This window comes from Nitrosospira sp. Nsp14 (genome assembly GCF_900113575.1).
In the GTDB taxonomy this organism is placed as follows: Bacteria; Pseudomonadota; Gammaproteobacteria; order Burkholderiales; family Nitrosomonadaceae; genus Nitrosospira.
Window position 1 is genome coordinate 1 of sequence record NZ_FOPV01000004.1, and the last position, 57,671, is coordinate 57,671.

A 57,671-nucleotide genomic window follows, 5' to 3' on the forward strand; every position below is an offset into this window, starting at 1 on the left:
TCTGTTCATCCGTAAATCGCTTCTGCACGTCGTTCTCCTCTCGAAAAACGAACTTTACTAGATTCGACTTGGCTCTGTTTAAGGGGAGCACATCAATCCCACATGATTCGCCCATCAGCAGGTTCGCCGCGCGGATGCCCGACCGTAGCGCGCCTTCCATGTAGCCGAAAAAGGAAACGTATGTGTGTTCCCCAGCGAAGTACAGCCGCCTATGGAACGCAACGTTGAGTTTCGGGCCGACCTTGAAGATCTCGCCGTTTGGCTTTGGCGCCCAGTAACCGGTCTTAATGAAGGGCTCGTTCGGCCAGTCGCTGTAGTACGTCTTGTTCAGATTTCTAGAATAGCTGGGATAGAGATCTTTCAGCTCTTTCTGCATTTCCAGCTCGGTGGGCGGACGGGATGCGCCTTTCCCTGAGCCGGGCAGCGTGGGCCCGGCAAAGATGTTCAGCACGATGCGCTGGCGGCCGGTCTGCACTTGGTTGTCGGTGCCCTCCCAAATCTGACCCAGCTTCAGTGTCCCCCCGCTCGGGGCGGAGGGGATCTTTTCCGTAATCCAGAACCGTCTCTTAAAGCTGCTGAAGAACTTCACCGCCGGGCCTCGTCCCATTACGCCAATCTCCGCCTTGAGATCGACTGCGCTGCCGTTGTCCTTGATCGTCACGTCGTCCCAGACGCTAGGCGGGACCGCCAGCACTACGTATTGAAAACGCGCCGTTTTGCCTGCGCTGCTCAATTTCCCACTCGGCCAAGCCACCGATCGTGTCGTCAGCTGCACATCCTGCGGATGAATTTCGATCTGCGTTACCGCTGTTTTCAGCATCAAAGCGCCTCGGTTTTTCCGGATCTCACTGGCCATCTCATCCGCCAAACGCTGGCAGCCATCGGCGCAGCGAAAAATCTCCAGCTCGTCCCAATACCCCATCCGCCCGGGATCATCGATTTCGAACCGCTCGCTCTGCCCACCCTTCACCTTTAACAGCAGACCCAGGTAGTTCATTTCGTCCAGCTGAGAGACTTCATCGTTGACAAGTCTTAACTCCAACATCTTCCACAGGCGCTGCTGTTTTGGATTATTCGGGTTGACCTTGTGCAGGTTAATGAGCGCGTCTCTTACCGTCGTGTTGTCGTAATTCTTCAGGATAGCCAGCACGATTTTGTTGGTTTCGTTCCAGGGGCAGGTTTCTTGGACGATCCACTTTGCCGCGTCGTCGGCAATTGACTTTAGCACTTGATCAACATCTTTGTTGAGTTGATGGATTTCTGCCCAGGTCAGGTCCTTCGTATTATCCAGCCGTAGTTTCAAATTCAGGCGTTCCCGCTCGTACTCAAGGTCCCCCATCCGGTTGATCATCGCGATGCCATACTTCTGGGCCAGTTTTAGCCACGCGGTGTGAAACGAGCCGATCAATTCGGCGCCCTCCTCGATAATGCGCCCGTTGGCAAACCGTACATTGCTGCGAACGCGGCCGCCCACCTGAGGATGTGCCTCATATAACGTCACTTTGACGCCATGCTGGCTGAGCCGCAGGGCCGCCATGAGCCCCCCCAGCCCAGCCCCAATTACCGCCACGCGCGTGTTCTTCAGCCGGTTCCTACAATCCTGTGAGATGCCCTTCAGGGGCGTTATCGGATCGTTATCCATGGTACCGTCCGGATTTGGGATGCGAGGCTCTTGTGACCATCCTTTTTCTCTCTGATTTTCCCAGTTCACAACAAGAGACCGGGAGGTATTTTAGTTTGGGGGAACGCGCCCAGGGCCAGATCGGCTATTGAGTTGCGCGGACTGCTTATAAATATAATAGGTGGTTAGCTATAGCTTTGTATGCACTTATCTGGCGCAAGCAGTGATAATGGAACCTTTTGAGTCTCCCCCTGCGTGACTCAAGGCATTTAGTCAAAGAAGCGGCCTCATCATGGCGAACACTTGGAGTCGCTGGCTTTTAGGCTTCAACTGACCGACAAGAGGCAGGCTGTATTCGACGTCATCGATATGCACCGCTACAGCCTTCCCGAACCCTCCAAGCAAGACGACGCTGATCGGCTGTGGCGTCTGTCTCTAGATCGAATGGATCTACGTCGATACAACGTCAATCGAGGTGAGGAAAGCGGATTGATTGAATTTGAGATGCGCGCTCCTGATAATGACGTCCAGAAGCTCATCGATGATGCAGTGCCAGAACAAGAAGGTTTTTTTCAGCAAATTAAGCTGATGAATTGGACTCGAAATCAGTTCCAGAAGAGTCCCGCGCATATCCATGAGGTCGGGGAGTGGCGGCTATGTTCGCTTTAGCGAAAGTCGATCCGCGCCGATTTCCCCGGACACCGTAACGGACATGAATTTGTGGATGCAGGCCCGAACGTCGCCGCAGCGATTGGAGTTCGAGATCAATGGGATCCTATGGACGACGAAGATCGCGCTTGGTGCCGAAACACCATCTTCGACCTGATATCACGGCCTCTTGTCGATGACAACGCGAGCGAGTTGTACCCAATAAAGCCTACAAGTGGAATCACCCTGGACAACTGCTGTGGCTGCGACTCGCAAGGCAGAGAGCGATGCATGGTTTGCAAGCGCCCCGAATATGGACGATTTGCTTTTTGATTCGTGGCCCGACCGACGCCTTGCACGGATGCTCCTCCGATTGGATGGGGCACATCCCGACATGCAGCTTGCCCAAGTTTTTTTACTAACGTTACTGCGGCGATTGTTTCGTGGTAGAGGCTTGAGCGACGCGGTGCAGACGACAGGAAAACCGAGCGCGACTTTGAGTTAGAAAACCTTGCTGAGCAAAAATTAGCCGTATTGGTGTTGGATAGCGCGCCGGCAAAGGCATTGGAGCTTGTAGCCTTGCTCGTAGAGTCGGTAGAACATTACCCGCGAGGCGTCATGGCAAGTGAATTTGGACTCCAAGTACTCCGAAGACCACGGCACAGTGCGTAGCTCATTCCTGAACATCCGGTGGAATAGCGCCAGGCGGAAATGGGCGCGGCTTGAAGGTCATTTCGCGGATGTCGATTGTCATTTTGTAAATTCGCCCCGTTCCATATACACCTTCGGTTGCTACATCCAGTACCTCTATTAGATAGGAGACGCGTCATTGCCCGGAGCATTTGCATTAATGGCTGAAAAGTTTGCGGATCAACTTGGGGAAGCAATCGCGGCGGACGGAGACGTCAAGTTTCATCTCGAAGCCTTGGTTTCCAGAGTCTTATTCGAAAATGTGTTTAAAGTCAGGAGAGCGCAAAGGTTGAGAGGGTCGATGATGGTGATCTTGGACGCGCTAGTACAGTCGGGTTCTTCCATCGGATTTCAACCGCGCGACGATTACGTGACCCCGACCGCGAATGCTCGAGATCGAGGTACGCTCAGATGAGCTAAGTAACCCTGCCATCGTTCTTGCAACACCGCATAGGGTCGACTTGCATTTTTTGCAACAGAAAGAATTTTGCGAGGAGACGACACTGCGGGGTAAGGATGTCGGGTAACCAATCGCGAAACTTACATGCGAACAGATACAGCCCGTAACCCCTTCCCATTTTGAGGATAGTAGTCAGTTTTACCGCGGAGTCGCTCATATCAAACGTTGAGCGCCCCCTTTGAGAAGAATAAACCACCCATTCTGGGTCCATCGGCGCGCTTAATATTTCTAGATAATGCTTCTAATTTTGGCTCTAACTCTCAAGAAAACCCTCACGCTGCTCGTGCTGATGGGGCCTGTTTCCATGATCCCGGTCTTTCTCGCGGATACGGAAGGTTTTGATCTGCGCAGCAAGGGCCGCTTCGCCAGGACTATTGGGTTGAGCGTCACGGTGGCGTTGCTGGTGGCAACATTTCTGGGGATGCCTATTTTAGGATTGCTCGGCATATCGCTGGGAGCGATGCAAGTTGGCGGAGGAGTTATTGTCTTATTGCTGGCAATAGCAATGGTTCTTGGGAAGGAATCAACCTTCAAAGGATCGCCCAGTATCGCTAATGAAGATGGGGTTCGAGAAGCGGCAATCGTCCCTTTAGCTGTACCGCTGCTGGCCGGTCCGGCCGCATTCAGCTATGTCATGGGAAACAGCGCGTGGCAGACCTATGCCGATTTGATTCATGTCGTGGTGCCTATCCTTATCGTAGGTATCGTATGCTGGATAACTTTTTACATCGCCAGTCAGGCGGAAAAGAAGATTCGGCAATCCACTATGGATGTAGTACAGCGCGTCGGAGGATTTATCCTTGCGGCGATAGCCGTAGAAATGATGGCCACTGGGTTACGTGGACTGTTTCCGATGCTTGCTCCAGCCTAGTGTAAAAATTCTTATCAGAGAAAGATTGGATGACCAAGAAGTGGCGAGAACGGAAATTTACTATTGCTAAAAAATGGATTGGTACAACGTCGACAGCGGTATTTTGAGGAGTAACTTCGGGGGTAACTCCTGTCGAAAAATTGTGCTTATTAACTCTTCAGATGACACATGCTCGGTTGTGAACCCTCAAGCAGAACAGTGATTGCTGCTGGTTAAGCATTGGGGTTGTCACGGCAATCACCTTTAGTATTTTCTTTTCTAAAAGGAATCGCAAATTTTTTTTCTCAGTGCCCCGCTATTGGCCCATCAACATGAACTCAGAAAACATTTGTAGTGCAATTATACGATAAGTGCTTGAATTTTGGTGCCCGGAGCCGGAATCGAACCGGCATGGGCGATTAAGCCCGAGGGATTTTAAGTCCCTTGTGTCTACCAATTTCACCATCCGGGCGATAGCGGAAGCCGTCAATTGTAACCCGAAGCGATGAACTGGATGGAAAGGTTGCCAAAAATTTTCGTTCCAGTTAATTGGCAAGAATGTATCAGGCGGAATGAGCGTCACCTCCTCCTGGGCCGGTGACAAAACAAAAGGGGGCTGAAAGCCCCTTTCTGCCGCACCAAATTAAAAAGAACTCAAACCCTGCGGCGGCGAGCCACGAGACTGACGAGCCCAAGCCCGGCAAGCAGCATGGCATAGGTTTCGGGTTCCGGCACCAACGTGAGGAAGCCGCGAATCTCTCCCGCCGGGAACATTTCTGAGTGGATGTTCGCGTAGGCGCTGCCACTATTCAACCCTGCCACCAGCGCAGCAAAAGCGCCACTAGCATTACCCCCATGGTCGGTTATGAATGCCGAGTTGTAGCTGGACGGGTCCGTCAAGTCAAAGGTGTGGTCATAAGTACCCGACGTTACTCCCGAGGGAAAACCCGTAAATGTGGGCGTGGTGGTGGCCACACCCGCAGTACCGGTAAGAGGCTCAGTTGTGCAACAGTGGATGTGCGAAGCAGTATTCGCCGCAAGCAGGCCGCTGAATGTTTCCTGAACCCGCATCGTGTAATCGCCAGTGTCGATCGTGACAGTCGCCGTACCGGTTCCTGGAGACTCGTTGGGCGGGGCTTCGGCCGACCCACTGAGCACGGCTGTGTAGATTGACTCAACGGCGGTGGCTGGCATGGCGACCGCTGCAAACAGAGCTCCTGCGACTAAAGAACTGTATTTCATCATTATCCTCCTTTATATTAGGGCTGACAGACCTTGCGTACTTCACAAAAAGAGCGACGGCGGATATATAAATTATTTAACACCCTCTTTACGATAGTACATATCGGAGGTATTTCAATAGACCGTTTGGACTTGCAGGGTGACGGCTGCTCCGCTATCGCCACGCGGTCCGGGCCGATATCGTGGCATTAGCGGCTCCAGAAAGACACACGCGATTTTCCCACGGGCTTCAAAAGCATTCTCCGGCGTCGGCATACATGTCGTCTCATGCTCGGTCTCTCTGTCCCTACGCAGGGTTAACGAGTTTTTTTGTGGTTTGCGCTCGCATTTATATCGAAGAATCCCTTTTTCACTGCTGCCGGCAAGGGTAATATTAACAATGATGAGCCATTTTGCCTAAAACCAATTCAAATGGAGATGAGCGTTTACCGACGATTTTATGTTTAAAGACCTTACCATCCGAACCCGGCTCGTTTTCATCCTATCTGTCCTGGTTGCCTTTCTGCTGGGTATTCAGATGCTCGGCCTCTTCGGGATGAGCAACGCCATCGGCGGACTGGCGACCGTTTACCATGACCGCGCGATTCCGCTCAAGCAGGTGAGTTACATTGAATCACTCCTGCTGCATAACCGTCTGGCTGTAACGTCTGCATTGCTGTTGCCGACGCCTGAAATCATTGCAGATAAAACTGCGCTGATTGAGAAAAACATCGAAAGAATCAACCGGACCTGGGAGCGGTACATAGAGACCCACCTGACGGCGGAGGAGAGAAAACTGGCGCTGAAGTTTGCGGCGGACCGTGAAATTTTCGTTAACGAGGGGATCGTTCCCGCAGTCGCCGCTTTACGCGCGCATAAAATTGGCGAAGCTCACCGGCTTCTGGTCGAAAAAATTCGACCTCTCTATGTACCGGTTGGCGCCAGCATCGACGCGCTGGTCATGCTTCAACTGGATGAAGTTGGAAACGAATACAACCGGGAACAAAACCGCTACGAGAACATTCGCAACATTCTCATCGCTTCCATCGTCATCGCGCTCCTGTTAGCCATCTTGATCGCCCGGGTGTTCACTCGCTCCATTTCAAAGCCGTTGGAGAATGTGGTAGTGATCGCCCGCGAAGTTGCAGCCGGAAACTTGTTGCAGAAAATCGAGGTTCGCTCGAAAGACGAAGTTGGGCAACTCATGCAGGCGCTCAAGGAGATGCGAGACAGCCTGGTGAATACCATCGCCCAGGTACGGGCAAGCGAAGCACATACGCGAGCGCTGTTGAATAACATGATCGACGGCATCGCATCGGTGAACGAAGACGGTGTAATTAAAACCTTCAATCCCGCAGCGGAGCGGATTTTTCGCTATACGCCAAGCGATATCGTCGGGCAAAATATCGGTCTTCTCTTCCCACAGCAGGAGCTAGGTCAGAATCGGGACGCTGAACATCTGAGAAGTTTCCTTGCCGGTCGGTCGAAAGCATTCGGTGCCCCCTCGGAGGTTATAGGGCACCGCAAGAATGGCGCCATGTTTCCCCTGGATCTTGCGGTGGTGGAAATGTACACCGAGGAGGAAAGGATGTTTGTGGTCATCATGCGCGACATCAGCGAGCGCAAGCTCGCCGAAGAACAAAAGGCGCGTTTGATGGCCGAACTGGAAAGTGCTAACGAAGAACTGAAAAGCTTCGCCTACGTGGTTTCACATGACCTGAAGGCGCCTCTCCGCGCCATTGGCGCCTTGGCAGACTGGCTTGCGACGGATTATACGGATAAGCTGGACGACCAAGGTAAGGAACATATCCGCCTCCTCGTCAGCAGGGTACATCGGATGGGAAACCTGATCGACGGTATTCTTCAGTATTCCCGCGTGGGTCGGGTGAAAGAAGCGCCGGTGGCGATGGATGTGGGGGACGTAATTCGTGAGGTGATCGAACTCATTGCTCCGCCGGAGAATGTTACCATAGAGATTGAAGATCCTATGCCATCCCTCGTAGCGGAGCCAACTCGTATTCAGCAGATATTCCAGAACCTGCTTTCGAACGCTATAAAATATATGGACAAACCCCGGAGCGAAATTCGTATTGCGTGCCACGACGACGACGGCCAATGGAAATTCAGCGTTAGCGATAACGGGCCGGGCATCGAGTCACGCCATTTCGATAAGATTTTCCAGTTATTTCAAACCCTGGCGCCCCGCGATCGTATTGAAAGCACCGGGGTTGGGCTGGCCCTGGTAAAAAAAATTGTGGAAATTTATGGCGGTCGCATCTGGGTCGAATCCCGGCCTGGGGAAGGCAGCACATTTTTCTTTACCCTGCCTAAAACAGCACGAGTTTCAATCTAATACTAATATAGGAAAAGCGAAGTGAAAATAACCAACAGACCTATTCTTCTGGTAGAAGACGATCAAGTGGATACCATGACCGTAATTCGCGCGCTCAAGGAAATCCATGTGACGAACCCGCTTATGAACGTCGAAAACGGCGAGGAGGCACTGGCCTACCTGCGAGATCGGGAAAGTGAAAAACCATGCATCATTCTGCTTGATCTGAACATGCCGATCATGAACGGAATCGAATTCCTCCAGGTGATAAAACAGGATGAACAGTTCAGACGCATTCCGGTAGTGGTGCTGACCACTTCCGAAGAGCAGCAGGACAAGTTGAACAGTTTTAACATGGGGGTCGCGGGTTACATGGCGAAGCCCGTTGATTATCGCCAGTTCGTCGAAGTGATGCGCTCCATCGACGCTTACTGGACCATAAGCGAAATGCCGTACTGACGCTTTGCGGAGGACGATCTGATTCTTGCTTCAGCACTTTTTAATGACTAAGCCGCTGATTCGCGTGCTCCTGGTCGAAGATGATGCAGTGGATCGCATGGCCTGCAGACGCGTGCTTGCCCGCGACCCGGACTACGACTTCGTGCTTTCGGAGGCCGAATCCGGTCGGGAGGGATTGCAGCTCGCCCACGAACAACGGCCCGACTGTGTTCTGCTCGACTATCGCCTGCCGGACCTGAACGGTCTCGAATTCCTGGCCGCGCTCGCGGATGATACCGGCGATATTTCGATTCCGGTGATGATGCTGACAGGGACCGACAACGCGACAATTGCGGTCGAAGCAATGAAGCGCGGCGCGCGCGATTACCTGATCAAGGATATGGAGCAGCAATATCTTGAATTGCTGCCGGCCGTCATCCAACGCGTGCTGGGCGAGCGCAAGGTCCTGCTCGAAAAAAAAAACGCGGAAGAAAAACTCGCTCAGGCCGAGGCTAAGTACCGCTCGTTGGTCGAAACCATTCCCGCGATCGTTTATATCGCCGCGCTCGATGGCACCAACCGGTTCCTTTATGTAAGCTCCCGGATTGAAACCCTTGGGTTTCCGTCGGAAAAATGGCTTCACAACCCCGACATCCTTCTGGCACAAACTCATCCCGATGATCGGCAGCGCACGCTGGAAGAGCGGGCAAAGAGCCAAGCCACCGCCGCGCCGTTGCACTGCGAATACCGCCTGCTTACGGCCGACGGAAAAGTCTTGTGGTTCCGGGACGAAGCGAGCGTGGTGCGGGACGAATCGGGACGCTCGCTGTTTCTCCAGGGTATCCTGGTGGACATCACCGAAAGCAAGCAATCGGAAGACGAGTTGCGTCAGCATCGCTATCGCCTCGAAGATCTGGTGGCGCGGCGCACGGATGAGCTGGCGAGATTGAATGATGAGCTACGCCGCGATATCGCTGAACGCAAGTTGATCCAGGCGGAGCTGACCAAAGCCAAGACTGAAGCGGAAAAAGCGAATCTTGCAAAATCCGAGTTCTTGTCCAGCATGAGTCACGAGCTGCGTTCCCCGCTTAATGTCATGCTTGGGTTCGCACAGCTGCTGGAATCGAGTTCGCCGCCACCGACGTCCAACCAGATGACCATGCTCAAGGAGATCAACTCGGCAGGATGGTATTTGCTGGAGCTGATCAACAAGATACTCGATCTCGCCACAATCGAATCTGGCAAGCTCGTGGTTTCGCCAGAACCGATGTCTGTAACCGACGTCATGCTCGAATGCGGGGCGATGATCGAACCGCAAGCGCAAGAGCGCGGCATCCAGCTGATCTTTCCCCCCCTGGATGTGCATCGGTTTGTCAAAGCTGATCGCACCCGGGTTAAGCAGGTTTTGATCAATCTGTTATCCAATGCCATCAAATATAACCGCCAGGGCGGAACGGTCGAAGTGAGTTGCCAGGGATCGCCGGACTGGCTTCGCATCAGCGTAAAGGATAGTGGCCCCGGCCTCACGCCGGATAAGATGACCCAGCTTTTTCAACAGTTCAATCGGCTCGGGCAAGAGCGTGGCTCCGTCGAAGGCACCGGCATTGGCTTGGTCGTGACCAAACAACTGGTCGAGCTGATGGGCGGGCAGATCGGTGTGGAAAGTACCGTGGGCGTTGGCAGCGTATTCTGGTTCGAACTGATCTCTGCGAGTCCCCCTAAAGTCGCTGCAGACGAAAACCAGACCGAAGCGATGGCTGCAAAGCGGTAAACGAACACCGACACTTGCCTGGTTAAGCCGGTGGAGTAGCTTGTTCAAAGGCAACTCTCATGCTTTGTCCCGAGCATCTGGAAGGGCTTTAACGATATGAAAGCCAAATCCGGGTATGCGTCCAACCCGGCGGAGCATGCCGGAAATACGATTGAAGCGCTGCGAAACGCCGCCATGGATTGCCGGGCATGCCCCCTATGGGAGCGTGCCACTCAAACGGTTTTTGGCGAAGGTCCGTCCGGCGCGCCGGTAATGTTGGTGGGCGAGCAGCCCGGCGACCAGGAGGACATTGCAGGCCGCCCATTCGTCGGACCCGCTGGTCACCTTCTGACTCGAGCGCTGGCTGCGGCTGGCATCCCGCGCGAGCGCGTTTATATAACCAACGCGGTGAAGCATTTCAAATTCGAACTTCGCGGCAAGCGTCGTATGCACAAGAAACCTGTGGATGCGGAAATCGCTGCCTGTCATGATTGGCTGAAACGGGAAATCGAGCTGGTCGCGCCCCGCCTCATCGTCGCCATGGGCGCGACAGCGGTCCGTTCAGTGCTGGGCCGAGCCGCGCCCATCATGGGAAGCCGGGGAAAACTGACCGAATATGCATCAGGCATAGCATTGCTGATTACGGTCCACCCATCGTTCCTGTTGCGTGTGCCCGAGCAGGATAAAGATGACGAATACGATCGCTTTCTTGATGATATCAAGCTGGCAAAATCCTTCGTGCGGTGAACTTCAATAGGAATATTCCAGCATCTGCATCAGTCTTGATTGCCTGCATGTCACGTACCCGACACGTCGACTTGTTCGGTAGGTAACCGACTTCTTCCAACTCGAACTGCATCATTTTCGAGCTGTGTAATTTTTTTGACTCGCGCCCGCGGAAGGAGACGTGATGAAACGAAAGAATCTGCAGTTTGAAAGTGGGTTTCGAGTGGTCCTGGGAAATCGTATTTCGCAGGCAGTGGAGATGGTTCTGCCGCCCGGGCAAGCCGAAGGTGGGCCGGATAACCGCCATCGTGGCGCCGATCAGTGGCTCTACGTAGTGGCTGGAACCGGTATAGCGACTGTAAATGGGAAACGCTACTGCCTCGGCGAGGGGACGCTCATGCTAATTGAACGGGGCGACGAGCACGAAATCCGCAACAACGGAGATGATCTGCTCCGGACGCTGAATTTTTACGTACCGCCTGCCTATGAGAAGAATGGAGAAGAGTTGGCGCCGGCTCGGGGTTGAGCACGGATGAGCGCGGTATTCGTGGGGATTTCCGGCTGGCGCTATCCGCCGTGGCGAGGTGTTTTTTATCCTCCCGGCCTTCCCCAGCGTCGCGAACTCGAATACGCATCTCGGGCATTGCCCACCATCGAGATCAACGGCACGTTCTACTCCCTGCAGACGCCGCAAAGTTTTCAGCATTGGTACGACGAAACGCCGCCCGGATTTATTTTCAGCGTGAAAGGCGCGCGCTATATCACCCACATACGCCGTCTGCGCGAAATCGAAGCCCCGCTTGCCAACTTCTTCGCCTCGGGCCTATTCAACCTGAGAGAGAAACTTGGCCCTATCCTGTGGCAATTTCCGCCGAGCTTTCGTTTCGACCCGGAAACAATGAAGCGTTTCCTTGAGCTTTTACCGCAAGATACGGAACAGGCGCTGATCCTTGCCCGCCGTCGCGAGCGTCGTATGGTGGGACGCGCACGGCTGGCGATTGACGCACCCCGGGCATTGCGCCACGCGGTTGAAATCCGGCACGAGAGTTTTATTGACGAATATTTTGTGCAGATGCTGAGGGCGCACAACATTGCATTGGTCGTTGCCGATACCGCAGGGAAATGGCCATATCGCGAGGATGTCACCGCCGATTTTCTCTATCTCCGCCTGCATGGCGATAAGGAACTTTACGCAAGCGGCTATACCGATGAGGCCTTGACGCGCTGGGCTGCTCGAATCGGCGCTTGGCGCGACGGTCTCCAGCCGGAGGATGCGCATCTTATCTCGACCCGAGTGACGCCACACCGACAGCCGCGTGACGTCTACTGCTATTTCGACAACGATATCAAAGTCAAGGCACCGTTTGATGCGAAGTCTCTGATAACGAAGCTTTAGTTTAACCAAATAAAAAAGGGGGAAACCCCCCCTTCGTAAACCGGTCTATTAATGGTTTTTATAGCTTTGGCTACCCGCTTTGGCGGGCTGCTCGGATGAGATACCTTTGCCGCGCGCTTCTCCGCCTTTTCTGCCAGCCTCCCGCGCCTCTGCCGAGTCAAACTCGTGAGCAGTACCTTTCTCATGAGCGGCCTTGCCACCCTTCCGGCCAGCTGCGCGCGCTTCCTCAGAGTCGAACTCGTGCGCAGTTCCCTTCTCATGCGCGGCTTTGCCACCTTTCCGCCCGGCCTCGCGCGCTTCCGCGGAATCAAACTCGTGAGCCGTACCCTTTTCATGAGCGGCCTTTCCGCCCTGGCTGGCTATTTGACGCTGTCTCTCTGCATCCATGGAGGCAAACCCGCGCTTACTTGTCCCCCCACCCGTGCGACTCCGCTCTTCGCTAGTTTTCTCTCTACTTGTAGCCATGATAAATCTCCTATTATGGAATACTTCAACAATATCCCAGGACATGCTATTCGCTTAAATCCCACTTGGGCCCCGGGAATTTCATATCTCCATTATTAGAGTTAAAAGCTAGAGAATGACTGCATGCTAGTTAGCTGAAACACTTCGCTCTGTTCGGAAGCAAACATAATGAGGAGCCTGTGCAAACGTCACGTTTAGGAGCATGGTGAACAGTCCAGAGAGAACTTGTGCTGGCAGACCGGCTTGTGGATGCCGCCTGGATGCCCACCCATGCCAGCCTCGTTGACCGTCAATGCACCTCTTCCACGGTGAGCAAGGCGCTGCCGATAACGGGAATTGCCGAAAGAAAGGGACGATTCCGCCGGATACATAAATATCCAACCGATGGTAAAAGTACTGCAACACATATCCAGTAGAATTGGCTGCTGGACGTTACCATCACAGGAGTGGGTCATGCCATCATATGCTGTCTACATAAGAACCAAAGAGGGTCACGTTGAGCGCATGAAAAATGTTGTTTCACATCTGCCCCATATCGCCCGGTCCTCCCCCGGAACCTCGAATCCGTATGTACATGAAGAACCGCTGGTGGGCTTTCCCGAATCCACGGTGCTGTGGGCAGCCCGCACGGGACCGAGCGTGGGTATCGCCCCGCTTAGCCCTGATTTGGGCGTTCGTGCCGCTGGCAGCCCATCGGTAGGGATGAAGGAATCAGCATAATTATCAATTTGACCGGAAAGCCGAAGACACCGATTTATGCTTGCATATTTACATGAGGCAAACATGCATAAAAAGCGAGTCAGACGAGACCTGGAGCAGGAAATGACGGAATACGTCCTTTATCTCCGAACCGAGGCAGGCACTATCTCACGCAAAACTTTCCCTATTTTCTGGTGTTACGAATCCCTTGTCCCTTATGTTCACGAAGAGGCGCTCGTTGGGTGGCCCGAATCAAAAGTGTTCTGGGCACTTAAAGAAGGACCGTGCGTCGGTATGGCGCCTTATAATTTGCAGGTCAAGCAGAAGCCGGCGCCGAAACCTATTGGTCAGTAATAACGTTCTCTGGTATAACTATGAGCAATCAAGGGCTAGATTCCGCTTTGCCCAGGCAAGGAATATTTCCACTTCGTTGCAGAGGACTGCACTTCGGCTAAACTCTTTCTAAGATTCCGGGGAAGACGTCACGCGCTCTGCACTGCCAACCACAACATGTTATCAGCTATATTTCTTGGCACGGTAGTTGGTGTCAGTGACGGCGATACACTAACCGTCCTGAATAACAATAAGCAGCAAGTGAGAATTCGACTTGCGGAAATCGAGGCACCAGAAGCCGGGCAACCGTACGGCACCACTTCAAAACAGTCTCTTTCGGAGTTGTGCTTCGGCAAACAGGCACAGATAGCACCACGGCTGAAGGATAAGCATGGACGCACCGTCGCCCGGGTGACTTGCAATGGCGTAGATGCCAACGCTGAGCAGGTGAACCGCGGTATGGCGTGGGTCTACCGCAAATACGCGAAAGATAACAAGCTCTATGTGCTCCAGCATGAAGCGAAAGTGGCGAAACGTGGACTGTGGAGCGACCCTTCCCCCATCCCGCCTCGAGCATGGCGCCAACAGCGCAGGCAAATGTAAAAAGGTCTTGCCAACGCACGGTTTCAAATAAGGGCTTGAAGAAGTTGCAGGTTCAACGATAATGCCCGCTTCTACACTTCCGGGGGTTCCAGATTCAGCCCCGACATCACGACGATCTCCGTTGGCGCCAGATGGCTGAGGTTGGATGCTCTGGCTATCGCGTCTTGTTCCTGTAGAAGCTGATTCTGAAACACATCCTCATACGTGTCCTGGATCATAAGGTTCACGACTCTCTTCGGCCACCCCATCATCCACCGATTTGCGATCTCGATCCCAATATGTCCCGATTCCAATATCATTTGCCGGACCTCATCCGTGTATACATCCGCGTTATATAGTGCTTGCATTTTTATTCTCCTGAATCGTTGCAGGTTTTTAACATGCTCAGCTGCCTTTCGCTTGATAAAACCCTCGCCACGCTCCGCCATCCAATCCTGAACCGGTGTGAATTTAACAGATCCGTTCATTTGGCCCTGCCATCCCGGCCGCGCTCTGCAAAACCGCAAACACGTGGTCGCTAGCGCCATCCAGGATTATGGTTTCCATACTGATCCCGAGGTAACAACACGGGCAGCACAGACGGCTTCAATGCTCTAACCCAATGCTGTTGGCATTTTGCCATCCAAGACCGCTCGCAGCGTTGCTCTTCACGGTATAGCAGCATTCCCCTCCCGGGACCGGGCGGGCCGTATGCCTTCGCAATGGCATCTGCCATTCACAATAGAGATGAAAACATGACGAAGACGTGCTCCCATCTGAATCAGATCCAGCGAGTAACACCGAGCGCCGCAGGTTGCGAGGATTGTCTAAGAACAGGCGATAACTGGGTTCATCTGCGCCTGTGCCTCATCTGCGGGCAGGTCGGCTGTTGTGACTCATCGAAAAACAAGCATGCCACGAGGCATTATCACGAAACGTCTCATCCAATTATCAGATCGTTTGAGCCCGATGAAAACTGGAAATGGTGCTACATCGATGAGCTTTTCATTCACCTGGGTTTGTTAAAGGCGGCGCAACATCCTGCAAGGGCTTCTCATCTACTAGACGATTATGCGTCTCATTCTCATTAAAAAAAGAATGTGTAGCCGGCGATTCAGCCCACGCCTGTCCCACCATTGCCTCCTGAATCGACCTGACTTCAACCTTCCCGCCGGTCCCGCTACCGCAGCAGCAGTCTGAGCAACCTCAAACTGCCATCAGTATCCACGTCCTGAATGACCGTCCCGTTAGCATCGCGAGCAGTAACAACATGGGGTGCATCAGTGGGTTTCTCGTCAATGCCGTAGCCCAGCGCCGTACCCCTTTGCCCGTTTCAGAACGGCTTGCAGAGTCGCATCGTCACGATATATCAGAGTGACCCGCCCCTGTATCTCGGGAGCGGATCAAGGAATGCCGCGATATTTACGTCACCGATGAAATGGTTGCGTTTATCAATGCGCCTCACCAGTGATTCAGGATGCAATCGACCAAGCCTGCCCGACCGCGCAATGACCGGCCGAGTCCTTAAGATGCGATGGGATCACATCAAGGATGGTGCGCTCTGGGTTGAGCAAGGAAAGACCAAAGCAAGATTACAGATTGATATTGTCGGGGAGCTTGTCGCTCTCATTGACCGCATCAAGTCGCGCGGTATTGTTGGCATGACTTTGCTTTCTGATCCGAAGGGCCAACGACTGAAGCACTCCGGCAATTTTCGGCGCCAATTCAAGCTAACGCGTGACTGCGCCTAGAAGATCGAAACAGAGAGGCGCGGGGAATTCATCAGGAGCGATGGCACCCCTCATATAAAAATCGAGGAATTTGCCGATCGACGCGCCTTGCTTCACAACCAGCCATCACACGTGATGTTGCGCATCATCAATCCAAGGCTGCGGGAGATTAAGGAGTCGGATGGCAAGGCGATGCTTGCAGCAATGATAGGCAAACTACCAGAGAATGACAGGAAGACCTCAAGGACATGCTACACGGGCCCGTTGAACGGATCACGCTCAATCGCGAAAACGTTAGCCCGTTGTAGTTATTATACAATCCGGCTAAATTTGGGGGGAATTGCTGGCGTCCCCAAGGAAATTCGACGAAATCACGAGTATCTTTTAGCGTAAATCCTTCCACATTCGCCACCAAACAACCGTGCTACAGTGGCATGATGTTTGACGCCATCGCTGCCATCTTTGGAGCCGCCCCTCATTATTATGACGAGGATATATCGGCGCGATTTACACTAAAGGAAGGCTGGTATCGAGTTGCAAGTTAAAAACTAGCTAGCAACAGGCTGGTGTTGCTTAAAAATAAGGAGAATAACAATGGCATTTGATCCGGACGCATGTAGGAGGGTTATCGCAGCGGAAGCAGCGGCCGATCCACTTATCCCAGGACCCCGAGGATAGACGAAAGTGCGAAGAATGGAAGCGAGTAGTCGAGATCGTCAGGCGTGGAATTACGAAGATTAAGATTGCGCCTCCTCCTCCTCAACCTCCAGAGCCATGGGATCGCATTGGTAATATCCGCATATTTGACGGCGGCCCCGACCCACGATTCCGCATTGACGATAATATAAGAGACGTATTGCTCAACGAGCTGGTTGTTGATGCGATCAGAAGGGCGCCGGTAGGAGTCGGCGCGAATCCCTCTATTTTCACTCAGTTAAAGGAATCCGGTGTGTACAAACAGATTGTAGAGGAACTGCATCAAGAATTTACAGCTGCTGCAACGTCTCTGAAACAGGAACTGGATAGCGTCGACGAGGAATGTAAGGGGCAACAGGGACAAAAAAGCAGTTGAGATCGCCTTCTTTTTCATCAGCCGGGCGGCCGTATACGATTTCTATCTAGCCTCCCGGCGTACTTCCTTCACCAGCTGATTAAATCCAGCCATCAGTTTCGTGATTCGCTCATCGATCACCTTGACCTAGTCCTGTAGCGCGCCCTTCTCGATCAGTTCGGACTCTTGCAGGCCCGCTCGCCTTGATTGTCGTAACCAAGGGTAACATTTACAGATATACGTAGTTGAGGCTGGGATGGCGTCCCCACCGGGTTTCGACGAAATCACGAGTATAACGAAGAGAAAGTCCTTTCAGATTTTGCCACCAAAAAACCGTGCTACCCTGCTGTAATGCTTACCTTTCTAGCAGTCACCCTTTCGATCGGCTTGGCAGTCATCATGACGCTGGGGCTCGCCGGTGCCGTTTACGCGAACAGGAGAGCACTCCCAGTGTGCGCTGCCATGTTCTTCGCCATTCTCATCTTCGGTGCTACCTGGTAGCTTCGCAGCAAAAAACGGGGAAAACCGCACCTTCCGGTTTTCCCCGTTTTGGTTACTTCGTTCTAACTGTGATTGCCAATATCCATATAAATAGGCAGCAGTGCTGCACCATCATAGGGACGTTTACGCTTATGCTTATGATAAGCACGGCGGCTCCTTGTAGTAGAACACGCCTGGCAACAGAATTGGCTTGCCGAGTTAGGATGAACTAAACAGGTTGTTGACATTTAGCTTCCCCTGCCCGACACTATCGTTTGCAACTTTCGAAAACCATTCCGCTTCCAAGTGTGTTTGGTTGATGTTGATTTTAAAGTCTGGGGGAGTGCCGCAAACACTCTCCCATTCTCACGTTTGTTGTTTCCTGCACGTCTACCCACTTCGCTTCTCCAGTAAAAACTCTCCTACAGCTACATTTTGCACACTCTCTCTTCTTTCCCACGACTCATGGAAATTAAGGTATCAACTTAAATTAGGAGTGTCAAATATGAATGCGATTTGCATTAAATCGCATTCATTCAGAGCCAACTACTGGGCTAAACCTATTCACCTACCCCTAGCTCAAACGGAATAATAACCTATTTTTGAAGGCGGTCGCCAATGCTCGCTACGCTTACACAAGTCGCTTCATCAAGGCTAGTCAATTTTCACGGCAGCTAGCGCACTGAAAGTTAGTCCATTTTCACTGCTGCTATCGCGCTCCAGAAAACATTCACGGATTTATGATGCTTTGATTTAATCTGCCTGCAGGTGAACTTAACTTTACCAAAATTCGGAATCTCCATAACCGTTTCCTGTCGCTCGCATTATCATACCTTCGGTACAACCCTCTTTCGCGGCGCCTTATAATGGTGCCCCGATTAACTGATTGGAAGCGAATCACAAACCATGAACAAAAAAGAACTCGTTGATGCACTTGCTGTAAAGACTGATTCTAGCGGCGTTGCCGCCGACCGCGCGGTGAACGCACTGATAGAAATTATTTCCGATATGCTGAAAAAAGGGGATTCGCTGACGTTGCCCGGCTTCGGAACGTTTGAAGTACGTGAGCGTGCGGCACGAACTGGCCGCAACCCCAAGACCGGTGAAGAACTTAAGATTGCCGCATCGAAGGTTGCAGCATTCAAACCAGGTACAGCGATTAAGGCTGCGCTCAATGGCGGCGGAAAATAACGAGCGGCAGAGGTAAAGCAGATGGGTTTCAGGCCTTAAGGCGAGCAATGACCATTACTGGACATAAAATACCGACACCGATTTCTCTCACCCCGCACGAAGAAGAGCTCCTACGAGAAATCACATTTGATATTCGAGGTTGCGGACATGAGACAGCGCGAGCCTCTTGTATTGTTGCGAGCCAATTGGCCAAGTCAATCTTGGCGCGGGAAGCAGTTCCTGAAATTCGACTTCGCTTCTTTACAGACGCTGAGTTAAAGATCGGATCAAAAAAATCAAGAAAGGAAGTTTTCGAATCAAACGGAACTATCGGTGACGCGATACTCTGCCATGGCCATTTCCTGCCTTACCTGAAGTATTTCATCTTTGGTCCAGATCTGGACGACCAAGTAATAGCTGCTTTTTGCAGGCAAGCCTACGCCACTGAGTATATTTCGGGTGGCGATTTGCCTGACTTGGTGACGACAGCGAAAAATGCCACGCGCCAGCGTCGCCGCGCCCCGAAGGAAAGCGCGCAGGAATTTTTCAAACTAGCTCTCGAATGCGGTATCGATTTGAACTACGCGCGCTCAATTCGAGACGCAGTGTATAAAATGCGCCCATCTTGATTTACAGTGGGTTATAAAGAATGTTCCTGACAAAGAGTCGGTGAAAGGGTATCCCCGGTTTTGATGTCCGGTTATGCCAAACGAGAAAAGACGTAAGAATGACGAAACGTTTCGCCATTCTTGATTTCGTGGCTTTCCGTAAGGTATTGATTTGTTGGAGGCGGGGGTCGGAATCGAACCGGCGTCCACGGCTTTGCAGGCCGCTGCATAACCACTCTGCCACCCCGCCATTGCTGCCACAACCTTTGGATTGGTCGCACCGTTGCGGTGCAATAGCACAACTTAAAAGCTAAAAAGGGAAAACGGATTTCAGCAAAGGCGCATGGGTTACATACGATGGCCTTGTGCGAAAGGATCCATTTTCCCTGTAACTGGAGCGGGAAACGAGGCTCGAACTCGCGACCCCAACCTTGGCAAGGTTGTGCTCTACCACTGAGCTATTCCCGCGAAATACAATCTTGGCATTATAAGGATGCTGTTGCCGTTGTCAAGAAAGGCCCTATGCAACTCATATATCGGTGAACATGGTTCAGCCATGTTTCAATGCCTGGGGGATGGCCACCTTCAAATAATAAGCCATCGACCATAGCGTAAGTATCGCGGCCAGGTAGATCAGCCACGTTCCGACTTTCTGTGGGTCGAAGCCCTCCCCTATTTTGTCGTGATACAACAGCAACGGGATGGCGGCCATTTGCGATACAGTTTTCAGCTTGCCCAAAAATGAAACAGCCAGACTTTTGCCCTTTCCAATCTGCGCCATCCATTCCCGCAGGGCCGAAATCGTGATTTCACGGCCGATTATGATGAAGGCAATAAGCGCATCCAGCCTGCTTAAATAAACCAGGACAATTAATGCCGCCGCCACCATCAGTTTATCCGCCACCGGGTCCAGGAACGCGCCAAAAGCCGACGTTTGATGAAGCACCCGGGCCAGGTAGCCATCGAGCCAGTCTGTAATCGCTGCGCCGGTGAAAATAATGGTGGCGATCAGGTTCTGATCCGAGGGGGACAACCAGGTGGGCGGGAAATAAAAAATTCCTACGAACAGCGGAATTGCCAGAATGCGCATCCAGGTAAGGATGTTGGGGAGGTTAAAAGGCATAAGAGTCAGGCTATGCCAGTGGTATGACTGGCGAATAATGCCATATTCGGAACTTTCGCTTCTGATGGCCTGCTGACTACCGAATTGGCATTAAGATCGGTCGCATAGCTTTCAGGGTGCCTGATGTCACCGAGGCGGCACGCCTCCGAATCATTCAATGCAGCTCCCGGTAAATTTTTTCAGCCAGGGCACGGCTGATCCCCTCTACTTGCTGGAGTTCGTCAATGCTGGCAGTGCGTACACCTTTCAGGCCACCGAACCTTGCCAGTAGACCTTGACGGCGCTTTGGGCCAACTCCGGCAATCTGCTCAAGGCTTGAACTGGTGCGCGATTTGCCGAGTTTGGCGCGATGGCCGTATATCGCGAAACGATGGGCTTCGTCGCGAATTTGCTGGATCAAGTGCAACCCGGGACTATCCCTTGACAATTGTAGCGGCTTTTCCCTCGCCGGGAAAATCAATTGCTCCATGCCAGGCTTCCGCTCCTCGCCTTTGGCAACACCTAGCAGATTGGCATCGTTCAGTCCAAGCTCGACCAATACCTCATGAGCAGCATTGACCTGCCCCCTGCCGCCGTCGATCAGAATCAGATCGGGAAGACTCCCCTCGCCTTCCGCGACTTTTTGATAGCGCCGGGCGAGCACATCACGCATCGCGGCATAATCATCCCCCGGCGTAACGCCGGTGATATTGTAGCGGCGGTATTCGCTATTTCGCATCGCAAAATTGTCATAGACTACGCAGGAAGCAATGGTGGCCTCCCCCATCGTGTGACTGATATCGAAACATTCGATGCGCCCTAGCCCTGTCATATCCAGCGCCTGTTGCAACGATTGTAGCCGGTCCTCCTGGCTGGCCTGACGGCTCAGCATCTGTGCGAGCGCCAGGCGCGCGTTTTCGGCCGCCATGTCCAGCCACATGCGCCGGTCGCCGATCGGATTGGCATTGATAACGATTTTATGGCCGCATTGCTCGACCAGCAGCGCCTGAAGCGTTTCCCGTTGAATCTTCTCACCGACAATGATGAGGTTTGGCACGCTTCGATTCAGGTAATGCTGCGCCAGAAACGCCTCCACCACCTCAGGAAGATCGTATCCTTCCGCATTTTGGGGGAAAAAACTCTTATCCCCCAGATGCCGGCCTCCTCTTATCATGGCGAGATTGACACATATCCTTCCACCCGCGTCATTCTCCGCGACAGCCGCAACCACATCGGCATCCAGCGCCTTACCGCTATCCACAAATTGTTTCTCGCGGATTTTGCGCAGGGCCTGAATCTGATCACGAAACAGGGCTGCTTGCTCGTATTCCTGAGAATCCGCCGCCGCCCGCATTTTAATGGTAAGACTTTCCAGAACCTCGGTTTGCCTGCCCTGCAGGAATAAGCCGGCATCACGCACGTCTTCACTATAGGCCTGCTCAGAAATCAGGTTCACACACGGGCCGCTGCAACGCTTGATTTGATAGAGCAGGCAGGGCCGCGTGCGATTGCTGAACACGCTGTCCTCGCAGGTGCGGATGCGAAACACCTTCTGCAAGAGCTGGATGCTTTCCCTCACCATTCCTGCGCTTGGGAACGGACCGAAGTACCGGTGTTTCTTATCCAGCGGGCCGCGGTAAAAGCCGAGCCGGGGGAAGCGGTTACCGCTCAGAATAACGTAGGGATATGACTTGTCGTCCCGGAACAGAATGTTATATTTCGGCGCAAGCGTTTTAATCAGGTTATTTTCAAGTAACAGGGCCTCCGCTTCAGAACGGGTTACCGTGGTTTCGATCCCCGCAATTTGCGAAACCATCAATTGGGTGCGCGGACCTAGGCCGTTTTTCTGAAAATAGGAGGAAACACGCTTTCTGAGATCGATTGCCTTGCCGACATAAATCACCTGCCCCGCCGAATTTATCATGCGATAAACACCCGGTTGGGAAGGAAGACGCGCGCAAAATGGCTTGGGGTCGAAGACAGACTCTGCCAACAATGAATTCAGTCCTCTTTTCCCAGCAGTGTCCCCGCGATGGCCCAGCTTTCATGCGGCAGTTCATCAAAGGCGATATAGGTATAAGACTTGGGCTTGTGCGCTACCCGCTCGAGCGTATCGGTAATTTCCTGGGCGATTTGTTGCTTCTGCTCGCGGCTGAGCGAACCCGCGATGCGAATATTGACATAGGGCATGGGTTATTCTCCAGTTTTTTGGTGAGCGGCGAAATCGGCGCAGATGTTGGCAAATACCTGTTCAAACATATCGGGAGTCAGACGCCGGGTCTGGGTATTGTAACGACTGCAATGGTAGCTGTCATATAGCGTCAACCCTGTGGATTTTGGTATGTCAACCGAAGCCCGGCCGGGAAGCGTGTGAATCGCGCCATGGCTGAATGGATAGCTTTTGAGCTTGAGCCCCAGCGCCATGAGCACAGCCTGATGAGCAATAGCGCCAAGAGCAAGCAGTGCGGATCCGCTAGCCGCAAACTCGGAAATCTCCTCTGCAAGATAACGGTTGCATTGTCGTATCTCCCCTGGCTCGGGCTTGTTTCCCGGTGGCAGGCATTTGACCGCGTTGGTAATGCGGCAACGCATGAGCTCAAGGTTGTCGTTTGCGGAAGCCGACCCCTCGTGAGTCGCAAAGCCGAATTTATAGAGCGTTTGATATAACAATATGCCGGCGTAATCGCCCGTGAAGGGCCTCCCGGTGCGGTTTGCTCCATGCATCCCGGGCGCCAGGCCGATAATAAGAAGTTCGGGTGCCACATCGCCAAAGGCCGGCACGGGACGGGCATAGTAATCTGGGTAGCACGCCTTTACCTCGTCTAAAAATCCGGCTAGCCGTGAGCAATCGCGGCAGTCAACGGTAAATCTCATTTGCATACAATTACCCGCAATATTTTGTAGTAAGATGCGCGTTTCTTGATTCACTGGACAAATTCATGGCTAAAGTTCTTGCAACCGAAATCCGCGTCGGCAACCTCATCGAATGGGAGAAACGCATCTGGCGCGTGCTGAAATGTTATCACGTCCATGTAGGGGGCCGTGGTGGTGCATTCATGCAAGTGGAAATGAAGGATATAGAAGCAGGCACCAAAACCAATCAGCGTATTCGTACCGAGGATAAAGTGGAACGCGCTTTTGTCGAGCCGCGCGAAATGACCTTTCTCTATCAGGAAGGCGACAACTATATCTTCATGGATAAAGAGAATTATGAACAATTGAGCCTTTCGCAGGATTTTCTTGAGAGCCAGTATGAATACCTGTTGCCGAACACGGATGTACAGGTTAACTTCCACAACGACCGCGCCATCGGGGTACAGCTTCCCGCCAGCGTCGTGCTGACCATCACTGACACTGAACCCAACCTGAAAGGCGCTACTGCCACCAGCTCTTACAAACCTGCCACGATGGAGACCGGTCTTGTTGTCATGGTTCCGCCGTTCGTCCTGCAAGGTGAAAAGATCAAGATCAACACCGATAGCGGGGAGTATATCGAGCGCATGTAGGTATGCTGCAGTGGAGGATGGCCGAACAAACACATTCCCGTAGGTATTAGCCCCTCACGTACAAATCGTCGATTGCCGGCTAAAAACTCAACTGGGTGCGAAAGGAAATCACGTATGGCTCGTCCTTCCGATTCGCCGTGCCAGGGCCGACGTTGCCGATCGATGCTTCAGTTACATAATAATTCAGCATAAAGCGTAAACCCGGGCGGACATACCAGTTGGCGCCTAGCGTAATCACCTCCACCTGACATTTCGACGTCCCGGTGCGGCAAGGGTCTGCCATCAGGCTCTGCATCGTGTTCTCCGCCAAATCATATCGAATAGCCAACTCCAGAGCGCCTAACTTGCTGATCGGCGTTGGCTTCCCAAATGTGCCGCGTTCTTTCCGGTAAAGCGCTTTCTCACCTGTGACAAACCAGCTTGCCTGCACATAATATGCCTGCACGGTGGAATCCTTTTGCGCGCCTCCAACCAGGTGAGTATTGTCGAGCCGCGAGTTTGCATACTCGCCCTGCACGGTCACGGGCCCCAAAGCCCAGGCCGCCTCGGCGGCAAACGTCGTCTGCGTCGAGCTACCAGCGGCCATGCCGGCGCCAGCGGTGCCCAGCGATTTTCGAATTCCTATTCGCCCGCCATACACATCGACCGCGCCCGCGGAAAGTGATTCTGCCGTGGCATGATCCCGGCTGAAGGAGAACCCAAAGTGCACTGTCGTCCCCTCCTCTGAGATAGGCAACCAGACAGCGCGGCCACCGTAAGTCAAGCCTTCAATCGGTAAGCCCATGTGGCCCAGGCTCATGACATCGACGCCATAGCCAAACTTGCCCCCGATCGTGTCTTTGTAACCCATCCCCATCAGGAACTGGCGTCCGTTGTATATACCAGTGGATGAGGTGGAAGGGCGCTCCATTAACGTGATCTCGTTTGAGCTGGTCAGCTCTTCCATGCCGCGGTAGGGTTTGAACTGCCCGACGGTGACAAGACCGGAGCCCAGTTTGGTTGAAACCCAGGTTTCGCGGAGCGTATGCGGAAAATCGCCCGCGGCAAAATCATTCTCGAATTTGAAATTCAGGCGATAAAACTTGCCCGTAAGCGTGGCATAAGTCCGGCGCCAGTTGAAACCACTACCGTCGTCGCTAGTCAGCGTCTGGCTGCCGAAAGGCGGAAAAGCTGGATTCGCGCTATCCTGGCTGAAGGAGTGTACGTCGAGATGCGCGCGAGCATTGAGCCCAAGCTCGAAATTCCCACTGTCGCTCTGGATCTTGGGTCCGCCCTCGGTGACGATACGAAACGCATGAGCGGGACTACCACCGGCGCCAAGCAGTAAAAAAACAGCAAAAGCGCTATATTTCAATAGATAAGACATTATTGACGGGCCGGAAACTGTCCCATGTAACACCAGTTGCGAAACCAGTTGTAAGCGTCCTGCCTTTTTCACGTGTCGCATAACTTTAACGCATGATTCCATGCATGAGTCGGCTTTCGACGCCTCTTAGGCGATGGCTCGAAACCTCCGTTATCGCTCTGCGGTTTCGTATGCTACCGCACCGAACAATGGCTTAACTCAGCCTAACATTGTCGTCACAGCACTTCGCTGGATTGAAAATAAGGGAATGATCATGAAAATTCTTCCAATCGCCGCAGCAATGATTTTTGGCATCGCGGGCTTGGCCAATGCCCAAAGTTATGATTCAGGGAAGCAGGACCCCATGTCAGAACAGCAACGTCAAGAATCCTCCCAGCAGGGAACGAGCTCTTCCAATACGTCTGGCTATGGCACAACCGGATCACAACAGAATGCTGGCAGCAGTAAGTCGAGCAGTAGCCAATATGGAGGCTCGTATCAAGAAGGCGTGAATGTCGAGCTTTATGACCAGGATTCGGCGAATGGGACGGGGCCACGAATCAAGGGAAGATATTGATCGTTCGCTTGCATGACTTATACGCGCCGGACTTGCCGGGCGGCGGGTATCACAAGCCTCTCGTCTCATAAAGCTTGGCAAGCTGCATCTCGGTCACCGGCGCTGTCGTTTACAACTCAGTGAGTTGCATTGAAACTTCCTTTTCAGCGGGCAGCCAATGGATGACCTTCGTGTGATACCGCACTGAACAAGTAGCAACCAGAACGTAATCTTTCAAACACAGCAATATCGCTGGATCTCCAAAAAGGAACAGCCATGAAAACTTCTACAGTAAAAAATCGCTCAATGGCATCCGTAGTAGCTCTGGTCAGCGCCGCCATCTTCGGCATAGCTGGGATCGCACACGCCCAGTCTGGAGGTAGCTCCTACGGGCAAGGCAGTTCTGCTGGTCAGAGCGGCAGTTCTGCCGGTCAAAGTGGTTCCGCGGGCAAAACGCCCAGTGAAAGTGAAAGCCTTAAGGAAGGAAAGGCAGGAATGGATCAGGGACAGGTTGACCAGAGGAAAAGAGTGGAACGTGCAGCAGATCCAAAATCGCCAAGCCCTGATGCCCATGTTCCGGACTTTCCCCGAGATAAAGAAGGAAAACCAATGAAGGACTTGAAGGAAGAGCAAGGCGGTCCGATCGGGCCGAACTAAGCACCCGGTTCTTATGACTCACGGTTTGCACGGTGGTTCGGGCAAAACACTGAACCACCGCGTGAGTCTATTGTTGCACCACTTTACACTCATCAATATTCTTCTGCTTACTTCGATCGTTATAGCGTGGTGCTGATGCGGCTCGAAGCCAGGACGGTGGGACGCAACCGCACTGCCGCAATGCCCGCCAGGACAATCAAGCCCATGCCCAATAGGGCAATAACAGTGACCGGATCATCGAACAGAAAAACGCCATACAGATAGGACCACGCAATCCCCAGGTACTGCAGACTGCCATTGACAAGCATACGTCCGGTAGCATACGCGCGGGTCAACATCAACTGCGCGAGCGTGGCGAGTAAACCGACTGCGAGCAGCAATCCCGACCCTGTAAGGCTATGCCCATGCCATCCGCTAAAAAGCGACGTCGCCACGGCGCCGCCCGCAATGCTCCCTAGAGAAAAATAAAACACTACCCGATCCTCCGGTTCGCCCGCCCGTCCAAGTGCAGCCACTTGAATGTACGCTACCCCCGTGAGCAGGCCGGAAAGCAGGCCCGTCAGGGCACCCCATGCTTGATTGCTTGCTAAAGTGGGCTGAAGTACGCATACCACCCCTGCAAAACCCACCAGGATGGCCGCAATCGGGTTCGCATTCACCTTCGCGTGATTGAATAATACGGAGCCGCCAATGAGGAGGACAACCATCCAGATCGGCGCCATGTAATTCAGGGTAAAGGCAGTCGCAAGCGGCAACTCCCCAATTGCGTAGAACCAGAGACCGAGCGCACTCACACCGGACAGGCTTCTCCAGAAATGCATTGCTGGCAACCTGGTCTTGAGCGTGGAGCCACGCATCCGAGCGAGCATAATCATCATTGCCGCGCCAACTAAGCCGCGGTAGAACACAATCTCTCCCGTGCTGTATTCGGCCGAGACGAACTTTACGCACATGCCCATGGTTGCAAATAGCAGTGTCGAGGCAACCATCAGCCACGGCGCGGACATAGATTCCTTCCCCTTCATGCAAAAAAATTCATTATTGGTTCACAAGTATGTATTAGTGTTAAACGCCTAGCGGGGCGGGTTGTAGCATATACATGCGGACAATGTAAGTACAGGAGGCACCGCTTCATGCTGTCAACGGATTATCGACGATCCGGCAAGATTGTTTTTGCAAGTGCTCTGTATAATATTGCCGCCATGAGCTCAGAAATGCCATTTATCGATTTTTCGGCGTCATCCGTTGAAGTGGCGCAGCGCCTGATCGGCGTGACATTGCTCGTGGATGGAGTTGGAGGACGTATCGTAGAAACGGAAGCCTATGATCATGACGACCCTGCCTCGCACAGCTTTTCTGGCCCTACAAAACGAAACCTGGTGATGTTTGGCCCGCCCTGCCGCGCCTATGTCTACCGCTCCTATGGAATTCACTGGTGCCTCAATTTCGTCTGCCGGACGGAAGGACATGGGGCAGGTGTTTTGATCCGCGCGATCGATCCGGCGGCGGGACTGGATATCATGCGTTCACGTCGTGGACTGGACGACGTGCGCCTGCTATGTTCCGGGCCGGGTCGCGTATCCCAGGCGCTAGGTATCACACGCGCACATAGCGGTTTGCCGATCGACTTGCCGCCATTTCAGCTCATACCGCCATTGGAGCCGGTAACAATCGTGACCGGACCTCGCATCGGTATTTCCAAGGCCATCGATATGCCGTGGCGTTTCGGATTTGCTGGCTCCTCTTTCGTGAGTCGCCCATTCCGTTAAGGTTGGCCGCAAGCAACAAGCTCAGCCTAAAATTTCAGCGACAAACTATAATCGTGGCATCAATTCGGATTTTGCGTTAGGAGAAAAAATGAGCAGTCTGATCATCAAACTTGGCTGGGCGGCATTCGCGATGACAGGCGCTGCGGCGTTCGCTGTCATTGCCTTGCAGCGGGGGGAATCGATTGGCGCCATCTGGATTGTGATCGCAACCATCTGCGTCTACACCATCGCCTACCGCTTCTACAGCCGGTTCATTGCCCGCCGTGTCCTGCGGCTGGACCCTACCCGCATGACTCCGGCTTACAAATTCAATGACGGCCTTGACTATGTGCCAACCAACAAATATGTATTGTTCGGTCACCATTTTGCCGCCATTGCCGGGGCAGGTCCGCTGGTCGGCCCTATTCTCGCCGCCCAGATGGGCTATATGCCTGGCATGCTCTGGCTGCTGGCAGGTGTGGTGTTTGCCGGCGCGGTGCAGGACTTCACGGTGCTATTCATTTCCACCCGCCGCAACGGCCGTTCCCTCGGCGATCTGATCAAATCCGAACTGGGCAAGATACCCGGCATGATCGCCCTGTTTGGCACCTTCTTCATCATGCTCATCCTCCTCGCCGTACTCGCGCTGATCGTGGTAAAGGCCCTGGCCGAATCTCCCTGGGGCACATTTACCGTTGCCGCCACGATTCCGACGGCGCTTTTCATGGGTGTGTATGCGCGATACTTCCGTCCCGGCGCTATCGGCGAGGTTTCACTGATCGGCTTTGCGCTGTTGATGCTGTCCATTGTGGGCGGTCAATACGTGCAGGAAATTCCGGAGCTGGCCACGCTTTTCACCCTCACCGGTGAACAACTCACTTGGCTTCTGATCGGATATGGCTTCATAGCCTCCGTGTTGCCAATATGGTTGTTGCTGGCTCCGCGCGATTATTTGTCCACCTTCCTAAAGATCGGAACCATCGTGGGTCTGGCGATCGGCGTCATATTTATTTCGCCGGAATTGAAAATGCCCGCCTTCACCCAGTTCGTGGATGGGTCTGGGCCCGTCTGGTCGGGCAGCCTGTTTCCCTTCCTGTTCATCACTATTGCCTGCGGTGCCGTATCCGGGTTCCACTCGCTCATCTCCTCCGGCACCACCCCGAAGATGATCAGGAACGAGACCGATGCCCGATTCATCGGCTACGGGGCCATGCTGATGGAATCGTTCGTGGCCATTATGGCGCTTGTTGCCGCCTCGACCCTTGAGCCGGGCGTGTACTTCGCCATGAACAGTCCGGCCGCGATCATCGGCACCACCGCGGAATCAGCTGCGGAAACTATCTCGAAATGGGGCTTTTATCTCACGCCTGAGATGGTAAACCAGACGGCGAAGGATGTGGGGGAACACACCATCATTTCCCGTACCGGCGGCGCACCGACCCTGGCGGTAGGCATGGCGCACATCCTGTCGGAATTTGCCGGAGGCAGGACCATGATGGCCTTCTGGTATCACTTCGCAATTCTGTTCGAGGCGCTTTTTATCCTCACGGCGGTGGATGCCGGGACGCGCGCGGGACGCTTCATGCTGCAGGATTTGCTGGGTAGCTTCATCCCATCCATGAAACGTACCGACTCCCTCGGGGCAAGCCTGATCGCCACCGGACTGTGCGTCGCGGGTTGGGGGTATTTTCTCTATCAGGGGGTCATCGATCCATTGGGGGGAATCAATACGCTCTGGCCATTGTTCGGAATTTCCAACCAGATGCTGGCCGGGGTGGCGCTGATTCTTTGCACTGTCGTGCTGTTCAAGATGAAGCGCGACCGTTTTGCCTGGATCACCGTCGTCCCGGCCTCATGGGTCATTGTTTGCACACTGACGGCTGCCTGGCAAAAGATCTTCGACGCCAATCCACGCATCGGCTTTCTGGCCCATGCCGACAAATACAAGGGGGCGATTGCCGAGGGTCAAGTCCTGCCGCCTGCCAAATCCATTGAACAGATGCAACAGGTCATTTTTAACGATTATGTCAACGCGTCGCTCGCAGGACTATTCATGCTGGTACTGATCAGCATGCTGGCATTCGGCATCCGAACAGTTCTGCAGGCCCGGGCCGTGGGCAGCCCCAGCGCAAAGGAGGCGCCGTTCGAGTTACTGCCGGCTGAAGCAGGCTTAAGAATATGATGAATGAGGAAAGCAGGAATATGTTGAAAAAAATTACGCAAGGAATGCGTTTTGTGGGACAGAGCGTGCGTCTAATGGTAGGCGTGCCCGAATACAGCACCTATCTCGAGCACATGAAAAATGCCCATCCGGATCGCCCGGCGATGTCTTATCCCGAGTTCTTCCGCGAACGACAGGAGGCGCGGTATGGCGGCAAAATCAGCAGGTGTTGTTAGGCCCGGAAACTTGCAGGTATGACGGCACTGCTACCGTGAGGCCACGTTCACCGAAAGGATGACAGAGGCGAAAGCCTCGGTACAAACCGAGGCTTTCTGTTGGCTACCACTGAGACTTTATGGAAGCTAGAAGTTGGCGATCACGGTCAGGCGATAGATGCGCGGCGCGCCAGGCAGGATGTTGTTGTTGTTATGCGCGGAGGCGATGTAGTCGACATCCGCGATATTTTCGATATTCGCTTGCACGCGTAATGTCCGGTTCAGCCTGACGAACATCGCGGCATCCATCCGCGTAAAGCCCGGCAACAGCACCGTATTGTCAAGCGCGGCATACATGCTGCTGCGATGGACCACGCCCAGACCCAGTCCCAGGAATGGTGTGAAATCATAACGATTCCACATCGAGACAGTATGCTTCGGGACTTGCGCCACCACCGCGCCAGCTCGCGCCCCGGTTATTGCTTGGGTAATCTCGGCATCCGTGTAGGCATACCCCCCCATCACGCTCCATTGGGGAGTGATGCGCCCCGCCAACCCGACCTCCGCGCCACGCGCGCGCTGGCCGTCCACCAACATGGTTCGGGTGGGGTCATTTGGAACCGGGGCGATGACGTTGCTTCGTTCCAGTTGATACAGCGCCGCGGTTAACGACAGGTCGGGCCGGATATCCCACTTGGCCCCCAGCTCCAGGTTCATAAATTGCTCCGGCTTGAGCGCAGCATTACTGAGGGTCAACGAGGTGAGTTGATCTCCGGCGCGTGGTACGTACGCCAGGCTGTAGTTTCCATAAATCGAAACGGTCTCGATGGGCTTATAAATCAGGCCCGCCCTGGGCGAAATGAATCCATCCGTTACATTGAATACCTGCCCCGTGTTGTTGTTGCGAAATTTCGTATCGAAATTATCGTAACGAATGCCGAGGACCGCTTTCACCTGGGGAAGAAGCGTAATCTGATCCTGCAAATACACGCCAACCACCTCAACGGTGCCATGGTTATTCGCAGTAGCGGCGCCCCCGCTTGCCGCCCCGGTGGGATCCGGCCTGAATGTAACGGGAGTCAGGGTAATAGGGTTGAAAAAAGAAACAGTATCGGTCCGTCCGCCGTTGGTGAAATTGTTGTTGAAATAACCGTTATTACGGAAATTATCGGTCACCTGGCGCCCATACTCCACCCCCGCCATGAACTCATGCTTGATGGGTCCCGTATTCAGGGCATACAGAAAGTCGGTCTGGGTGAAAAGGTTATCGCGCTCCGTGGCGTCGTTATAGCCTTGGACACCTAAATTGTTGGCGACGACGGGGCTGCTGGCGAATATGTTCTGATAAAACTTGTCGTAGCTGGCGTAGCGCGTACGATTCCGAACGGTAAGATTATTGTCGAACGTATGCTCCATGAGAGAGTTCAAGGCATAGGTGTCCAGACGCACGGGGCTTCGGTTTGGGTCACCGAAAAAAGTCGACCAATGGGTATTGGCAGGGCGGCCTGAGTCGACCACACCGGACGTCGTACCAAAAGAAGGAATACCACGGTCTGCCACACGGTTATCGGTAAAGTATTCGCCGCTCAAAACGACTTTGGTCTGCGCGGTGGGCTTGAAAGTCAGTGTAGGGTTGACCCCACCCCGCTCGAGATCCACTCCGCTACGGTAGCTGTTCGAGTGCTCGTACATGGCATTCAGACGAATAGCGAGCACGTCATTGATGGGGCGTCCGATGTCGACGGCAATCCGCTTTTGGCTGAAAGATCCGTACTGGGCCACGATTTCGCTGACCGGCGTCCAGTTGGCCTCTTTGGTGACGCGATTGATTACGCCGCCCGCCCCGCCGCGTCCAAATATCATTCCATTGGACCCTTTTAAGACCTCAACCCTGTCTATATTGTAAAGATCGCGCAAATACTGCACATCGTCGCGCAGTCCGTCGACATAGAAGTCTCCCGTCGATTGATTGCCGCGAAAAATCACCGCATCCCGGTTGCCTTCCCCCTGGGAAGGAACGACGCCGGGCACGTAACGCACCACGTCGGTAATACTCATCATGGCTTGATCCCTGATCTGATCCTTCGTTACCACAGTGACCGATTGCGGCACGTCGCGCAGCGGGGTATCGGTTCGGGTCGCGCCGAAACTTTTCGTGGCCATGTAGCCATCCGTGGGTCCGGTGATCGGCGTTGCGGCAACTTCTACCGGCGGCAACACCGTTGGCTGGGCAACCACTGTAGACCTCCTGATAACATAACCACCAGGTTCAGCAACCGCTTCCAGGCCACTCCCGGACAATAAACGACTGAGCCCATCCTGGGCGGAAAAATTGCCCGTCAACCCCGGCGTGGTGATGTTTTTTACTTCCGCAGCATCGAAGGAGAGCTTGAGTCCTGCTTGTCGGCCAAATTCCTCAAGAGCGCGCTCCATGGGGCCGGCTGAAATGCTGTAAGCCTGCACCGTTGCAGCAGTAGCGCCGCCAGTTTGGGCAAGGACGGCATGAGGCAGCGTCATTGTCGCCAACCCCAACGAGAAGAGCGCGCCGCGCACTGCCGTAGCAAGATGGGAATGGCGAAAGCCATCGCGTGTTTGCGGCGTGTGGCCCGCTTCGGCTTTCGTTCCGCCAGAGCCGATCGAATCTGTAGTCAGGACTACGCTCGACTTACTGCTTTTTTTTATTGTTATATTTTTTATTATTATATTTTTCACAGCCAAATACCCCCCAGTAAGTCGGATATAAATTGGCTGGCTTGCCCGGAACAGGCTGGCTGGCTACGATTGTTTCTTGTAAAAGTCTTTAAAGTCTTATGGCGACCGATAAATGCTGGTTTATGCTGGACAGCGACTGGAACGCGTTACCATTGCTCTCAACGCTCGTATCGCAGCCCCCATGGTCATGCGAACTTGACTGTTACCATTTGTACTCGGACTGCCCCGCATCGGAGCCCACGAAAGAAGGCAAAAGTTTGAACAATTGCAGTTGAATGATAATTGTTACTATTATATTTCGAGCAGAACCTAAAGGCAATAATGGCGGTGGGGACTTGCGTAAAAAACCCGATAATTGCCGCCTCAAGACTGGCAAAGCTGGCTCATGCACATTACCGGAAACCCTTCATCGATTACGCTAGGTCAGGCATCCCTGTATTGGCTAAAGCTGGGCTTTATTAGTTTCGGTGGCCCCGCCGGGCAGATTGCCATCATGCATCACGACCTGGTCGAGCAAAAAAGATGGATTTCGGAAGACCGTTTCCTCCATGCGTTGAATTTTTGCATGGTGTTACCCGGCCCGGAAGCGCAGCAACTTGCCACCTACATCGGCTGGCTGATGCACCGGCATTGGGGCGGAATCATTGCGGGAGCACTGTTCGTGCTCCCGTCGTTTTTTTTACTGATAGTCCTGACGTGGATTTATTTGACCTACGGCAATGTTCCGGCGGTCGCAGGGGTACTCTATGGCCTCAAACCCGCCATCGTCGCCATTGTAATTTTTGCCGCCTATCGCATCGGCTCAAGGACCTTGAACACTCCCTTGCTATGGCTAATCGCTGGGCTCGCGTTCATAGCCCTGACGATCTTCAAATTGCCCTTCCCCTTCATCATCCTCACCGCCGGGCTCATTGGCTATTATGCCGGCCGTGTCATGCCCCATCGCTTCGAAACGGGAAAATCGCACGGCGCCCCGAGGGAACGATCCCAGCCTGCGCTTATTGACGATGCCAGTCCCATTCCCTCTCATGCCCTGTTCAGCTGGCTAGCATTGTGGCGAACCGCTGCGGCTGGGATCGTGATATGGCTCGTCGCGATCGGAATATTGTCGGGCATGTATGGATGGAATGGCACCTACACTCAGATGGGCTGGTTTTTTACTAAAGCCGCCCTGATGACTTTCGGTGGTGCTTATGCGGTCCTGCCCTACGTGTATCAGGGCGCGGTAGAACAGTACCTGTGGCTCACCCCGGGACAGATGATCGATGGTCTGGCCTTGGGAGAAACGACACCTGGTCCGCTCATCATGGTCGTCACCTTCGTTGGTTTTGTCGGGGGGTGGGGCATGCAGGTGCTGGGCCCGGAAACCCGATTTGTTTCCGCTTTCACAGGGGCGGGGGTAGTCACGTTCTTTACCTTCTTGCCCAGCTTTATCTTTATTTTTATGGGTGCGCCGTTTATTGAAACCACCCACGGAAAACTGTCATTTACCGCACCGTTAAAAGCGATAACGGCCGCTGTGGTCGGCGTTATCCTTAATCTTGCTGTATTTTTTGCCTATTACGTGGTCTGGCCGCAGGGCTTGGGCGGCGATGTGGACTGGTTCTCTATCGGACTGATCATCACAGCGGTAACGGCAATGTTTCGCCTCAATGCAGGCGTGATTCCCGTCCTCCTGTCATGCGGGATGCTGGGTATGGTCTGGCGCTTGACCACTTAGCACCTAGTTAGTGAAAACAAAGCAAATAGGAAAAATTCTTCAGACAAACCGGTTCTCCATGCCTGATTCCCGTCCTCGACCGTAAAGATGCGCTAGCGAAGCTCGACGTGTCTCGTCTATTCCAAACCGCACAACGGTATTCTTCACCGGATAAGCTTACTCTTGCTTAATTCCGCTCCGACTCGATAAGCTTGCCGTCTTCCCCCACTTTAATTTCAACCTTCTTGCCGTCGGGTTTCTTCACCTCGGCTTCATAAACGATGATGGTTTTACCGTCTTTCGATTTTGTTTCCTTCTCGATCTCCTCTACTTTCCCACCTCCTGCATTGTCAGTTATTGTTTTCTGTACTGCAGCAGGCAGCTCCGACCAATGCACTTTCTCCTCTTTCCCGGCCAATGCCGAGGTCGCGAATACCATCGCACCTACTGATAAAAGTATGCTCTTTTTCATTTGAGATCCTATCAGGGTTAAATTGCTTTGTTATTTTGCCTTTTTGTTTTTGCCGCGTGACACACTTCATGAATTGCCGAATAAATAATGAAGGCGGCGGGAGCCTTAAATAGATTACTACGCGGCAGAAGATCCGTCTGTGCGATATCTAACAGACGCGCCATCACGAACATCAGCTAACGTATTGTGAACTGGAAAGAGGCGGAAAACACCTTGGGAAGCGCTCTGGCATCTAGCGTAACATCGCCCGCCATTTTTACACCGCCTTGCGAAAGGTCAAATTAATCCGAAGGCGGCCAGTCGCAGGATGATAGCCCTCCATAACTGGGCGAACGCCATGAAAACACAACCTTGCAGGCCCGCCCCATACCATGACATCACCGTGGATCAATTGCACACGCGCCGGCCTTTCCTGCCGTCGTAAACCGCCCCATAAGAAAACAGCCGGGAGGCCAAGCGAAACGGAAACGATCGGCGCGTCAAAGTCTCGCTCATTCTTGTCCTGATGCAATGAGACCCTAGCCCCCGGCTGATAGAGATTGACGAGGCACGCGTCGGGCTTGAAATTTTCAAAACCCGCAGTGGCAGCAGCATCTCGCGCCACCTTGCGGAACACGTCCGGCATGCGAGGCCACGGCTTGCCACTATCTGGATCACTCGCTTGGTAACGATAGCCGGTGTGATCGGTCACCCAGCCGTAGGAACCACAATTTGTGAGTGCGACCGACATGCGGAAACCGCCTGGCGGGATCATGTGACGTGGAGGCGCCTCCGCGATGACTTCGTCCAGCGCTGCCAGAACAGGCGCCTCATCCGCGAGCGCGAAGGCGCGGAGGACAACGGCTCCGCGGCATAGCTCTTCCAGCCGTGACTGGCATGGCGCCGTATCCTCATCCTCGAACAAGTTGAGTGTCCCGTTCACCACTTTCTCAGGTCGCATCGTGAAAAATGATCCCCGCTGTATGGCGACGCCCGGAACGAAGGCGGCTGACACCATGGCGCAAATTGACCTTGTATACTCCTCGCGTACCTTGCACCGGCCGCTGGTGCACAGCAAACACGACAGCATCCCCCTGCCGGAGAGGCACGACTTCCGCACGCGACTGCATGCGGGGACGCTGCTCGGTCAACACAAATTCGCCTCCGGTGAAATCTCGTCCTGGCTCGCTTAGCAGTATGGTGAGCTGAATCGGGAATACATGTTCTCCGTACAAGTCCTGATGCAGACAATTGTAATCGCCGGGCTCATATTGTAAGAGCAGCGGAGTCGGACGAAGCTGGCCCGCCTCATGGCAGCGCCGGATGAAATCGCCGTGTTCCGCCGCGAAATGCACCTGAATGCCCATTGCCTCATTCCAGCGGTTGGCAATGGGCGCGAGCTGGAAATATATCGAGGCCCGCAGGTCTGCGATGATGCCGGGCAACGGGTAGCTGAAATACTTGTATTCCCCCCGGCCAAAGCCATGACGGGCCATTACCACCCTGCTGCGGAAAACACCCTCCTCTGGATAAAGCGTGGTTAAGGCCTCGCATTCCCGAGGAACAAGCAGCTTTTCGATCACTGCGCATCCCTGCGCGTCCAGTTCCTCTGCGATTCCGCCCCAATCAAGCGCGCCGACCTGGGTCACGATGCCCCGATGCAGGGAAATCTTCGGAAACGTGCTCTCTGTTAAGGTATTCAATCCGGAAACACCTCCCCCTCCAGGCACGGCGTTCGACTCAGTCTCAAGCAGGGTGCGCTTGCGCTCCACGCCCCAGCGGTAACCTCCCAGGTCGCCATCTTTACGCACCACCCGGTGACAGGGTATGGCTACCGCAAGCTTGTTCGCCGCGCATACTCCAGCCACTGCGCGTGCGGACCCGGGCGCACCCATGTGTTTGGCAATATCGGTGTAGCTTTTCGTCTTCCCCGGCGGAATTGCGCGCAGTGCCTGCCACACCCGCTGCTGAAAAGCCGTGCCACGTATATCGAGGGGGAGGCTCAAGCCGATGCTTGGCGCTTCGATAAAGCCGACTACGGTCGCGACAAGTTCTTCGAAGTTCGAATCCCCTCCACTGAGGACAGCATGGGGGAAGCTGTCCTGCAGTTCGTGCACTAGTTTATCGGGATCGCCGCCGAGAAGAATCGCGCAAATACCTCGTTGGCTTTGAGCAACCAGAATTGATCCCAGCGAGCATTCGCCAACGGCAAAACGAATTTTGGTATCAATTCCGCCCGCCCGATAGCAGCTCGGCAACATCCCCAGAACGTTGTTCGATCTTTCATAAAAACGGCTGCTGGAACTATAGCCGGCATCGAAAATAGCAGCCGTGACCGTGCTCCCCCGGCCGAGTTGATGGCGCACCTTTTTCTCGCGCTGCGCTGCAGCGTACTGCCGGGGCGTCAATCCGGTGACTTGCCTGAACACACGATGGAAGTGATAGGCGCTCATGCCAAGCTGGCGGGCGAGTTTCCTCCAGAGTTGGGGTGGCCTCCGATTCTTCAATTATACGGCACGCCTGCGTAACCCGGACGGCATACGGGTCTATAACCGTGGAGCGGTCAGGCCGGCAGCGCTTGCAGGGTCTGAAGCCTGCCGTTTGGGCTTCTTCGCGCGTAGCGTAAAAACTGACATTCTCGGGCCGCGCCGTACGCGCACCGCAAGAGGGACGGCAGTAGACGCCCGTGGTCCTGACTCCGAAATAAAACTTGCCGTCGGCTTCGGCGTTACGGACAACGATGTCGGTCCAACGAGGGTCTTGGACTGTTTGAGCGCCAAGCCGTGCTTTTTCCGCTAAGCTATTCATGATGGCTCCCTGAAGTTACGCAGACAATGATAAACAATTGCCAATCTATCAATGTCGGCAGCCCGTTGCACTCCAGGTCTTGCTTTCAAATTCCACCGCCGATAGAGTAAATTTAATGCGCCGGTCGGCTCAGTTCACCTTGGATGGCTAATTAGTTGACCGGGTGGCCACCGATCATCGCGCAATACCCTCACACTTACCTCCTGCTTTTACGCCCCGGCATGATCCATTGACTAGTCGGACCGGCATTGATTCCGGAAACATTCATGTATTTGTTTCCCTGCGCGCACTGCACATCCCTGCTTGCAGCGGCACCGTTTAGCCAGGCTATCGAAGGGCCGCCTTGATGGTCCCGGGGATCCCGGGCAATTTGTCCTCCTGCCTTCTCCATTAGGTACGGTCTCGAACGGACGAACGGCGCGGCTCGCTCTATAACGATTTGCAGCCATCCACGAACCGGACCCCTTCCGACACGCATGCTCACAACGTCCTACACGACCTTGGTGACGACCAAGAACGGGGCGGCGTCCGGAGACCGGTAGATGGGACTAAGGTATTTCAAATATTCCATATAACAGCTGTCCATGGGAGGAAACGACATGTCCGAATTAATCGTAGTGGGCTTTAAAGATCCTGAAGAAGCGGATCTCGTTCTGCTGAGGCTGAGCAAGTTAAAGCGGGAATATCTGATAGATATCGAGGACGCGGTCGTCGTCGTGCGCGACGACGCGGGCAAGGTGCATCTCAAGCAAAGCATTAATACTGTCACAGCCGGAACAACGACCGGTTTTCTTTCTGGTGGTCTATGGGGGACCCTGGTCGGGTTCATTTTCCTAAACCCGTTGGCGGGATTTGTTCTGGGTAGCGCAATCGGCGCCGGAGCAGGCGCCCTATCCGGTTCTCTAGTCGACTATGGCATCAATGATGATTTCGTTAAATCACTAGCCGAGACCATTCCGCCCAACTCGTCCGCGCTTTTTATTCTCGTACGAAAGGTGCAACCGGAAAAGGTTCTCGCGGAACTCTCTGGCGTTAAAGGAAAGGTCCTGCGGACCTCCCTGTCACCAGAACAGGAGAAAAAGCTTCAGGAAGCTCTTGAAGGGGCAACCGTACCCGCCTCAAATTGACCGCCTCGAGTTGACCGTCGCTATGTGAAGTCTGCATCGAGGACGATGCGGTAACGCGCCTCCCCCGCCGCGAGATGGGCGATGGCGTCGTTCACCTTACTCAGCGGGAAGTGCTCCACCTGGGGCGCGATATTATGCCGGGCGGCGAAATCCAGCATGGACGACATCGCGGCCGGACTCCCCGTCGGCGACCCGGAGATGCTTTTCTGTCCGAAGATAAGGTCGAAAGCGCCAACCGGTATAGGTTCCAGGACCGCGCCGACGAGGTGCATGCGCCCATTAGGCTTGAGCGTCTGCAAAAACGCGCTCCAATCCAGCGGAACATTCGCTGTGACAAGTAGAAAATCAAGCGAATTTGCCGCCTTCAGGATGCCGGCGCGATCCCGGCTTGACACCACCCGATGCGCGCCGAATTTTCGTACTTCTTCCATCTTCGACGGGTTCGAGGAAAAGGCGGTTACCTCGCAACCCCAGGCATTCGCAAATTGAAGGGCCATGTGCCCCAAGCCGCCGATGCCGACCACACCTACCCGGTCCGTTGGTTTCACATCGTAGATAGCTAGGGGCGCAAACACAGTAATACCGCCACACAGCAGCGGACCGGCAGAGGAAATATCGAGCGCTTCCGGCAAGGGAACAGCCCAAGCCCAATGCGAACGCACCTTTTCCGCAAAACCCCCGCGGTGGCCGATGATTGTCGCAACTGCTCCAGCGCAGAGATGATGATCGCCAGTCATGCATTGATGGCAATGCATGCAACTGGCGCTGGTCCATCCGATCCCGACACGCTGGCCGATCCCCAATCCCTTGACCTGATCACCCGCGGCCACGATGCGGCCCACCGCCTCATGGCCCAGCACGACCGGATACTGGGACAATCCCCAATCGTTGTTAAGAATGGAAAGATCGGAGTGGCAGAGGCCGCAGAATTCGACGCCGATCTCCACCTCTTCCGGCCCCAGCGGACCGGCATCGTAGGTGAAAGGCTCAAGTTTTTGCTTAGCCCCGTGCGAGACCCATCCCCTGATGTCCGTCATGGCTTTCCTCCCTATTCAAGCCGGATACTCACATTGTTTTGCCTTTTACGGCCCCATATGAAACATCGGTGATAATCGCTCGGCGGCCCCTGCCGTGTTCAACCCATTCAGATCCACGCTTACTTTGCGGGTAAAATCTATTCCCGTCAACATAACATCCTCAAGCACGGTCGCGCCGATGATCTATTCAAGTTTTCAATCACATCCCATCAGAAGCGATGGAATCGGAGGGCCGCCCAATGCCTGAAATCAGTGGAATCGGTGAAACCGTGGACTTCTGTCAGGCGCCGGCACATCTCGCGCTTATCGATGCCGATTGGGCCCGATTGATACACCACATTGGCCCCTGCACGCTCCAACCACGCTTGCGGGAGCCATACGAAGCCCTTATCAGGGCGGTTGCCTACCAGCAACTTCACGCCCGGGCCGCCGATGCTATTATCGCCAGATTCCTGAATTTGTATCCGACCAGTGGTTCTGAAACAACCTTTCCGCTCCCCGACCAAGTGTTTGCGACTCCAGATGGAGATTTGCGCCGCTGCGGTTTCTCAACGCGAAAGATAACCGCCGTCAAGCACATCGCAGAAGGCGCGCTGAATGGACTGGTACCTTCCCTCGATGCTGCCCGACGAATGCAGGACGATGAGCTTGTCGCCCGGCTCATCACCCTCCCCGGCATCGGCCGGTGGACCGTGGAAATGTTTCTAATGCATACGTTGGGACGCATGGATATCCTGCCTGTGGATGATTTTGGGGTACGCGACGGATACCGGTTTCTAAAATCCATGAACACCTTGCCCACTCGCAAGGAATTGGAAAAGGCCGGCTTGCCGTGCAGCCCGTATCGAACCGCAGCATCCTGGTATTTATGGCGTGTCGCCTCCTTGCCGGACTATTCCAGAATGACGAAGGAAAAATAGCAACCCGTTCTGAATAAGCACGCCGCTGGCATCCCGGGACCCGTCCGCCGGCGCCCCTTTTTTGAGTACTCTTTCCCATCCGTTCGCAGGGGGCAAAGCATTTCATCGCGAAGGTTTGCTCTGGTTTAGAATACCGTCCTTGCCCGGCAGCGGCCGCCCCTTAAAAAAGGCAAAAAATAACGCCGGGGCGTGTAACGCCTTCGATAATCGGAGAAACCATGCTGTTTGAGCGCGTCAAATCCCTCGATCACATCCTTGAAGCAGCGCAGAAAAAGGGACTTAAGCGCCAGCTCGGAGCATTTGACCTGACCATGCTGGGGATCGGCGCCGTCATTGGTACCGGCATTTTCGTTTTGACATCGGTTGCGGCAGACAAGGCCGGCCCGGCAATGATGTACTCGTTTGTCATTGCCGGGTTCGTGTGCGCACTCACAGCCCTGGTATATTCCGAAATTGCGGCAATCGTGCCCGTGGCCGGCTCGGCCTACACCTATTCCTATGCGGTATTCGGTGAATTGATGGCGTGGATGGTAGGCTGGGCGCTTATCCTCGAATATGCCGTTGCGGCCGCTGCGGTGGCAGTTGGTTGGTCCGGCTATATCAATGGGTTTTTGCACGAGATCGGCTACGGTCTGCCTCTGTTCCTGACCGCCGGACCTTTCGACAGGGTTCTGGTGCCCGGGACTGGAAATGACAGCGGGGCTGGACTCGCGACTGCCGCGGGCGGATTCAACCTCCTGGCATTCCTGGTTTCGCTCTTCGTCACGTCGTTGCTGATCATGGGCACCGGCAAAAGCGCCAGATTCACCGCCGTTCTGGTCATCGTCAAAATTGTCGCGCTTGCCGCCTTCATTATTCTCGCTCTGCCAGCCGTCAATTCAGCCAATTTTGAACCCATGTTCCCCAATGGCTGGGGGACGCCGCTTTCCGGAGTTGGCGTGCTGGGCGCAGCCGCTTCCATTTTTTTTGCTTACGTGGGATTCGACGCCGTCTCGACGGCTGCGGAAGAAACGAAAAATCCCAACCGTAATGTACCGATCGGGCTCATCGGGTCACTGACGATTTGTACGCTGATTTACCTGGTCGTGGCTTATGCGGCCGTCGGCGCGGTTGGATCTCAGCCCGGCGGCGAACTATCCCTCTCGAAGGAACCGTTGGCGTTCGTGCTGCGTGAGGTGGGATACCCGGCTGTAGGCAACTGGGTGGCGTCAGCAGCGATTATCGCTCTCCCCTCGGTCGTGCTCATGATGATTTATGGTCAAACGCGGGTGCTGTTTACTATGTCTAGGGACGGGTTGATGCCGGCAGCTTTCTCCCATATTCATCCTCGTTTTCACACGCCGCATATCGTCACGCAGGCAACCGGCCTCGCGGTGGCGCTATTTGCCGCCCTGTTCCCGGTTGCAACACTGGCGGATATCTCGAACTCCGGCACGCTGTTCGCGTTCTTCATGGTGGCCCTGGGGGTGATGGTATTGCGCCGGCGCGACCCGGAGCGGCATCGGCCCTTTAAGACGCCTATGCTATGGATGGTGGGACCCTTGGCGATGGCGGGCTGCGCCCTGCTGTTCATCAGCCTGGGTTGGGGCACGATCCAGATGTTTCTGGCCTGGGCCACGATCGGCCTGATTGTCTATTTCAGCTATGCCCGGCGACACAGCCATTTGGCAAACCATCCTGCGAGCGATTGATCTGATACACGCCATATCTTGCTTCAGCCCAGCTGCGGCCCGGATGCGGAAGAAGCTATTGCCGGGATTCAGGCATACGCTTCCAGCTTCCCGCGGAAAATAATTGAACTCATGCCGGTGGCAGCGTGTCTTCTATTTCTGAAAGCGGAGGCTTGTTTCCCAGGGACAACTTTCCCACTTTACAAATCCACCCCTGCAACAGGGACTCAAGTTTCTTGACATGCCCGGCTGAGCGGAATTAAACCTCGGCCTCTTTTCCAAACCTGTTTCCCGCGGACATATGCCGGTCGATAGTACTGATCTTGCTTTGGAGGACGCCGAATGGTGGAAAAAAACCACCGTTTATCATGTCTATCCGCGGTCCTTTTTCGATAGCAATGGCGACGGTATCGGAGATATACCCGGCATTATTGAAAAACTGGACTACATCCAATACCTTGGATACGAAACCATCTGGATTTCCCCGTTCACCGAAAGTCCGCAAAGGGACTTTGGCTATGACATCAGCGACTATTACGCTATCTCTCCCCATTATGGGGATATGGCGCTCTTCGAAAAGCTGGTGCAGGAGGTGCATGGCAGAGGCATGAAGCTCGTCTTCGACCTGGTGCTGAATCACACCTCCGATCAGCATGACTGGTTCAAGGAGTCCGCCAGCTCACGCGACAACCCGAAGGCGGATTGGTATATCTGGAGGGATGGAAAGGGCAGGAATGGGACGAGAGCACCGAACAATTGGCGTGCCATGGCAGGAAACAAGGCATGGACCTACTATCCCGAGCGAGACCAGTTCAACTACACCGCGTTTCTGCCTTTTCAACCCGACCTGAACTACCACAATCCGGAAGTGAAGGAAGCCATGTTCGAGATTGCGCGATTCTGGCTGAACAAAGGCGTGGATGGCTTCCGGCTGGATATTGTCAGCGCGATCTATGAAGATCCCGAGCTTCGCGACAACCCCATCAGCTTTCGCTTAAGCCCGTCCGATCAATCGCTATCCATATTTTTCCAGCATCTGAAGCATAACTTCCTGCACGAAAAGAGCTTCGAATTCGCGACCGAACTCAGAGATGTGGTGAATGAGTTCGAAAACCCGAAAAGGATACTCATCGGCGAATCGCATGGTGATGAGGGAGTGATAAACCGTTTCTGTCATCACGAGGGGAAGAATGGCCTCCATGCCGTCTTCCTTTTCAAAGCAATTTCAACCCCGTTTAGAGCCCCGAATTACCGCAATTTGCTGATGAGGTTCGAAGAACATTTTCCGGACCCGCTGTTGCCCACCCTCGTTTTTGCCAACCACGACCGTAACCGCGTGATCAGTCGTCTGGGAGGAAGCGTGAAAAAGGCGAAATTGCTGGCGCTGTTCCAGTTTACCTGCCGGGGTATTCCGTTCACCTATTTTGGTGACGAGATTGGAATTCCCAGGGTGCGCATTCCGCTAAAACAGGGAAAGGACGCGATCGCCCTGCAGCACAACTGGGTTCCACAGTTCCTGGTGGACAGAAGTGCCGAAATTCTTAACCGCGACGAGTGCCGCACCCCTATGTTGTGGAACGACGAGGCCTATGCAGGCTTCTGTCATACCTCCGCTCAACCGTGGCTTCCGGTAGCGGAAAATTTCAAGGACATAAACGTTGAGAAGCAAATGGCTGAACCTGATTCGCTGCTCAATTTTTATAGAAAGGTAATTTGTCTTCGGAATGAAACCCCTGCGCTGAACGCCGGACAGCTTGAGATTGCGCATGATTTTTGCAACCGCAAAATGCTCGCTTACTACCGCATTGCCGGAGGCGAGAAATATCTGGTGCTGCTGAACATGTCGAGATACCGCCTGAAAAGCCCGCTCGATAATGAGGTCTTGCTGTCGACCCATGCTCAAGGCAAGGAGACGCATTTTCAGCCATTCGAAGGACGCGTCATGGTGGCAGCGCACCATTAGGCAGGTCCGGGCGCCTGGGTTTGACACGCCTGAACACTTTCAGTGGTTGCCGCACCCCTCCCTTGATCCTTTATACGTTACGTCTGGCCGCTGTGCTGGCCGAAAGGCTTGACGATGGTCTCTGCGGTCAAGCGTTCCTGGCACACCGCGTTCTCATTCCGGCCGCTCCTCCCCGAACCGGAGAATAAATCAGCTTCACGCCCGCTGGTTGCCAGGCCTGCGCTCGGTCCCAGCATCGGGATGATCGTCTTGCCACCAAAGGGTCCGAACTCCGTCCTGGCGTCAACGGGTGCTCCTCGCCCCAGTTGCTCGCCTCGCGTAATGCTTCGCGGTGGGCGTTGTCCCCATGTTCGCGCCCGACGCGAAGCATCGACCAGTTTATAATACGTTCGATAGGGTTGCTTCCATCCTCGGCCGGTCAGTTTAATGACGATAGCCATCCGGTTGCTCAAATAGAAGAGCACAGATGACAACGCAACACCGATGATCTCGCGCATAATCCTCCCCGATCGATTAAATCCGGACGGGTCCGATGGAAGCCTCATCTTATGGACCCGTCGTGACTGCTGGACACAGGTACTACTATGTATTACTACATATTAGTAGGTACAGAGATCGTTAACGGGTCATTTCAGAAAATCTTGATCCAGACGGCATTCAGCTGGTCCAATCCATCGCCGACTAGGGGACAATCAATTTTATGATTTAATGCGTGCGCTCTACTATGCCCGAGTAACACAAACCTTTTTCTACTCCTGATATTCACCCGGCTCCTTTTTGCGGAATCAGTTGCTAACAGAAATAGAACGGACCTTGAATGGGCGTGAAGACGTGTTAGAGATGTTTCTGCCCCGAAAAGTCGACTGCCAGCTCATCGCTAACTGTCGAGCTGTGTTTGACAATCATGCTGCAATCACATCACTATTCGGTTATTGAAGGGTCGGGTATAAAGCCAGCCTCATCGTTCGTTCCCCCTCATTTGACGTATTGAAAAGCAGGTCGTCGGACTCGTAACCCGGGGCTACTATTAAGGATGGCGAGAAGGGGTTTTCTGAGCCACCTTCACGTGCAATGTGGCCATCCGATTCGAGGCGAAAGAGCAGACCGTCCAGTTGGTCGTTACTTATCGGATCGCTGCTTAAGCCAAACATATCTATCAATCCTGATTTTTTCATTATAAGTTCCTCCAGAAACTCTAGTTGCGGCACGGTGTGAGCATGGGAACCGGACCGAAAAATATCATTGGCTATCTTGACGTGATGCTTGAATTCATTTTTTCCCCGGATTTTTATATTTGTTGAGTCAAACGCGATAGCAGGACATTGAGCTTCAACTAATACCTGTGAAATCCGTTAGGGCTGATTGAACGATACTTAAACACACACAGAAAGTCGTAAAGGAACGGTTAAGTTTTGGTTAAATTCCTATAATTCTGTTCTTGGGACGGCAAGATGGAACGGATGAACAGCGCGACACAGAAAAATTGCTGGGAATTCCTACCTTTCAGGTTGGATAAGGCTAACGCTACACTTTGGCGCAATGACCAGGTGGTGCCATTGCGGCCCAAGAGTTTTGCCACGTTATGTTATTTGATCGAGCGGCGCGGCCACCTTGTAACCAAGGATGAGTTGCTGGATGCCGTGTGGCGCGACCGCTGCGTTGGCGAGGCCGTGCTGAAAGTGTGCATTAATCAGCTCCGCCAGGCCCTGGGGGACGATGCCCACGCTCCAATTTACCTGATCACGGTTGCTCGACGAGGCTATCGGTTCGCCGCCCCTGTTACTGAAATTCAACCGTCGAAGAAAACGGAAGTGCCTGTCACCGACCCTCGCCGGCGGAGTTGGCTCTCCAACAGAACAGGCTACTGGGTCGGCCGCGAGACGGCCCAAGCTACGTTACTGACAATCTGGCAACGGTCGCTAGAGAACTTGCGCCAGGTTGTTTTCGTGACAGGCGAGCCGGGAATCGGCAAAACAACGCTGATTGAGATGTTCCTCAACCAGGTGAGCGATCGCGCGCCGATGGTTTTACGCATGCGCTGCGTGAAGCATTTTGGTGAGGGTGAGGCGCTGCTTCCCATGATCGAGGCCATGGAAAAACGTTGCCGCGCGCCAGAAGGCGTCGAACTGATCGGACTATTGCGTCGTCATGCACCGGTCTGGCTCGCGCAACTTCCGTCAGTATTGAAACTGGAAGAACGAGAGACGCTTCAGCGCGAAATCTTCGGCGCAAGCCGGGAGCGCATGGTAAGGGAAGGATGCGAGCTGCTGGAAGCTTTAAGCAAGGAGAGCCCGTTGATCCTGGTGCTGGAGGATCTCCATTGGAGCGACCACGCGACACTTGATTTTCTCAGCTTGCTGGCGCGCCGCAATGAGCCCGCGCATCTGACGATTGTGGCAAGCTATCGTCCAGTTGACGCCAGCCAGGGCACGCATCCTGTTACCTTGATCCACCGTGAGTTGCAGATGCGAGACGTCAGCTCGGAAATCGCGGTTGATCCGTTCTCGCTGGATGAGGTCAAGGGCTACCTGATGCAACGTTTCCCGGATATTGAAATTCCAGATTCAGTGAGCCACGCGCTCTTCACCAGGACGGGCGGACTCCCTCTGTTTGTTTCCAATCTCATCGAGTATCTGGTAAGCAAACACCAGGGCTGGCCCCTATCCACAGAAATGGTCGTGGACACAGCGCTTCCGGATACCATCCGCCGTGTCATCGAACGCGAGATCGAATGGTTAAGTTCGGATGAACAGCGCCTGCTGGCAGTCGCCAGCGCGCTAGGGTCTCAGTTTTCCGCGATATTGCTCGGCGCGGTGCTCGATATGGACGTGGCCGAGGTAGACCGCGCATGCGATGCGGTGGTAAAGGGTGGCCAGATATTGCTTCTAGATGGCATGGAGCGTAGTCCGCAAGGCGAGGTCGTCTGTAATTATGCATTCCGCCATGCTTTATATGTGGACGTACTGTACCAGCGGCTTTCCGCCAGCCAGCTCATCAGATTACATTTGCGCATTGGCGAATGCCTTGAACGGCTGCAAGGCAAGCAGGACCGGAAGTATGCCGCTGAATTAGCCCTGCATTTTGAAAAGGGATGGGATTGGGATCGAGCAGTTGGTTATCTGGTACAGGCAGCGGCCAACGCGGCACGGCGGTTCGCAAACCGCCACGCGTACGACTACCTCGTTCGCGCGTTGGGGATGGTTGAGCGACTACCGCAGGAAAAGCAGGCGGAAACACGCATCGAACTCCTGAAACAATCTTCTGCAATACGCCGCTCGATGGGAGAAATGGCGGGCGCCAAAGCCGACCTGGAGAATATGCTCGCCACGGCGACAGCTTCGCGCAACCGCCGGGCAGAAGTATTAGCGCTTCTCGAATTGAGCCGTGTCCTGGTATGGCTGGATCGTCGGCGATGCCTGAAGCTGGCGGAACAAGCGATGGAAAGCAGTAAAGACCTTGATGACAAGATGCTTCAGGCGGTGGTCAAGGGGATGTGGGGCGGACTGAACCTTGTCTTCGGTCCATGGCGCGCAGATTTTGCCCGCGCCTGCCAGGAAGCGATGGATGTGGCTCGGGCCAGCGCGAGTCCGCTTGTAATGCACTCGCGGTTGACACAGCATGTCTATATCGAATTGCTGGCCTCACGGTACAAAAATGCCTGGGAAATGTCCGAAGAGGCCCTGGCCTTGTCACGTGCGGTCGGCGACGGCTACATGTTCATGGTGGGCCATTACTATGCGGGGTTAGCCCTGCTGCATCTGGGCGAGTGGGGGAAGTTGCGGCAGATCGCGGAGGAGAGCAAGCGGGCGTTCGAATCCAACGACGCAAGTTTGCCGCTTCGTTTGCATTACCAAATTCTGATGGCGTGGCTGTATGTTGAGGCGGGTGATCATGCGGGCGCAAAAAGGTATTGTGAGGAAGCGCTGTCTGAGAGCGCCGGCGAGTGGTTCTCATTTATCTCGGTTCATTGCTCGGCTATCCTTGGACGAGCGCTACTGGGCCTGAAAGATTACGCTGGCGCCGCTCGGTGCTTTGAAATTTTCTTTCAAGCAAAAAAAAATGAAGTTCTGCCGGTATTCAGCAACTATTTCTTCCCGGCGTGTTTAGGAGCTTGCGAAACTTGGCTAGCACTGGGAGAGTTCGGACAGGCACGTCATTACGCTGAACAATTGCAAAGCCGCGCGGCTGGAGCCCCCGAGCGCACCTATCTTGCGCTCAGTTATTGCATGTACGCGGAGATTGCTTTAAAAGAAGCGCTGCCTGATGAGGCCGAGTCGCAGATTGCCGAGGCGCTGAACATAATAGAGCAAGCCGAACTTCCTCTTGCCGCGTGGCGCGTACATGCCACCGCTGAGAAATTCTATTCTCTGCGAGGTGAAACGCACAGAGCTGATCTATGCCAATCGAAAAAACAGGGCGCGATTCAGCAATTGCGTCGATCAATGCCAGATTCTGATCCTTTGCGTGAATGCTTATCGAGCTTGTTCGGAAACAATTCGGTTCCCTTTATGGTCGATCAGGCGGTACGGATAAAACCATGTCCGAGGAATTCCAACGCAAGCTTACCCGACCTGTTTAATCGTTAACCCTGGGGTTGAGCACGCCATAGCCGAACTCCCGCCTCAAGTTCCTCCCCTCTGCCGGTGCTTCCGATTAATGGTCAGCTTGGGTTCAAGCTCGACATCAAATTTTTGCGTGGGAATCGTTACGACTTAATCAGAATGATCAACGGCTTTAACATGGATTCATGACAAACGAATAAAGACGAAAATTTTCGCCATAACTCACGTCGGCGCTTTTTCCTGAAACGGGCGGCAGCTTCCGCTGCCGGATTGGGGATAGCCGGGGTAACCGAAACAATGGCTGTTGCCGCGAAGATGAAATTGCCGCCCCTACCAGAGAATGTGATGACGGCGGACGCGGCTTTGGAAAGATTAATGAAAGGTAATGAACGCTACGTTGCCGGTCTGTCCACACCCCTGAATTTCGCAGCTGACCGGGCAGCCTTGGTGACTGGACAAAACCCTTATGCCACTATCCTGAGTTGTTCCGATTCGAGAGTAAGCCCCGAGTTCTGTTTTGACGAACAACGCGGCGATCTATTCGTGGCTCGTGTCGCTGGTAATTATCTCACCACCGATTTTGTCGCCACGCTTGAGTATGCCGCCGTCGTATTGCATACCCCCCTGATCTTGGTTCTGGGTCATCAAGGCTGCGGCGCGGTTCGCGCCGCCATTAGCGCGGTTGATAATCACGAGCAGTTTCCGGGGCACATACAATCGATCGCAAGCGCGCTCGCGCCTGCAGTCAGGGCAGCAAAGGACATGCAGGGCGACCGGTTCGATAACGTGGTTAAAATGAACGTCGTTCGCACTGTCGAAAAATTGCGAAAACAGCCGCCGGTATTGAGCAGATTGGTCGCGGACCGAAAGCTGCTGGTAGCAGGGGGTGTTTACAATCTGTCAACCGGCCGCGTTGACCGGGTTGCCTGAATGGTACTTACGCTTCGGCCAGCTGGCACGGGATCAGCGAACGTAGAGAGTACGTCCGATAGCGTCGAGCGCTAGCGCGGCTCGTCTACGCGCGCGAGTGAACAGTCCGGCGCTCCTGATACTCGATTAGCCCATGTCGGGTGTCCATATCAAAACGCGGCACGAAGTGTTGCATCTGCTCGTGGATATCAATAGCGAAGGCATTACCGTTTTACTCCGCACGCAGGACCTTCACGCAGTTGCTCCCATCCCCCCTGCGTACCAAGACCTCCGGGGCCACTACCCGACTGGTTGCACTCGAACTCCCAAATGCTTCATGCGCGGAAAACCGCCGTGCGCAATCACGCTTTGTCCCTGCTGACCACTGTTCAGATGTTAGAGCAGGAGCAAGCGAAAATGTCCGTATCCCCGGAAACGTTAGATTTTTGAGATCACGAGACTCGTATTTGACACCCAGTCCCCAGCCGCGGCCTTGCCGTAGGGGGTGTACCTCAGTCCAATAGTAAAGCTCGAGCAATTCCGTAATATGACCTACTGGTTGACAGCCCATTTTTGCTAACTTTGAAGGATCATATTATGAACAGAACCCTAGCCCCGCTTCTGGCCGCCATCGGAATTGCAGCGTCCGCTCCGGCATCGGCGATTATCGTAGGCGGTGTCGATTTTGGAACGCTGGGTGCAAATCCAGGCAAGACCCATCTGGAGACGGCGACGCTTGCCCAAACCTTCGTAAACGGCAATGGACAGAATGCTTCGGTCTATGGCTATATCACCACCATCAATGGCGATAATACCTACTGCGCTGACGGAAGTGGTAATTGCGGCCTGTTCTACACTGCGACATTTAACAATTCGCAGAATTTCTCATCTTCTTATGTTGAGTTCACGAACGCGACGGTTTCTGTTTTTTTTACGAATACTTCACCTCTGAATCTGCTCAACCATGACTCGCCAACCAATATGGCTGCAATTCAGTCGTTCAATAATGGAAACCCCTGGGTGACGCTGACAGGCCATGGCAATCTTGGCGGCGCAGCCGATCCAGCGGCTGTGCTCAATGGGGTGGGCTTCTTTACCGGGTCAACATTGAGCGGTGGCGGTTTCGGTTTATTTGATGTAGCAGGTCCCGGAGATGCTTCCGTAATCTCGTTTTTAAACGGGAATGGTATTTCAGATGCAATCGGGGGCAAGGCGGATATCGCGCTTACCAGTTCGTTTAACAACTTTGTACAGAACCCGTTCGATATCGTCGGCGGATTTGCTACGGGTTGTTCCAATGGAACCGCTAGCGAGGGATCATGGTGCTACCAGGGCACGGCAAATCTTCGGGGTTCCACCGTCGTGCCGGAGCCAGGAATGCTGGGACTTATTGCGATTGGTCTTCTCGCCGTTAGCGCAACCGGCCGCCGTCGGAAAGTTTGACGCGTAGCGATCGAAAAAAATCGGAGAAAAGTTAAAACTATGCGACCGGGCCCGGTGTCACCAATGCTTCGTAAATTTGGTCGTAGAAGCGGGATACATCAGTCATTTTTTTCGTTCACGATGTGAAAGAAAATTTCATTCTGCTTGATCATGCCCAACTCGTTCCGCGCTCGCTCTTCAATGGCCTCATGTCCCTGTTTGAGGTCCCGCACTTCGGCATCCAGCGCGGCATTGCGCATTTGCAGTTTTCGGTTGATCTCGTGCTGCCGCGTCACCTGCTGATCGATTTCCCATACTTTCAGCCAGCTACCCTTCCCCAGCCACAGCGGGTATTGCACCAGGGCAATCAGAGCGATGAGTATAAGCGTCAATATTTTCAACGAAGAATCCCTGCATAGGCTGCACGCGGCGTGGCGGTCCCCTTCTTACTTTAACTGATAGAAGGCGTCGCGCCCCGGATAGTGCGCCGCATCTCCGAGATCTTCCTCGATACGCAACAACTGGTTATATTTGGCCAGCCGGTCGGAGCGCGAAAGCGATCCCGTCTTGATTTGCAGCGCATTCGTGGCCACGGCGACGTCGGCGATGGTGGTATCTTCGGTCTCGCCGGAACGGTGAGATACCACGGCGGTGTACCCGGCGTTTTTTGCGCTCTGGATGGCGGAAAATGTTTCAGAAAGTGTCCCAATCTGATTGAGCTTTATGAGGATGGAATTGGCGATGCCTTGCGCGACGCCTTCCTTTAGAATGCTTGCATTGGTTACAAAAATATCATCGCCCACCAGCTGGATGGATTTTCCGTACCTGCTCGTAAGGAGTTTCCAGCCGTCCCAATCATGCTCGCTCATGCCATCTTCGATGCTGAGAATGGGATACTTGTCGATCCATGCGCCGAGGTAGTCGGCAAATTGTGATGAGTCCAGGCTTAAGCCGTCCGAGGCCAAATGATATTTTCCATCCCGGAAGAATTCGGAGCTTGCGCAGTCGAGCCCGATCGCAACATCGGGTCCCGGTAAATAACCCGCTTTTTCTATTGCCTCTACGATCAATTGCAAGGCCGCCTCGTTATTGGCGAGATTCGGGGCAAAGCCGCCCTCATCGCCCACCGCAGTATTGATCCCCCTGTCGTTAAGCAAACCCTTCAGGGTATGAAATATTTCGGCTCCGCAGCGCAGGGCTTCACGGAAACTCTGTGCGCCCAGCGGGATGATTACAAATTCCTGCATGTCGATATTATTGTTGGCGTGCGCCCCACCGTTAATCACGTTCATCATCGGCACGGGCATGGACATGGGCCCTGTTCCGCCCAGATAGCGGTATAGCGGAAGCCCGGATTCCTCCGCCGCGGCTTTGGCGACCCCGAGCGATACTGCCAGAATGGCATTCGCACCCAATCTTGATTTATTACCGCTCCCATCGAGATCGATAAGCGTCTGGTCGATAAAACTTTGCTCAGTTGCATCCAGTCCCATGATGGCTTCCGCGATCTCGGTATTCACGTTTTCGACTGCTCTCAGTACTCCTTTACCAAAATAGCGCTGAGCATCCCCATCGCGTAATTCGACCGCCTCTCTGGTCCCAACGGATGCGCCGGACGGAACGGAGGCCCGGCCCAGCACGCCGGATTCCAGCAGCACATCTGCTTCCACGGTAGGATTCCCGCGTGAATCAATTATTTCGCGGGCAATGACATCTACGATTGCACTCATGCTATTTTTCCCTGGGTCTTGTTTGTAAATTATTGAAAGTGTTTTCCTGGATTCACAGGCAGTGATAAAAATTCGGGCAGTGAAGCGGTATTCAACGGTGCGGCAGCCAATTGGCTGGATGGTTATGAACACGCATTGGATGATCTGATCATTGGAGGATCTTCAGTCGGGGATGGCATCCCGCGAAAACTTCACAAGCTGGTTTTATTTCGTTGATGCTTATGCGATGTTCTTCACTTTACCGGGTAACGCTGCCTCGACAGGGAGCGGCTTATTCGCATAACTGGCAGCAGCCCCGATAAATGCCGAAAATAATGGATGCCCTGCTCTGGGGGTGGAAGTAAATTCCGGATGGAACTGACAAGCGACAAACCAGGGATGTTCGGCTTCAGGCAACTCGATCATCTCGCACAAGCCTTCTCCAGCGGACACAGCGCTCACGCGCAGCCCCGCCTGTTCTAGCCGGGGAATATATTCGCTGTTCACTTCATAACGATGACGGTGCCGCTCGACGATTTTGTCTGAGCCATAAATCCTGCGGACATGTGAATTCTCCTTCAGCAGGCATTCCTGTCCGCCCAAGCGCATGCTGCCGCCGAGATCGGACTCTGCATTACGAAGCTGCAGCTGTCCCTCGCGGGTACGCCATTCGGTGGTCAGAGCTATCACCGGATACGGCGTCTCGGGATTAAACTCCGTACTGTGCGCGCCTTCCATCCCGGCCTTGTCGCGGGCGTATTCTATTACCGCCAATTGCATGCCGAGGCAGATACCGAGATAAGGAACCCGGTTCAGTCGCGCGAAGCGGATCGCCATCATCTTGCCTTCCACCCCACGTTTGCCGAAACCACCGGGAACCAGGATCGCATCCATGCCCTGTAGGCAATCCGCCCCGATTTTTTCGATGGCCTCGGAATCCATATAGTGAATATTGATCTTGCTGCGGGTATGAATACCCGCATGAATCAATGCTTCCGACAGGGATTTATACGATTCGGTGAGATCGACATATTTACCCACTAACGCGATTTCGACGGTCCGTTGCGGATTTTCCAATGCATGCACCAGTTTCTTCCACGTGCCCAGATCTGCCGCTTTTGCAAGAATATTCAGCCTGTGGCAAATGATTTCATCCAGCATCTGGTCGTGCAGCAGATTAGGAATTTTGTAAATACTGTCTACATCCACTGCCAGAATCACTGCCTCTTCGCGCACATTGGTGAACAACGCGATCTTGCGTCGCTCCGCAGCCGGCAGGTCGCGGTCCGCGCGGCAGAGCAGCACATCCGGCTGAATGCCGATTTCGCGCAACTCCTTTACCGAATGCTGGGTCGGCTTGGTTTTCAACTCTCCCGCCGAGGTGATGTATGGCAGCAAGGTGAGGTGAATGAAACAGGTATCCTCGCGCGGTAGCTGTACCGCCATCTGCCTGATTGCTTCCAGAAAGGGTAGCGATTCAATATCCCCGACTGTCCCCCCGATCTCGACGATGGCGACTTGTGCATTCCCCGCGCCAGCCTTGATGTGGAGTTTGATTTCGTCAGTAATGTGAGGAATGACCTGCACTGTCCCGCCGAGGTAATCGCCGCGACGCTCTTTCTTGATCACGCTCTCGTATATCTGCCCGGTGGTGAAATTATTGAGCCTGCTCATCTTGCTGCTGATGAAGCGCTCGTAATGGCCCAGGTCAAGGTCAGTTTCGGCTCCGTCTTCGGTAACAAATACCTCGCCGTGCTGAAATGGACTCATGGTGCCGGGATCCACGTTGATATAGGGATCCAGTTTTAGGAGCGTAACCTTGATGCCGCGCGTTTCGAGGATAGCTGCGAGAGAGGCCGCCGCGATGCCTTTTCCCAGGGAGGAGACGACACCGCCGGTTACAAATACATACTTTGTCATGGACGCGTATGATACCGGAAAAGGCCTGCCCGAACAAATTGACCGGGAAGGTAATACGGGCTTTATGCAAAAAATAGGGCGCTCACCCTGCCATTAAGCCCTATGTTCGTTACGGTATCAGGTAACGAAGAAACTTTTATTCAGCTTTCTGTCCACAGCACACATCCCCGTCGTTTTAATGTTCCCCCTGATGAAGACGGAGTCCTATTCAGGGCATCTCGTGCAGGGGAGGCGTGGGATAGGAGACAGCCCTGCTTTTGCTTCCAGAGCCGTCCATCTTTATTAACAGCGCAGCGAATACGGAAGCACCGTGTAACGCTTCTTTAACGGAGGTCAGCCGCGGATATGGACCTCTGTCCCGGCACTTACCAAGTCGAATAATTCCAGCAGATCGCCATTGCGCATGCGAATACACCCAATGGAGCCCGGTTTGCCCATCTCTACGCTATCGGGGCTGCCATGAATATAAATGTACCTGCGCATGGTATCCACCTTTCCCAGGCGATTGAAGCCGGGCTCACAGCCCGATAGCCACAAAATGCGTGTGAGAATCCAGTCCCGCCCAGGAAAGCGGGTGCCGAGATCCGGGGTATAGATCTCCCCAGTGGGGCGGCGCCTCACGAAAACAGTATTGAGCGGCTGACCTTCGCCAATCTTGGCGCGAATAATGTGCTTGCCCAGGGGAGTGCAAAAGCTCCCATATTCCTGGCCTACCCCGTTTCTCGCCGATGAGATCCGATAATGACGGACGATAGCATCTTGATCGTAAACATCAAGGATCTGGGAAGCTACGCTAACGCTTATTCTCATTAGGCGCCTTGCAACGCCTGCTTGCGGCGCAACGCAAAGAAATGCTTCAACTTGCTTTCGGCCTCCTCCGCCAGAACGCCGCCAATCACCTGGGTGTGATGATTGAGTCTTAGCTCCGCGGACAAATCGATCACGCTTCCGCATACGCCGGTCTTTGGCTCCGCCGCTCCAAACACAAGCCGTGCGATACGCGCATGAAAAATCGCTCCGATACACATAGCGCAGGGTTCGAGCGTCACGTAAAGCGTGCAGCCGGTTAGACGATAATTGCCGAGATATTTTGCCGCATCCCGAAGCGCCATCACCTCCGCATGCGCGGTTGGGTCCGCGGCCGAGATCGGGCGATTGTAACCTCGCCCGATAACCGCATCGCCGCGTACCACCACCGCGCCCACCGGCACTTCCCCCGCCTCCTGCGCTTCCGCGGCAAGGTCAAGCGCCGCGCGCATAAACTCGATATCGCTGTTGATGCCTGCGCTCATCTTTTGCTGTGGAAAATAGGGATATTAGTCAAGTTCCAGCTGCCGCCGCTTGTAGTCCGGTTAATTCCAGCGAACAATAAAACAAAACCCGCCAGGACAATTAGGAATAACGATAAGATAATAAATTGCTTTGCGGATTTTATGCGAAAAACGCTGATTAGCGGCGGAACGATTTGCGATTTCAGTGTTTTTCGCCGTTGCTTGGCACGTTGCTTGGAATTCTTCGTTTCCTGGTCTATAAAAAATAAACCATGAATCATGTTGGACGTCCACTGCCGACCCCCGGTTCATTTCATTGAATTGGCCGGACCGCACCGGAGCCCTGCCTAGCGCACCAGAACGACCCGATCAATCGTTGGGGTGAAAGCCCCGATCAATAACACACCGAAAGCGACAGCACGTACAGCAAATGCGGACGCTGGACGACGTGCTCCGCAAACAACGGAGATCATGATCATGACGCTTATTGCCGACTCACGGATCGATTTGCCCATGCTGCCTCCGCTGACAGATTGGCAGGATACCTGCACGACGGTTCACATGTGGAGCCAGGTCGCGGGGAAAGTCCGGCTGGTGCTCTCCCCGGATATCAACCATGGCTGGGGTTCGACGTTGTACGTTACCACTCGTGGCCTGACAACGTCCCCCATTCCCTATAGCGATTTCACGTTTGCAATCGACTTCGATTTCATCGAGCACCTCCTGCGCATAACAACGACGCAGGGAACGGATCGAACATTTCCCCTGGAACCGATGTCGGTCGCTGCCTTCTACCGCAAAATAATGCTGGCGCTGAGTGAACTCGGTATCGAGATTAAAATCTTTGCCCGGCCGGTTGAGGTGGAAGTGGCAATACCATTCGAAATAGACGAACAGCATTCGAGCTACGACGCCCGGGCCATCACCCGTTACTGGCATGCACTGGTATGG

53 protein-coding genes, 3 tRNA genes and 1 pseudogene (1 of these 57 running past the window's edge) are annotated in these 57,671 nt (G+C 53.9%); 30 read left to right on the plus strand and 27 right to left on the minus strand.

Annotation, left to right across the window (positions count from 1 at the left end; genetic code table 11):
- Positions 1-1,642: flavin monoamine oxidase family protein (locus BM022_RS03400; protein WP_091136913.1), on the minus strand; the 1,642-nt coding region annotated here is incomplete at its 3' end.
- A gap of 282 nt (positions 1,643-1,924) precedes the next feature.
- Between BM022_RS03400 and BM022_RS03405 the strand changes: the two genes are divergently transcribed.
- Together BM022_RS03405 and BM022_RS03420 are read left to right on the plus strand one after the other, a co-directional pair.
- Complete coding sequence (locus BM022_RS03405) at positions 1,925-2,290, plus strand: hypothetical protein (protein WP_091136915.1); 366 nt, start codon at positions 1,925-1,927, stop codon at positions 2,288-2,290.
- A 1,376-nt stretch (positions 2,291-3,666) separates the two neighbouring features.
- A complete protein-coding gene (locus BM022_RS03420) occupies positions 3,667-4,290 on the plus strand; it encodes a MarC family protein (protein WP_177191614.1) in 624 nt (207 codons plus the stop codon).
- 362 nt (positions 4,291-4,652) lie between these two features.
- On the opposite strand, the gene BM022_RS03425 is transcribed toward BM022_RS03420, so the two are convergent.
- Together BM022_RS03425 and BM022_RS03430 are read right to left on the minus strand one after the other, a co-directional pair.
- Positions 4,653-4,741, minus strand: a tRNA-Leu gene (locus tag BM022_RS03425).
- 182 nt (positions 4,742-4,923) lie between these two features.
- A complete protein-coding gene (locus BM022_RS03430; protein WP_091136921.1) occupies positions 4,924-5,514 on the minus strand; it encodes a CHRD domain-containing protein in 591 nt (196 codons plus the stop codon).
- Positions 5,515-5,950: 436 nt separating this feature from the next.
- On the opposite strand from BM022_RS03430, the gene BM022_RS03435 reads away from it, so the two are divergent.
- From BM022_RS03435 to BM022_RS03460, 6 genes are all read left to right on the plus strand, one after another.
- The gene (locus tag BM022_RS03435; protein ID WP_091136923.1) at positions 5,951-7,843 is read left to right on the plus strand and encodes a Tar ligand binding domain-containing protein; all 1,893 of its coding nucleotides are present in this window, start codon (positions 5,951-5,953) and stop codon (positions 7,841-7,843) included.
- A 21-nt stretch (positions 7,844-7,864) separates the two neighbouring features.
- Positions 7,865-8,281, plus strand: coding sequence for a response regulator (locus tag BM022_RS03440; RefSeq protein WP_091136924.1), 417 nt, complete (start codon positions 7,865-7,867; stop codon positions 8,279-8,281).
- Between the two features lie 43 nt (positions 8,282-8,324).
- Positions 8,325-10,031, plus strand: a complete 1,707-nt coding sequence (locus BM022_RS03445; protein ID WP_091136926.1) for a hybrid sensor histidine kinase/response regulator — start codon at positions 8,325-8,327, stop codon at positions 10,029-10,031.
- A gap of 96 nt (positions 10,032-10,127) precedes the next feature.
- Positions 10,128-10,757, plus strand: coding sequence for a UdgX family uracil-DNA binding protein (locus BM022_RS03450; RefSeq protein WP_091136927.1), 630 nt, complete (start codon positions 10,128-10,130; stop codon positions 10,755-10,757).
- 163 nt (positions 10,758-10,920) lie between these two features.
- Complete coding sequence (locus BM022_RS03455) at positions 10,921-11,262, plus strand: cupin domain-containing protein (protein WP_091136929.1); 342 nt, start codon at positions 10,921-10,923, stop codon at positions 11,260-11,262.
- 6 nt (positions 11,263-11,268) lie between these two features.
- Positions 11,269-12,132 (plus strand): DUF72 domain-containing protein, encoded by an 864-nt coding sequence (locus BM022_RS03460; RefSeq protein WP_091136930.1) that lies wholly within the window; start codon positions 11,269-11,271, stop codon positions 12,130-12,132.
- A 48-nt stretch (positions 12,133-12,180) separates the two neighbouring features.
- Here the strand turns inward: BM022_RS03460 and BM022_RS03465 are convergent, their stop codons facing one another.
- A complete protein-coding gene (locus BM022_RS03465) occupies positions 12,181-12,597 on the minus strand; it encodes a KGG domain-containing protein (RefSeq protein ID WP_091136932.1) in 417 nt (138 codons plus the stop codon).
- Between the two features lie 453 nt (positions 12,598-13,050).
- Here BM022_RS03465 and BM022_RS03470 point away from each other — a divergent pair, with 453 nt between their 5' ends.
- Positions 13,051-13,317 (plus strand): hypothetical protein, encoded by a 267-nt coding sequence (locus BM022_RS03470; RefSeq protein ID WP_091136934.1) that lies wholly within the window; start codon positions 13,051-13,053, stop codon positions 13,315-13,317.
- Positions 13,318-13,806: 489 nt separating this feature from the next.
- Positions 13,807-14,232 (plus strand): thermonuclease family protein, encoded by a 426-nt coding sequence (locus tag BM022_RS03480; RefSeq protein ID WP_091136937.1) that lies wholly within the window; start codon positions 13,807-13,809, stop codon positions 14,230-14,232.
- Positions 14,233-14,303: 71 nt separating this feature from the next.
- Here BM022_RS03480 and BM022_RS03485 read toward each other — a convergent pair whose 3' ends face one another.
- Entirely contained in the window at positions 14,304-14,579 is a 276-nt protein-coding gene (locus BM022_RS03485; protein ID WP_143079511.1) for a hypothetical protein, read from the minus strand.
- Positions 14,580-14,966: 387 nt separating this feature from the next.
- Here BM022_RS03485 and BM022_RS03490 point away from each other — a divergent pair, with 387 nt between their 5' ends.
- The 5 genes from BM022_RS03490 to BM022_RS03510 all read left to right on the plus strand — a co-directional run bounded on the left by BM022_RS03490 (position 14,967) and on the right by BM022_RS03510 (position 19,271).
- Positions 14,967-15,302 (plus strand): ubiquitin carboxyl-terminal hydrolase 14, encoded by a 336-nt coding sequence (locus BM022_RS03490; protein ID WP_091137189.1) that lies wholly within the window; start codon positions 14,967-14,969, stop codon positions 15,300-15,302.
- Between the two features lie 363 nt (positions 15,303-15,665).
- The gene (locus BM022_RS03495; RefSeq protein WP_143079512.1) at positions 15,666-15,962 is read left to right on the plus strand and encodes a site-specific integrase; all 297 of its coding nucleotides are present in this window, start codon (positions 15,666-15,668) and stop codon (positions 15,960-15,962) included.
- 835 nt (positions 15,963-16,797) lie between these two features.
- Complete coding sequence (locus BM022_RS15040; RefSeq protein ID WP_143079513.1) at positions 16,798-17,013, plus strand: hypothetical protein; 216 nt, start codon at positions 16,798-16,800, stop codon at positions 17,011-17,013.
- A 1,365-nt stretch (positions 17,014-18,378) separates the two neighbouring features.
- Positions 18,379-18,663, plus strand: a complete 285-nt coding sequence (locus BM022_RS03505; protein ID WP_091136944.1) for an HU family DNA-binding protein — start codon at positions 18,379-18,381, stop codon at positions 18,661-18,663.
- Positions 18,664-18,710: 47 nt separating this feature from the next.
- Positions 18,711-19,271, plus strand: a complete 561-nt coding sequence (locus tag BM022_RS03510) for a hypothetical protein (RefSeq protein ID WP_091136946.1) — start codon at positions 18,711-18,713, stop codon at positions 19,269-19,271.
- A gap of 155 nt (positions 19,272-19,426) precedes the next feature.
- On the opposite strand, the gene BM022_RS03515 is transcribed toward BM022_RS03510, so the two are convergent.
- From BM022_RS03515 to BM022_RS03540, 7 genes are all read right to left on the minus strand, one after another.
- A tRNA-Cys gene (locus BM022_RS03515) sits at positions 19,427-19,500 on the minus strand.
- 143 nt (positions 19,501-19,643) lie between these two features.
- Positions 19,644-19,718 (minus strand) — tRNA-Gly (locus BM022_RS03520).
- Positions 19,719-19,800: 82 nt separating this feature from the next.
- Positions 19,801-20,373: a CDP-diacylglycerol--glycerol-3-phosphate 3-phosphatidyltransferase gene (gene pgsA, locus BM022_RS03525; protein WP_091136947.1), complete on the minus strand. Its 573-nt coding sequence runs from the start codon at positions 20,371-20,373 to the stop codon at positions 19,801-19,803.
- A 5-nt stretch (positions 20,374-20,378) separates the two neighbouring features.
- Positions 20,379-20,531 carry a hypothetical protein gene (locus tag BM022_RS15400; protein WP_177191615.1) on the minus strand — a complete coding sequence of 51 codons (153 nt, stop codon included), beginning with the start codon at positions 20,529-20,531 and terminating at the stop codon, positions 20,379-20,381.
- Complete coding sequence (gene uvrC / locus BM022_RS03530) at positions 20,528-22,345, minus strand: excinuclease ABC subunit UvrC (RefSeq protein WP_091137191.1); 1,818 nt, start codon at positions 22,343-22,345, stop codon at positions 20,528-20,530. Before uvrC ends, BM022_RS15400 begins: the two co-directional genes overlap by 4 nt.
- 8 nt (positions 22,346-22,353) lie before the next feature.
- Positions 22,354-22,542, minus strand: a complete 189-nt coding sequence (locus BM022_RS03535; RefSeq protein WP_091136949.1) for a tautomerase family protein — start codon at positions 22,540-22,542, stop codon at positions 22,354-22,356.
- A 3-nt stretch (positions 22,543-22,545) separates the two neighbouring features.
- The gene (locus BM022_RS03540; protein WP_091136950.1) at positions 22,546-23,232 is read right to left on the minus strand and encodes a uracil-DNA glycosylase; all 687 of its coding nucleotides are present in this window, start codon (positions 23,230-23,232) and stop codon (positions 22,546-22,548) included.
- A 59-nt stretch (positions 23,233-23,291) separates the two neighbouring features.
- On the opposite strand from BM022_RS03540, the gene efp reads away from it, so the two are divergent.
- Entirely contained in the window at positions 23,292-23,858 is a 567-nt protein-coding gene (gene efp, locus BM022_RS03545) for an elongation factor P (protein ID WP_091136952.1), read from the plus strand.
- A 79-nt stretch (positions 23,859-23,937) separates the two neighbouring features.
- Here efp and BM022_RS03550 read toward each other — a convergent pair whose 3' ends face one another.
- Complete coding sequence (locus BM022_RS03550) at positions 23,938-25,224, minus strand: OprO/OprP family phosphate-selective porin (RefSeq protein ID WP_091137193.1); 1,287 nt, start codon at positions 25,222-25,224, stop codon at positions 23,938-23,940.
- 253 nt (positions 25,225-25,477) lie between these two features.
- Here BM022_RS03550 and BM022_RS03555 point away from each other — a divergent pair, with 253 nt between their 5' ends.
- Together BM022_RS03555 and BM022_RS03560 are read left to right on the plus strand one after the other, a co-directional pair.
- Positions 25,478-25,780 carry a hypothetical protein gene (locus BM022_RS03555; protein ID WP_091136953.1) on the plus strand — a complete coding sequence of 101 codons (303 nt, stop codon included), beginning with the start codon at positions 25,478-25,480 and terminating at the stop codon, positions 25,778-25,780.
- 255 nt (positions 25,781-26,035) lie between these two features.
- Positions 26,036-26,416, plus strand: a complete 381-nt coding sequence (locus BM022_RS03560) for a hypothetical protein (protein WP_091136955.1) — start codon at positions 26,036-26,038, stop codon at positions 26,414-26,416.
- A gap of 119 nt (positions 26,417-26,535) precedes the next feature.
- Here the strand turns inward: BM022_RS03560 and BM022_RS03565 are convergent, their stop codons facing one another.
- The gene (locus tag BM022_RS03565) at positions 26,536-27,423 is read right to left on the minus strand and encodes a DMT family transporter (RefSeq protein WP_256208886.1); all 888 of its coding nucleotides are present in this window, start codon (positions 27,421-27,423) and stop codon (positions 26,536-26,538) included.
- Positions 27,424-27,630: 207 nt separating this feature from the next.
- Here BM022_RS03565 and BM022_RS03570 point away from each other — a divergent pair, with 207 nt between their 5' ends.
- The 3 genes from BM022_RS03570 to BM022_RS03580 all read left to right on the plus strand — a co-directional run bounded on the left by BM022_RS03570 (position 27,631) and on the right by BM022_RS03580 (position 30,561).
- The gene (locus BM022_RS03570) at positions 27,631-28,185 is read left to right on the plus strand and encodes a DNA-3-methyladenine glycosylase (protein ID WP_256208887.1); all 555 of its coding nucleotides are present in this window, start codon (positions 27,631-27,633) and stop codon (positions 28,183-28,185) included.
- 88 nt (positions 28,186-28,273) lie between these two features.
- On the plus strand, positions 28,274-30,346 hold the full coding sequence (locus BM022_RS03575) for a carbon starvation CstA family protein (RefSeq protein ID WP_091136956.1): 2,073 nt from the start codon (positions 28,274-28,276) through the stop codon (positions 30,344-30,346).
- Positions 30,347-30,366: 20 nt separating this feature from the next.
- Positions 30,367-30,561, plus strand: a complete 195-nt coding sequence (locus BM022_RS03580) for a YbdD/YjiX family protein (protein ID WP_091137198.1) — start codon at positions 30,367-30,369, stop codon at positions 30,559-30,561.
- A 126-nt stretch (positions 30,562-30,687) separates the two neighbouring features.
- Here the strand turns inward: BM022_RS03580 and BM022_RS03585 are convergent, their stop codons facing one another.
- Positions 30,688-33,252: a TonB-dependent siderophore receptor gene (locus BM022_RS03585; protein ID WP_256208889.1), complete on the minus strand. Its 2,565-nt coding sequence runs from the start codon at positions 33,250-33,252 to the stop codon at positions 30,688-30,690.
- 385 nt (positions 33,253-33,637) lie between these two features.
- Between BM022_RS03585 and chrA the strand changes: the two genes are divergently transcribed.
- Complete coding sequence (chrA, locus tag BM022_RS03590) at positions 33,638-34,972, plus strand: chromate efflux transporter (protein ID WP_091136958.1); 1,335 nt, start codon at positions 33,638-33,640, stop codon at positions 34,970-34,972.
- Between the two features lie 166 nt (positions 34,973-35,138).
- On the opposite strand, the gene BM022_RS03595 is transcribed toward chrA, so the two are convergent.
- The 4 genes and pseudogenes from BM022_RS03595 to BM022_RS15890 form a co-directional block, all read right to left on the minus strand.
- Positions 35,139-35,423, minus strand: a complete 285-nt coding sequence (locus BM022_RS03595; RefSeq protein WP_091136960.1) for a PepSY domain-containing protein — start codon at positions 35,421-35,423, stop codon at positions 35,139-35,141.
- Between the two features lie 256 nt (positions 35,424-35,679).
- Positions 35,680-36,363 (minus strand): DNA oxidative demethylase AlkB, encoded by a 684-nt coding sequence (gene alkB / locus BM022_RS03600; protein WP_091136962.1) that lies wholly within the window; start codon positions 36,361-36,363, stop codon positions 35,680-35,682.
- Entirely contained in the window at positions 36,353-37,855 is a 1,503-nt protein-coding gene (locus BM022_RS15885; RefSeq protein ID WP_256208890.1) for a 2OG-Fe(II) oxygenase, read from the minus strand. Before BM022_RS15885 ends, alkB begins: the two co-directional genes overlap by 11 nt.
- A 169-nt stretch (positions 37,856-38,024) precedes the next feature.
- A pseudogene (locus BM022_RS15890) lies at positions 38,025-38,210 on the minus strand (Ada metal-binding domain-containing protein); the annotation flags it as partial.
- 599 nt (positions 38,211-38,809) lie between these two features.
- On the opposite strand from BM022_RS15890, the gene BM022_RS03615 reads away from it, so the two are divergent.
- Complete coding sequence (locus BM022_RS03615) at positions 38,810-39,337, plus strand: DUF1269 domain-containing protein (protein ID WP_091136964.1); 528 nt, start codon at positions 38,810-38,812, stop codon at positions 39,335-39,337.
- Between the two features lie 20 nt (positions 39,338-39,357).
- On the opposite strand, the gene BM022_RS03620 is transcribed toward BM022_RS03615, so the two are convergent.
- Positions 39,358-40,374, minus strand: coding sequence for an NADPH-dependent aldehyde reductase Ahr (locus tag BM022_RS03620; RefSeq protein ID WP_091136966.1), 1,017 nt, complete (start codon positions 40,372-40,374; stop codon positions 39,358-39,360).
- Positions 40,375-40,613: 239 nt separating this feature from the next.
- On the opposite strand from BM022_RS03620, the gene BM022_RS03625 reads away from it, so the two are divergent.
- From BM022_RS03625 to BM022_RS03635, 3 genes are all read left to right on the plus strand, one after another.
- The gene (locus BM022_RS03625; RefSeq protein ID WP_091136967.1) at positions 40,614-41,294 is read left to right on the plus strand and encodes a DNA-3-methyladenine glycosylase family protein; all 681 of its coding nucleotides are present in this window, start codon (positions 40,614-40,616) and stop codon (positions 41,292-41,294) included.
- Between the two features lie 218 nt (positions 41,295-41,512).
- Positions 41,513-42,985, plus strand: coding sequence for an amino acid permease (locus BM022_RS03630; RefSeq protein WP_091136968.1), 1,473 nt, complete (start codon positions 41,513-41,515; stop codon positions 42,983-42,985).
- A 280-nt stretch (positions 42,986-43,265) separates the two neighbouring features.
- Positions 43,266-44,927, plus strand: coding sequence for an alpha-glucosidase (locus BM022_RS03635; protein WP_091136970.1), 1,662 nt, complete (start codon positions 43,266-43,268; stop codon positions 44,925-44,927).
- A 77-nt stretch (positions 44,928-45,004) separates the two neighbouring features.
- On the opposite strand, the gene BM022_RS03640 is transcribed toward BM022_RS03635, so the two are convergent.
- Positions 45,005-45,424 (minus strand): hypothetical protein, encoded by a 420-nt coding sequence (locus tag BM022_RS03640; protein ID WP_091136971.1) that lies wholly within the window; start codon positions 45,422-45,424, stop codon positions 45,005-45,007.
- Between the two features lie 432 nt (positions 45,425-45,856).
- The gene (locus BM022_RS03645; protein ID WP_091136972.1) at positions 45,857-46,102 is read right to left on the minus strand and encodes a hypothetical protein; all 246 of its coding nucleotides are present in this window, start codon (positions 46,100-46,102) and stop codon (positions 45,857-45,859) included.
- Between the two features lie 285 nt (positions 46,103-46,387).
- Between BM022_RS03645 and BM022_RS03650 the strand changes: the two genes are divergently transcribed.
- From BM022_RS03650 to BM022_RS15675, 3 genes are all read left to right on the plus strand, one after another.
- Positions 46,388-49,513 carry an AAA family ATPase gene (locus tag BM022_RS03650; RefSeq protein ID WP_091136973.1) on the plus strand — a complete coding sequence of 1,042 codons (3,126 nt, stop codon included), beginning with the start codon at positions 46,388-46,390 and terminating at the stop codon, positions 49,511-49,513.
- 351 nt (positions 49,514-49,864) lie between these two features.
- A complete protein-coding gene (locus BM022_RS03655; protein ID WP_256208892.1) occupies positions 49,865-50,419 on the plus strand; it encodes a carbonic anhydrase in 555 nt (184 codons plus the stop codon).
- Positions 50,420-50,995: 576 nt separating this feature from the next.
- Complete coding sequence (locus tag BM022_RS15675; protein WP_091136976.1) at positions 50,996-51,841, plus strand: PEP-CTERM sorting domain-containing protein; 846 nt, start codon at positions 50,996-50,998, stop codon at positions 51,839-51,841.
- Positions 51,842-51,939: 98 nt separating this feature from the next.
- Here the strand turns inward: BM022_RS15675 and ftsB are convergent, their stop codons facing one another.
- From ftsB to tadA, 5 genes are all read right to left on the minus strand, one after another.
- Positions 51,940-52,221 (minus strand): cell division protein FtsB, encoded by a 282-nt coding sequence (gene ftsB, locus BM022_RS03670; protein WP_091136978.1) that lies wholly within the window; start codon positions 52,219-52,221, stop codon positions 51,940-51,942.
- A gap of 45 nt (positions 52,222-52,266) precedes the next feature.
- Positions 52,267-53,550: a phosphopyruvate hydratase gene (eno, locus tag BM022_RS03675; protein WP_091136980.1), complete on the minus strand. Its 1,284-nt coding sequence runs from the start codon at positions 53,548-53,550 to the stop codon at positions 52,267-52,269.
- 219 nt (positions 53,551-53,769) lie between these two features.
- Positions 53,770-55,449 carry a CTP synthase gene (locus BM022_RS03680; RefSeq protein ID WP_091136982.1) on the minus strand — a complete coding sequence of 560 codons (1,680 nt, stop codon included), beginning with the start codon at positions 55,447-55,449 and terminating at the stop codon, positions 53,770-53,772.
- Between the two features lie 333 nt (positions 55,450-55,782).
- On the minus strand, positions 55,783-56,259 hold the full coding sequence (locus BM022_RS03685) for a L,D-transpeptidase (RefSeq protein WP_091136984.1): 477 nt from the start codon (positions 56,257-56,259) through the stop codon (positions 55,783-55,785).
- Positions 56,259-56,741 carry a tRNA adenosine(34) deaminase TadA gene (gene tadA, locus BM022_RS03690; RefSeq protein ID WP_091136986.1) on the minus strand — a complete coding sequence of 161 codons (483 nt, stop codon included), beginning with the start codon at positions 56,739-56,741 and terminating at the stop codon, positions 56,259-56,261. Before tadA ends, BM022_RS03685 begins: the two co-directional genes overlap by 1 nt.
- Before the next feature lie 450 nt (positions 56,742-57,191).
- Between tadA and BM022_RS03700 the strand changes: the two genes are divergently transcribed.
- On the plus strand, positions 57,192-57,671 hold the 5' portion of the coding sequence (locus tag BM022_RS03700) for a DUF5996 family protein (protein WP_256208893.1). 462 nt of this gene lie beyond the right edge of the window; only the first 480 of its 942 coding nucleotides appear in the window; its start codon is at positions 57,192-57,194; its stop codon lies off the right edge, out of view.

What these genes read in the sequence shown, in the direction of transcription:
- BM022_RS03685 (WP_091136984.1), bottom strand. Translation starts at nt 56,259, where the DNA reads ATGAGAATAAGCGTTAGCGTAGCTTCCCAGATCCTTGATGTTTACGAT.
- BM022_RS03570 (WP_256208887.1), top strand. Translation starts at nt 27,631, where the DNA reads ATGCCATTTATCGATTTTTCGGCGTCATCCGTTGAAGTGGCGCAGCGC.
- BM022_RS03435 (WP_091136923.1), top strand. Translation starts at nt 5,951, where the DNA reads ATGTTTAAAGACCTTACCATCCGAACCCGGCTCGTTTTCATCCTATCT.
- BM022_RS03595 (WP_091136960.1), bottom strand. Translation starts at nt 35,423, where the DNA reads ATGAAAAAGAGCATACTTTTATCAGTAGGTGCGATGGTATTCGCGACC.
- chrA (WP_091136958.1), top strand. Translation starts at nt 33,638, where the DNA reads ATGCACATTACCGGAAACCCTTCATCGATTACGCTAGGTCAGGCATCC.
- BM022_RS03510 (WP_091136946.1), top strand. Translation starts at nt 18,711, where the DNA reads ATGACCATTACTGGACATAAAATACCGACACCGATTTCTCTCACCCCG.
- BM022_RS03480 (WP_091136937.1), top strand. Translation starts at nt 13,807, where the DNA reads ATGTTATCAGCTATATTTCTTGGCACGGTAGTTGGTGTCAGTGACGGC.
- BM022_RS03625 (WP_091136967.1), top strand. Translation starts at nt 40,614, where the DNA reads ATGCCTGAAATCAGTGGAATCGGTGAAACCGTGGACTTCTGTCAGGCG.
- BM022_RS03485 (WP_143079511.1), bottom strand. Translation starts at nt 14,579, where the DNA reads ATGCAAGCACTATATAACGCGGATGTATACACGGATGAGGTCCGGCAA.
- BM022_RS03550 (WP_091137193.1), bottom strand. Translation starts at nt 25,224, where the DNA reads ATGTCTTATCTATTGAAATATAGCGCTTTTGCTGTTTTTTTACTGCTT.
- BM022_RS03645 (WP_091136972.1), bottom strand. Translation starts at nt 46,102, where the DNA reads ATGAAAAAATCAGGATTGATAGATATGTTTGGCTTAAGCAGCGATCCG.
- tadA (WP_091136986.1), bottom strand. Translation starts at nt 56,741, where the DNA reads ATGAGCGCAGGCATCAACAGCGATATCGAGTTTATGCGCGCGGCGCTT.
- BM022_RS03620 (WP_091136966.1), bottom strand. Translation starts at nt 40,374, where the DNA reads ATGACGGACATCAGGGGATGGGTCTCGCACGGGGCTAAGCAAAAACTT.
- BM022_RS03635 (WP_091136970.1), top strand. Translation starts at nt 43,266, where the DNA reads ATGCCGGTCGATAGTACTGATCTTGCTTTGGAGGACGCCGAATGGTGG.
- BM022_RS03535 (WP_091136949.1), bottom strand. Translation starts at nt 22,542, where the DNA reads ATGCCCTATGTCAATATTCGCATCGCGGGTTCGCTCAGCCGCGAGCAG.
- BM022_RS03575 (WP_091136956.1), top strand. Translation starts at nt 28,274, where the DNA reads ATGAGCAGTCTGATCATCAAACTTGGCTGGGCGGCATTCGCGATGACA.
- BM022_RS03580 (WP_091137198.1), top strand. Translation starts at nt 30,367, where the DNA reads ATGTTGAAAAAAATTACGCAAGGAATGCGTTTTGTGGGACAGAGCGTG.
- BM022_RS03555 (WP_091136953.1), top strand. Translation starts at nt 25,478, where the DNA reads ATGAAAATTCTTCCAATCGCCGCAGCAATGATTTTTGGCATCGCGGGC.
- BM022_RS15675 (WP_091136976.1), top strand. Translation starts at nt 50,996, where the DNA reads ATGAACAGAACCCTAGCCCCGCTTCTGGCCGCCATCGGAATTGCAGCG.
- BM022_RS03460 (WP_091136930.1), top strand. Translation starts at nt 11,269, where the DNA reads ATGAGCGCGGTATTCGTGGGGATTTCCGGCTGGCGCTATCCGCCGTGG.
- BM022_RS03630 (WP_091136968.1), top strand. Translation starts at nt 41,513, where the DNA reads ATGCTGTTTGAGCGCGTCAAATCCCTCGATCACATCCTTGAAGCAGCG.
- BM022_RS03470 (WP_091136934.1), top strand. Translation starts at nt 13,051, where the DNA reads ATGCCATCATATGCTGTCTACATAAGAACCAAAGAGGGTCACGTTGAG.
- BM022_RS03560 (WP_091136955.1), top strand. Translation starts at nt 26,036, where the DNA reads ATGAAAACTTCTACAGTAAAAAATCGCTCAATGGCATCCGTAGTAGCT.
- BM022_RS03490 (WP_091137189.1), top strand. Translation starts at nt 14,967, where the DNA reads ATGACGAAGACGTGCTCCCATCTGAATCAGATCCAGCGAGTAACACCG.
- BM022_RS03450 (WP_091136927.1), top strand. Translation starts at nt 10,128, where the DNA reads ATGAAAGCCAAATCCGGGTATGCGTCCAACCCGGCGGAGCATGCCGGA.
- BM022_RS03455 (WP_091136929.1), top strand. Translation starts at nt 10,921, where the DNA reads ATGAAACGAAAGAATCTGCAGTTTGAAAGTGGGTTTCGAGTGGTCCTG.
- eno (WP_091136980.1), bottom strand. Translation starts at nt 53,550, where the DNA reads ATGAGTGCAATCGTAGATGTCATTGCCCGCGAAATAATTGATTCACGC.
- BM022_RS03430 (WP_091136921.1), bottom strand. Translation starts at nt 5,514, where the DNA reads ATGATGAAATACAGTTCTTTAGTCGCAGGAGCTCTGTTTGCAGCGGTC.
- BM022_RS03495 (WP_143079512.1), top strand. Translation starts at nt 15,666, where the DNA reads ATGCGCCTCACCAGTGATTCAGGATGCAATCGACCAAGCCTGCCCGAC.
- alkB (WP_091136962.1), bottom strand. Translation starts at nt 36,363, where the DNA reads ATGCGACCTGAGAAAGTGGTGAACGGGACACTCAACTTGTTCGAGGAT.
- BM022_RS03640 (WP_091136971.1), bottom strand. Translation starts at nt 45,424, where the DNA reads ATGCGCGAGATCATCGGTGTTGCGTTGTCATCTGTGCTCTTCTATTTG.
- efp (WP_091136952.1), top strand. Translation starts at nt 23,292, where the DNA reads ATGGCTAAAGTTCTTGCAACCGAAATCCGCGTCGGCAACCTCATCGAA.
- pgsA (WP_091136947.1), bottom strand. Translation starts at nt 20,373, where the DNA reads ATGCCTTTTAACCTCCCCAACATCCTTACCTGGATGCGCATTCTGGCA.
- BM022_RS03565 (WP_256208886.1), bottom strand. Translation starts at nt 27,423, where the DNA reads ATGTCCGCGCCGTGGCTGATGGTTGCCTCGACACTGCTATTTGCAACC.
- BM022_RS03505 (WP_091136944.1), top strand. Translation starts at nt 18,379, where the DNA reads ATGAACAAAAAAGAACTCGTTGATGCACTTGCTGTAAAGACTGATTCT.
- BM022_RS03615 (WP_091136964.1), top strand. Translation starts at nt 38,810, where the DNA reads ATGTCCGAATTAATCGTAGTGGGCTTTAAAGATCCTGAAGAAGCGGAT.
- BM022_RS03540 (WP_091136950.1), bottom strand. Translation starts at nt 23,232, where the DNA reads ATGCAAATGAGATTTACCGTTGACTGCCGCGATTGCTCACGGCTAGCC.
- BM022_RS03680 (WP_091136982.1), bottom strand. Translation starts at nt 55,449, where the DNA reads ATGACAAAGTATGTATTTGTAACCGGCGGTGTCGTCTCCTCCCTGGGA.
- BM022_RS03445 (WP_091136926.1), top strand. Translation starts at nt 8,325, where the DNA reads ATGACTAAGCCGCTGATTCGCGTGCTCCTGGTCGAAGATGATGCAGTG.
- BM022_RS15885 (WP_256208890.1), bottom strand. Translation starts at nt 37,855, where the DNA reads ATGAGCGCCTATCACTTCCATCGTGTGTTCAGGCAAGTCACCGGATTG.
- BM022_RS03465 (WP_091136932.1), bottom strand. Translation starts at nt 12,597, where the DNA reads ATGGCTACAAGTAGAGAGAAAACTAGCGAAGAGCGGAGTCGCACGGGT.
- BM022_RS03650 (WP_091136973.1), top strand. Translation starts at nt 46,388, where the DNA reads ATGAACAGCGCGACACAGAAAAATTGCTGGGAATTCCTACCTTTCAGG.
- BM022_RS03655 (WP_256208892.1), top strand. Translation starts at nt 49,865, where the DNA reads ATGAAAGGTAATGAACGCTACGTTGCCGGTCTGTCCACACCCCTGAAT.